48 protein-coding genes (2 of these 48 cut by a window edge) are annotated in these 57,671 nt (G+C 63.6%); 19 read left to right on the top strand and 29 right to left on the bottom strand.

What is annotated here, in order from left to right:
• Positions 1 to 179: the final stretch of a hypothetical protein gene (locus CXR25_RS18240; RefSeq protein WP_096168422.1), read on the top strand. Its footprint begins 430 nt before the window's first position; 179 of the gene's 609 nt are visible here — the last part of the coding sequence; its start codon lies beyond the left edge, outside the window; the stop codon is at positions 177 to 179.
• Here CXR25_RS18240 and CXR25_RS18235 read toward each other — a convergent pair.
• A complete protein-coding gene (locus tag CXR25_RS18235) occupies positions 172 to 999 on the bottom strand; it encodes an aminoglycoside adenylyltransferase domain-containing protein (protein WP_009882820.1) in 828 nt (275 codons plus the stop codon). The two genes, CXR25_RS18240 and CXR25_RS18235, sit on opposite strands and share 8 nt — an antisense overlap.
• A gap of 171 nt (positions 1,000 to 1,170) precedes the next feature.
• On the opposite strand from CXR25_RS18235, the gene CXR25_RS18230 reads away from it, so the two are divergent.
• The gene (locus CXR25_RS18230) at positions 1,171 to 1,761 is read left to right on the top strand and encodes a hypothetical protein (protein WP_009882821.1); all 591 of its coding nucleotides are present in this window, start codon (positions 1,171 to 1,173) and stop codon (positions 1,759 to 1,761) included.
• Positions 1,762 to 1,841: 80 nt separating this feature from the next.
• Positions 1,842 to 2,441 carry an NlpC/P60 family protein gene (locus CXR25_RS18225; protein WP_096146141.1) on the top strand — a complete coding sequence of 200 codons (600 nt, stop codon included), beginning with the start codon at positions 1,842 to 1,844 and terminating at the stop codon, positions 2,439 to 2,441.
• A 7-nt stretch (positions 2,442 to 2,448) separates the two neighbouring features.
• Here CXR25_RS18225 and CXR25_RS18220 read toward each other — a convergent pair whose 3' ends face one another.
• From CXR25_RS18220 to CXR25_RS18210, 3 genes are all read right to left on the bottom strand, one after another.
• Positions 2,449 to 3,771, bottom strand: coding sequence for a M20 family metallo-hydrolase (locus tag CXR25_RS18220; protein WP_096160175.1), 1,323 nt, complete (start codon positions 3,769 to 3,771; stop codon positions 2,449 to 2,451).
• Positions 3,772 to 3,822: 51 nt separating this feature from the next.
• Entirely contained in the window at positions 3,823 to 5,478 is a 1,656-nt protein-coding gene (locus CXR25_RS18215; protein WP_125240857.1) for a thiamine pyrophosphate-dependent enzyme, read from the bottom strand.
• 127 nt (positions 5,479 to 5,605) lie between these two features.
• Positions 5,606 to 6,937, bottom strand: a complete 1,332-nt coding sequence (locus tag CXR25_RS18210; RefSeq protein ID WP_009882825.1) for an MFS transporter — start codon at positions 6,935 to 6,937, stop codon at positions 5,606 to 5,608.
• A 130-nt stretch (positions 6,938 to 7,067) separates the two neighbouring features.
• On the opposite strand from CXR25_RS18210, the gene CXR25_RS18205 reads away from it, so the two are divergent.
• Together CXR25_RS18205 and CXR25_RS19080 are read left to right on the top strand one after the other, a co-directional pair.
• Positions 7,068 to 7,895 carry an RsbRD N-terminal domain-containing protein gene (locus CXR25_RS18205; RefSeq protein ID WP_240519988.1) on the top strand — a complete coding sequence of 276 codons (828 nt, stop codon included), beginning with the start codon at positions 7,068 to 7,070 and terminating at the stop codon, positions 7,893 to 7,895.
• Positions 7,850 to 8,236, top strand: coding sequence for a helix-turn-helix domain-containing protein (locus tag CXR25_RS19080; protein WP_226823916.1), 387 nt, complete (start codon positions 7,850 to 7,852; stop codon positions 8,234 to 8,236). The genes CXR25_RS18205 and CXR25_RS19080 overlap by 46 nt, the downstream gene beginning before the upstream one ends.
• A gap of 73 nt (positions 8,237 to 8,309) precedes the next feature.
• On the opposite strand, the gene CXR25_RS18200 is transcribed toward CXR25_RS19080, so the two are convergent.
• Entirely contained in the window at positions 8,310 to 8,678 is a 369-nt protein-coding gene (locus CXR25_RS18200; protein ID WP_009882829.1) for a MerR family transcriptional regulator, read from the bottom strand.
• A gap of 303 nt (positions 8,679 to 8,981) precedes the next feature.
• Here CXR25_RS18200 and CXR25_RS18195 point away from each other — a divergent pair, with 303 nt between their 5' ends.
• The gene (locus CXR25_RS18195; protein WP_240516226.1) at positions 8,982 to 10,505 is read left to right on the top strand and encodes a SulP family inorganic anion transporter; all 1,524 of its coding nucleotides are present in this window, start codon (positions 8,982 to 8,984) and stop codon (positions 10,503 to 10,505) included.
• Here CXR25_RS18195 and CXR25_RS18190 read toward each other — a convergent pair.
• Positions 10,490 to 11,476 (bottom strand): DUF2332 domain-containing protein, encoded by a 987-nt coding sequence (locus tag CXR25_RS18190; RefSeq protein WP_096157804.1) that lies wholly within the window; start codon positions 11,474 to 11,476, stop codon positions 10,490 to 10,492. The two genes, CXR25_RS18195 and CXR25_RS18190, sit on opposite strands and share 16 nt — an antisense overlap.
• A 261-nt stretch (positions 11,477 to 11,737) precedes the next feature.
• Between CXR25_RS18190 and CXR25_RS18185 the strand changes: the two genes are divergently transcribed.
• The 3 genes from CXR25_RS18185 (at position 11,738) to CXR25_RS18175 (ending at position 16,708) form a co-directional block, all read left to right on the top strand.
• The gene (locus CXR25_RS18185; RefSeq protein WP_236850559.1) at positions 11,738 to 13,081 is read left to right on the top strand and encodes an MFS transporter; all 1,344 of its coding nucleotides are present in this window, start codon (positions 11,738 to 11,740) and stop codon (positions 13,079 to 13,081) included.
• 82 nt (positions 13,082 to 13,163) lie between these two features.
• Positions 13,164 to 14,585 (top strand): FAD-binding oxidoreductase, encoded by a 1,422-nt coding sequence (locus CXR25_RS18180; protein WP_096168425.1) that lies wholly within the window; start codon positions 13,164 to 13,166, stop codon positions 14,583 to 14,585.
• Between the two features lie 374 nt (positions 14,586 to 14,959).
• On the top strand, positions 14,960 to 16,708 hold the full coding sequence (locus tag CXR25_RS18175) for an HNH endonuclease signature motif containing protein (RefSeq protein ID WP_241212356.1): 1,749 nt from the start codon (positions 14,960 to 14,962) through the stop codon (positions 16,706 to 16,708).
• Positions 16,709 to 16,919: 211 nt separating this feature from the next.
• Here CXR25_RS18175 and CXR25_RS18170 read toward each other — a convergent pair whose 3' ends face one another.
• Entirely contained in the window at positions 16,920 to 17,924 is a 1,005-nt protein-coding gene (locus tag CXR25_RS18170) for a siderophore-interacting protein (protein WP_125240855.1), read from the bottom strand.
• Between the two features lie 280 nt (positions 17,925 to 18,204).
• Between CXR25_RS18170 and CXR25_RS18165 the strand changes: the two genes are divergently transcribed.
• Complete coding sequence (locus CXR25_RS18165) at positions 18,205 to 19,629, top strand: D-serine ammonia-lyase (RefSeq protein ID WP_125240854.1); 1,425 nt, start codon at positions 18,205 to 18,207, stop codon at positions 19,627 to 19,629.
• On the opposite strand, the gene CXR25_RS18160 is transcribed toward CXR25_RS18165, so the two are convergent.
• Positions 19,630 to 22,896 carry a zinc ribbon domain-containing protein gene (locus CXR25_RS18160; RefSeq protein ID WP_241212355.1) on the bottom strand — a complete coding sequence of 1,089 codons (3,267 nt, stop codon included), beginning with the start codon at positions 22,894 to 22,896 and terminating at the stop codon, positions 19,630 to 19,632.
• Positions 22,897 to 23,452: 556 nt separating this feature from the next.
• Here CXR25_RS18160 and CXR25_RS18155 point away from each other — a divergent pair.
• Entirely contained in the window at positions 23,453 to 24,115 is a 663-nt protein-coding gene (locus tag CXR25_RS18155) for a hypothetical protein (RefSeq protein ID WP_240513655.1), read from the top strand.
• Positions 24,116 to 24,134: 19 nt separating this feature from the next.
• On the opposite strand, the gene CXR25_RS18150 is transcribed toward CXR25_RS18155, so the two are convergent.
• The gene (locus CXR25_RS18150; RefSeq protein ID WP_114384837.1) at positions 24,135 to 25,508 is read right to left on the bottom strand and encodes an APC family permease; all 1,374 of its coding nucleotides are present in this window, start codon (positions 25,506 to 25,508) and stop codon (positions 24,135 to 24,137) included.
• Positions 25,505 to 26,437, bottom strand: coding sequence for an ornithine cyclodeaminase family protein (locus CXR25_RS18145; protein ID WP_096146131.1), 933 nt, complete (start codon positions 26,435 to 26,437; stop codon positions 25,505 to 25,507). The genes CXR25_RS18150 and CXR25_RS18145 overlap by 4 nt, the downstream gene beginning before the upstream one ends.
• Before the next feature lie 228 nt (positions 26,438 to 26,665).
• Here CXR25_RS18145 and CXR25_RS18140 point away from each other — a divergent pair, with 228 nt between their 5' ends.
• Positions 26,666 to 27,043: a hypothetical protein gene (locus CXR25_RS18140; RefSeq protein WP_125240853.1), complete on the top strand. Its 378-nt coding sequence runs from the start codon at positions 26,666 to 26,668 to the stop codon at positions 27,041 to 27,043.
• Positions 27,044 to 27,055: 12 nt separating this feature from the next.
• Here the strand turns inward: CXR25_RS18140 and CXR25_RS18135 are convergent, their stop codons facing one another.
• Positions 27,056 to 27,982, bottom strand: a complete 927-nt coding sequence (locus CXR25_RS18135; RefSeq protein WP_125240852.1) for a LysR family transcriptional regulator — start codon at positions 27,980 to 27,982, stop codon at positions 27,056 to 27,058.
• A 136-nt stretch (positions 27,983 to 28,118) separates the two neighbouring features.
• On the opposite strand from CXR25_RS18135, the gene CXR25_RS18130 reads away from it, so the two are divergent.
• Both CXR25_RS18130 and CXR25_RS18125 read left to right on the top strand, forming a co-directional pair.
• Complete coding sequence (locus tag CXR25_RS18130) at positions 28,119 to 29,420, top strand: aromatic ring-hydroxylating oxygenase subunit alpha (RefSeq protein WP_206430640.1); 1,302 nt, start codon at positions 28,119 to 28,121, stop codon at positions 29,418 to 29,420.
• Positions 29,417 to 30,655, top strand: coding sequence for an FAD-binding oxidoreductase (locus tag CXR25_RS18125; RefSeq protein WP_125240851.1), 1,239 nt, complete (start codon positions 29,417 to 29,419; stop codon positions 30,653 to 30,655). Before CXR25_RS18130 ends, CXR25_RS18125 begins: the two co-directional genes overlap by 4 nt.
• A gap of 6 nt (positions 30,656 to 30,661) precedes the next feature.
• Here the strand turns inward: CXR25_RS18125 and CXR25_RS18120 are convergent, their stop codons facing one another.
• Positions 30,662 to 31,255 (bottom strand): TetR/AcrR family transcriptional regulator, encoded by a 594-nt coding sequence (locus tag CXR25_RS18120; RefSeq protein WP_125240850.1) that lies wholly within the window; start codon positions 31,253 to 31,255, stop codon positions 30,662 to 30,664.
• Between CXR25_RS18120 and CXR25_RS18115 the strand changes: the two genes are divergently transcribed.
• Entirely contained in the window at positions 31,249 to 32,208 is a 960-nt protein-coding gene (locus CXR25_RS18115) for a quinone oxidoreductase family protein (RefSeq protein WP_101639438.1), read from the top strand. The two genes, CXR25_RS18120 and CXR25_RS18115, sit on opposite strands and share 7 nt — an antisense overlap.
• Before the next feature lie 24 nt (positions 32,209 to 32,232).
• Here the strand turns inward: CXR25_RS18115 and CXR25_RS18110 are convergent, their stop codons facing one another.
• The 6 genes from CXR25_RS18110 to CXR25_RS18085 form a co-directional block, all read right to left on the bottom strand.
• A complete protein-coding gene (locus tag CXR25_RS18110; RefSeq protein ID WP_101639437.1) occupies positions 32,233 to 33,777 on the bottom strand; it encodes an ABC transporter substrate-binding protein in 1,545 nt (514 codons plus the stop codon).
• On the bottom strand, positions 33,777 to 34,703 hold the full coding sequence (locus tag CXR25_RS18105) for an ABC transporter ATP-binding protein (RefSeq protein ID WP_101639436.1): 927 nt from the start codon (positions 34,701 to 34,703) through the stop codon (positions 33,777 to 33,779). The genes CXR25_RS18110 and CXR25_RS18105 overlap by 1 nt, the downstream gene beginning before the upstream one ends.
• Positions 34,700 to 35,542 carry an ABC transporter ATP-binding protein gene (locus CXR25_RS18100; protein ID WP_101639435.1) on the bottom strand — a complete coding sequence of 281 codons (843 nt, stop codon included), beginning with the start codon at positions 35,540 to 35,542 and terminating at the stop codon, positions 34,700 to 34,702. The genes CXR25_RS18105 and CXR25_RS18100 overlap by 4 nt, the downstream gene beginning before the upstream one ends.
• A 5-nt stretch (positions 35,543 to 35,547) precedes the next feature.
• Positions 35,548 to 36,426, bottom strand: a complete 879-nt coding sequence (locus tag CXR25_RS18095) for an ABC transporter permease (protein WP_125240849.1) — start codon at positions 36,424 to 36,426, stop codon at positions 35,548 to 35,550.
• A gap of 2 nt (positions 36,427 to 36,428) precedes the next feature.
• On the bottom strand, positions 36,429 to 37,373 hold the full coding sequence (locus tag CXR25_RS18090; protein WP_164514000.1) for an ABC transporter permease: 945 nt from the start codon (positions 37,371 to 37,373) through the stop codon (positions 36,429 to 36,431).
• A 183-nt stretch (positions 37,374 to 37,556) separates the two neighbouring features.
• On the bottom strand, positions 37,557 to 39,650 hold the full coding sequence (locus tag CXR25_RS18085; RefSeq protein ID WP_101639433.1) for an oxidoreductase: 2,094 nt from the start codon (positions 39,648 to 39,650) through the stop codon (positions 37,557 to 37,559).
• 167 nt (positions 39,651 to 39,817) lie between these two features.
• Here CXR25_RS18085 and CXR25_RS18080 point away from each other — a divergent pair, with 167 nt between their 5' ends.
• Complete coding sequence (locus tag CXR25_RS18080; RefSeq protein ID WP_241212354.1) at positions 39,818 to 40,570, top strand: GntR family transcriptional regulator; 753 nt, start codon at positions 39,818 to 39,820, stop codon at positions 40,568 to 40,570.
• 126 nt (positions 40,571 to 40,696) lie between these two features.
• On the opposite strand, the gene CXR25_RS18075 is transcribed toward CXR25_RS18080, so the two are convergent.
• The 3 genes from CXR25_RS18075 to CXR25_RS18065 all read right to left on the bottom strand — a co-directional run bounded on the left by CXR25_RS18075 (position 40,697) and on the right by CXR25_RS18065 (position 46,222).
• Positions 40,697 to 42,115, bottom strand: coding sequence for an MFS transporter (locus CXR25_RS18075; protein ID WP_236850555.1), 1,419 nt, complete (start codon positions 42,113 to 42,115; stop codon positions 40,697 to 40,699).
• A 464-nt stretch (positions 42,116 to 42,579) separates the two neighbouring features.
• Complete coding sequence (locus tag CXR25_RS18070; protein ID WP_125240847.1) at positions 42,580 to 44,436, bottom strand: RNA polymerase sigma factor; 1,857 nt, start codon at positions 44,434 to 44,436, stop codon at positions 42,580 to 42,582.
• A gap of 238 nt (positions 44,437 to 44,674) precedes the next feature.
• Positions 44,675 to 46,222, bottom strand: coding sequence for an aminotransferase class I/II-fold pyridoxal phosphate-dependent enzyme (locus tag CXR25_RS18065; RefSeq protein ID WP_226829854.1), 1,548 nt, complete (start codon positions 46,220 to 46,222; stop codon positions 44,675 to 44,677).
• Positions 46,223 to 46,313: 91 nt separating this feature from the next.
• Between CXR25_RS18065 and CXR25_RS18060 the strand changes: the two genes are divergently transcribed.
• The gene (locus tag CXR25_RS18060; RefSeq protein WP_125240846.1) at positions 46,314 to 47,333 is read left to right on the top strand and encodes a LysR family transcriptional regulator; all 1,020 of its coding nucleotides are present in this window, start codon (positions 46,314 to 46,316) and stop codon (positions 47,331 to 47,333) included.
• A gap of 41 nt (positions 47,334 to 47,374) precedes the next feature.
• Here the strand turns inward: CXR25_RS18060 and CXR25_RS18055 are convergent, their stop codons facing one another.
• From CXR25_RS18055 to CXR25_RS18020, 8 genes are all read right to left on the bottom strand, one after another.
• Positions 47,375 to 47,833, bottom strand: coding sequence for an RrF2 family transcriptional regulator (locus tag CXR25_RS18055; RefSeq protein ID WP_069601130.1), 459 nt, complete (start codon positions 47,831 to 47,833; stop codon positions 47,375 to 47,377).
• Positions 47,834 to 47,916: 83 nt separating this feature from the next.
• Complete coding sequence (locus CXR25_RS18050; protein ID WP_069601129.1) at positions 47,917 to 48,825, bottom strand: sulfite exporter TauE/SafE family protein; 909 nt, start codon at positions 48,823 to 48,825, stop codon at positions 47,917 to 47,919.
• 227 nt (positions 48,826 to 49,052) lie between these two features.
• A complete protein-coding gene (locus CXR25_RS18045; protein WP_096157790.1) occupies positions 49,053 to 50,438 on the bottom strand; it encodes a tripartite tricarboxylate transporter permease in 1,386 nt (461 codons plus the stop codon).
• The gene (locus tag CXR25_RS18040; protein ID WP_096157789.1) at positions 50,435 to 50,848 is read right to left on the bottom strand and encodes a hypothetical protein; all 414 of its coding nucleotides are present in this window, start codon (positions 50,846 to 50,848) and stop codon (positions 50,435 to 50,437) included. Before CXR25_RS18040 ends, CXR25_RS18045 begins: the two co-directional genes overlap by 4 nt.
• 46 nt (positions 50,849 to 50,894) lie before the next feature.
• Complete coding sequence (locus tag CXR25_RS18035; RefSeq protein ID WP_226824091.1) at positions 50,895 to 51,830, bottom strand: hydroxymethylglutaryl-CoA lyase; 936 nt, start codon at positions 51,828 to 51,830, stop codon at positions 50,895 to 50,897.
• The gene (locus CXR25_RS18030) at positions 51,827 to 53,131 is read right to left on the bottom strand and encodes a hydroxymethylglutaryl-CoA reductase, degradative (protein ID WP_257944406.1); all 1,305 of its coding nucleotides are present in this window, start codon (positions 53,129 to 53,131) and stop codon (positions 51,827 to 51,829) included. Before CXR25_RS18030 ends, CXR25_RS18035 begins: the two co-directional genes overlap by 4 nt.
• A gap of 186 nt (positions 53,132 to 53,317) precedes the next feature.
• Positions 53,318 to 55,216, bottom strand: coding sequence for a helix-turn-helix domain-containing protein (locus CXR25_RS18025; RefSeq protein WP_125240845.1), 1,899 nt, complete (start codon positions 55,214 to 55,216; stop codon positions 53,318 to 53,320).
• 23 nt (positions 55,217 to 55,239) lie between these two features.
• Positions 55,240 to 56,508, bottom strand: a complete 1,269-nt coding sequence (locus CXR25_RS18020) for a pyridoxal phosphate-dependent aminotransferase (RefSeq protein ID WP_101598076.1) — start codon at positions 56,506 to 56,508, stop codon at positions 55,240 to 55,242.
• Between the two features lie 182 nt (positions 56,509 to 56,690).
• Between CXR25_RS18020 and CXR25_RS18015 the strand changes: the two genes are divergently transcribed.
• Both CXR25_RS18015 and CXR25_RS18010 read left to right on the top strand, forming a co-directional pair.
• Positions 56,691 to 57,476 carry an ABC transporter ATP-binding protein gene (locus CXR25_RS18015; RefSeq protein ID WP_114319959.1) on the top strand — a complete coding sequence of 262 codons (786 nt, stop codon included), beginning with the start codon at positions 56,691 to 56,693 and terminating at the stop codon, positions 57,474 to 57,476.
• A protein-coding gene (locus tag CXR25_RS18010) for an ABC transporter permease (protein ID WP_096178216.1) crosses the window boundary here: on the top strand, positions 57,473 to 57,671 show its beginning. It continues 536 nt past the right edge of the window; 199 of the gene's 735 nt are visible here — the first part of the coding sequence; the start codon lies at positions 57,473 to 57,475; the stop codon falls past the right edge of the window. Before CXR25_RS18015 ends, CXR25_RS18010 begins: the two co-directional genes overlap by 4 nt.

Below are 57,671 nucleotides of genomic sequence, written 5' to 3'. Positions count from 1 at the left end.
GAGTCAATCCCGACAGCCCCAACCCGGGCCTCACTCAGATCGACAACTGGGAGACCATCGACCCGGGCCAGGCCGCGCAGGACGTGCAGTCCTCGGCCTACCCTGACGAGTACGCGAAGTGGGAACCGCTGGCAGCTCAGCTCGTCGACGAGAACCAGGACGTCGACGATATCAAGTGAGGTCGTCGGCTGGGGAGTCGGCGATGATCGACCTCATCGCCGATGCAGTCAGGCCGCGCCACTGATCACGAGGTGGGTTTGCCGGTAGCGGGGCGCCTCGCAGTCGGGCGAGGGCCACCTCGAGGATCGCCGAGTGGTCGGGGAAAGCCTCGAGCGCACGCCTTCCGGCGGCCTCCTTGCTGATGATCTCCCCGGTCAGAAGGGTGTGGTGCATTCGCGCCGGCCCGACCAGGCACCACTCCACAGTTCCCGCTGATAGGCGGCGTCGGCCACTGTGGGCGCTGTCAGCCAGCGGTGCCCAATACTCGCGGAGGTTGCGGGCCACCCAGCTGCGGAGTTCACCGGGCTCCGGGTCGAGACCCCAGTCCGAGACAGGGCCGCCGCGGATGGAGATGCCTCCGTCGACGAGTTCCTTCCAGATCACCGGATTGACGTCGAAAGCACCGTGAGAGTCGAAGACCTCGCCGACGTGGGACGCGACCGGTCGGATCTGGGTGACTGGATGCGCGACCTCGGACTCCCAGATGAAGACGGTGTTGCAGCAGGCGCTGAACCCCATACCGCGGGCAGCACGGGCAGTCAGACGAGGCACCTGCGACAGGTGCAGAAGCCGCAGGCGTGCCATGAGGCTTCGGTGACCCTTCCACTCATCGCTGAGGACGGCGATGACATCGATATCGCTGCGGCCCGGTCGGTAGGCATCAAGGGCGATGGAACCACCGACTGCGCATGCGGTGACCGCACCCGGCAACAGTTGGTCGGCGCTTCGCAGATAAGCACCGACCGCGTATGCGACGTCCTTGGGCAACGTTGGGTCCATGGAGCAAGGCTACTTCCGAATTCCGAGTTTGATCTCGGGACAAGGAGTGTTCAACTGCCGTTGAGAACGCATTCGTTGAAACCCACCACCTGACTCCGAAAGGGTGGAGCGTGAGCGAGACCACAGACCGACCCGTACCTCTCGCTCGCAATCATAGGAGAGTCAGAACAGATGAAACTCAAGCGTGCATTCGCAGTGACAACTCTTTCAGCAATCCTCATCGCCGGTGGTGCCTCGATGGCGACCGCCGCATCAGCGCAGCCGAACTCCCCAGCACCCGAGGCAGCTCCATTCACCAGCAAGGCGCTCGACGGCGGCAAGGTCCCCAGCACCCAGGACTCCACGGCACTCAGCCAGGTCCAGATCGACAATGCACGCATCATCATCGCCGTCGGCAAGGGTGCTGACCTTTCGACCGAGGCCCAGAAGATCGCCGTCATGACGGCACTGCAGGAGTCGAGTCTGCTCAACCTCGACGGCGGCGACCGTGATTCTGCCGGCCTGTTCCAGCAGCGCCCCTCGGTGAGCTGGGGAACTTTGGCCCAGGTGACGGACCCTGTCTACGCATCGAAGGCCTTCTACGGAGTCAATCCTCTGTGCCCGAATCCAGGACTCCTCCAGATCCAGGGATGGGACTCGATGACCCCAGGACAAGCCGCTCAGGCCGTCCAAGGATCGGCCTACCCGGACGCATACGACAAGTGGGAGACGCTCGCTGCCCAGCTCGTCGCCGATAACCAGGATGTCGACGCGATCATCTGAGCGACACCCGCGCACTGAAACGACAACGACACAGCGATTCAGACACAGCGATTCAGCCACGTTGAGAAAGGGAAGATCTCATGAAGGTGACACGCACACTCGCAAGCACTGCACTGACCGTCGGACTCGTTGCCGGCGGCACCGCCCTGGTCAGCGCCCCTGCGCAGGCAGCCCCGGAAGCCGGATCGCATAACCAGGTCCGCAATCAGCAGAGTCAGAACCAGCAGAGTCAGAACCAGCAGGGCCAGACGCAGCAGACCGAGGATGAAGCACGCGACGAGATCATCGATCGTGCACAGACCTGGGTCGACCAGCAGGTCCCCTACGACATGACCGGCTATCACCCCGACCCACAGGGCAACGAATACCGTACCGACTGCTCCGGCTTCGTCTCCATGGCCTGGGGACTCGACGCCAGCGAGAACACGGTGACCCTGCCCGACTTCGCCGAGACCATCGACAAAGAAGACCTCAAGCCAGGCGACGTCCTCATGAAGGGCGGCCCTGGCACAGAGGGCGCCAACGGGCACGTCGCCATCTTCAACGGGTGGGCCAACGACGAGCACACCGCCTACTACGGCATCGAAGAAGGCGGCTCGACCGGAACCGTGGCTCGAGAGATCTCCTACCCCTACGACCAGGACGACGCGTTCGTGCCCTACCGCCTGAAAGGCCTGTGACGAGCGCTCACCCCAGCGCGCCGGCCGCCAGCCGTCGCACCACCTCGGTGAGGTGATGGAGTCCGGAGACGAGGTCCTCGTCCTTCGTGAATTCCTGCAGGCTGTGGGAGACCCCGCCGACGCTGGGCACGAAGAGCATGACCGTGGGCACGGTGTCCTTCATGTTCGTCGAGTCGTGGCCGGCCACGGTCATCACCCTCGCCGAGGTGAGTCCCAGGTCCTCGGCCGCTGACCGTGCCAGCTCGACCCCGTCCTCGGAGTACGGGTTCTGATCCCAGCTGTGTTCGGCGACGATCTCGATGTCGACCCCGACCTCCTCGCGGACCCGGGCGACCGTGGACATGAGGGAGTCATGGGCGGCGGCGATCACCTCGGCGCTGGGGGAGCGCAGGTCGAGGAGCAGCCCGACCTCACTCGCGACGACGACGGGGGAGTTCGGGTAGACGTTGAGCTCACCGCACGCGGTGTGCAGCGCACCCGCATCGAAATCGTCGACGAGGTCACGGGCGGCCACGACCAGGCGGGCGGCACCGAGCAGCGCATCGCGGCGGTCACTCATCAGCGTCGAACCGCTGTGGGCCTGCTCCCCGGTGACGCGGAACTCATACTTGTGAGCGGCCCACGTGGCGTTGACGAGGCCGATCGTGACCCCGTCTTCTTCCATGCTGCGGCCCTGCTGGACGTGGATTTCGGCATAGGCCGCGATCTCCGGCGCGGTGAAGTCACCGCGTTCACCGATCGCGTCAAGTGCCTCGGCGACGGTGACACCTTGCGGGTCGGTCGTGGCCAGTGCGGCCTCGAGTTCGGCCTTGCCGGTGAAGACATTGCTGCCCATCATCGACGGTTTGAAGCGTGAGCCCTCTTCGTTGAACCAGTTGATGACGGCGAGGTTGTACTTCGCCTTCGACGGATCCGCACGCAGCTCATCGGCGACCGCGAAGCACGCGTGGGCCGAGGACATGACCCCGTAGGCACCATCGAATCGTCCGGCGGTGGGCTGCGAGTCCATGTGCGAGCCGGTGAGGACATACGGGGCGCCGGGGACGAGTTCGAGCAGCCCGAACTGGTTGCCGATCGCATCCCGGTGAACGCTGAACCCGTGCTTCTCCAACAGCTCGGCGAACCATTTCCGCTGCTCACCATCGGCCGCGCTCGCCGCCTGCCGGTCGACGCCGTTCGTGCCCTCGACGGCTCCGAAACGAGAGTGCACGGACCAGTCGGCGAGGAATTCGTCGTCAAGGTCAGCCCGCGTCGTCGCTGGTGAGGGAGCTGGATTAAGTGAGCTGGGTGTCTTAGAGTCTGGTGTCTGCGGGTGGGGAGTCTGCGTCATTGTTCGTCCTTTGCGAAGGTGTGGGGAAGGTCGTGGGAGTTCGAGGAATCGTCAGGCCGAGATCTCGTCAGCGGACGGGGGCATGAGCTCGGAGTCGATGAGGACATGGACGAGTGCCGGGCCATCAGCGGCCAGTGCCCTGTCGAGGGCCGCCTCGAAGTCCTCGGTCTTCTCGACGCGTTCGCCGTGCCCGCCGAACGAGGACATCCAGGTCGCGAAGTCGGGATTGACCATGCGGGTGCCCGAGGGTCGGCCCGGATAGTGGTTGACCTGGTGCTGGACGATCGTGCCGTACACACCGTTGTCGACGACGATGACCAGCGGACTCGCCCCGTGGGCGAAGGCCGTGGCCAGCTCTTGGCCGTTCATGAAGAAGTCACCGTCACCGCAGACCGCGACCGCGCGACGCTCTGGGAAGACGAGCGAAGCCGCGACCGCACCGGGAACGGCCAGACCCATCGCACCGTTGCGGGCGCCGACGAGGCTCGCGGGCCGACGGTGTTGGATGAAGCGGTGGCCCCAGATCGTGGCATTGCCCGCCCCGTACGTCAGGACGGCTTCCCCGCCGAGGCGGTCGTCGAGGATTCCGAACGCCACCCTGAGATCGACGCCGGTGCGAGGGGCGGCGCCGGCCACCTCGGCGTCGGGACGGTGTGCGGCGACCTTGGACTGCACATCGGAACACGACGTCATCCACAAATCTGTGCGCTCGCCGCGCAGAGCAGCGGCATCGCTCGAGGTCAGCGCCGTGACGAAGCTGCGTGGGGAGGCCAGGATCTGCTGGTCGATGCGCCCGGCATGCTGCGTTGCCTCGGGATCGAGGCCGACGATGACGGTCTCCGCGTCGAAGCCGCGCGTGTAGCCGTCGCTGGCGACATCGGATCGGGTGGCACCGACGAACACGAGCAGGTCGGCGTCACCGTAACCGGCCGCCACCGCCTCGGCGCGGCCATAGCCCAACCAGCCGGCCCAGGCGGGGCCGGTGTGGGGAACGGCATCGTAGGCGCGCCAATCGCAGAAGACCGGAATTCCCGCCGAGGCGGCCAGGTCGAGCAGGTCGTGCCCGTGGCCCTCGTGCCAGCCGTCCCCACCGAGGACGAAGGCGGGCTTCGCGGCTGCGGCAATACGTGTGGTCAGCGACTGAAGATCCGCGTCCGAGGGCTGCGGTTCGGCAATCGGTGCAGGTTTCGTGTCCGGTGCCTCGGTCATGCGCACGAGGACATCCTCGGGCAGGCCGACGACCACGGGACCGGGGCGACCGGAGGCCGCGATGCGCATCGCCTCGGCGGTGAGATCACCGGCGCGATCCTCATCATCGACGATGATGACCTTCTTCGCCGTCGAGGAGAACCATTCGGCCAGGCTGAATTCTTGGAAGGACTCCCGAGCACGATCGGCGATGGGCACGAGGCCGACGAAGAGGACGAGCGCGGTGGCGTCCTGGTAGGCGGTGTGCACGGAGATCATCGCGTTCGCAGCACCCGGACCACGGGTGACCATGGCGATTCCGGGGCGGCCGGTCAGCCGCGATTCGGACAGCGCCATGAACCCGGCACCGCCCTCCTGGCGGCACACGACGGTCTCGATCGAGGAGTCGTAGAGTCCGTCGAGGACGTCGAGATAGGACTCACCGGGAACGGCGTAGACCCGCTCGATTCCGGCGTTCTCCAGGGTGTTGACGATGTGGTGACCGGCCGAACGGGACATGCGCGTGGGTCCTTTCACGAAGGTGAGTGCAGTTGCAGGTGCTGGTGGTGTTCGTGCTTGTGGTGAGGCGACGCTGTCGCGCGGGTGGTCGGCCGTACGCACGGTCGACCACCTCGGCGAGCATTGCTCAGTGCTTGAAGCCGGGCAGGTCGACGCTCAGACGTGGGGCGATGGCTCCGGCGAAGGCCGTGAACAGCGACAGGAAGGCCAGCATCGCCGCGGCCGGCCACCAATGATCGGACGCCGCAGCGACGAACCCGGTGGCGAGCAGCGGAATGAAGCCCGAGAGCATGCCGGCGACGTTCTGCGCCAGGGCGACACCCGTGTAGCGGGTGCTGGCGGGGAACAGGCCGGTCATCACGGTGCCCGATGCGGCGTAGGGCAGCGACAGCGTGCCGACGGCCAAGGTCATCGCGATGACGACGAGGACCGGATTGCCTGATGCGAACATGAGGAAGGCAGGAACGGAGACCACCGCCGAGGCGATTCCACCCCAGAGGATGACCTTGCTGGCCCCGTACTTCGTTCCGAGCGCGCCGCCCCAGATGAGGCAGAAGATCTCGACGGCGGCGGCGACCATGCTGCCCAACAGCAGAAGCGAATCGTCGTAGCCGAGGACGTTGACGCCGTACCAGACGCAGAACGCGGTCACGAGGTAGAAGCCGCCGACGCCGAGGAGAGCCGCCGCCATTCCGACGATGATCTGCTTCCAGCTGTCGCGGAAGGTGGTGCGCACGGGGCTCTTCTCGAGCTCGTCGGCTTCCTCGAGCTGACGGAAGACCGGTGACTCCTCGAGACGGCTGCGGATATAGACGGCGACGAGGAGGAGCGGGATTGCGACGAGGAACGGGATGCGCCAGCCCCAGGCGCTGAAGCTGTCCGCCGACAGGATCAGGGTCATGACGAAGAAGCCGCCGGAGGACAGGATCGTGCCGATGGGCGAGCCGATCTGCGGAATCGCGGCGTAGCGTGCACGCAGGTGAAGTGGGGCGTTCTCGACGACGAGGGTCATAGCGCCCGACCATTCGCCGCCGACGAACAGACCCTGCAGGATGCGCAGGAGCACGAGCAGCACCGGCGCTGCGAAGCCGATGGCGGCGTAGGTCGGCAGGGCACCGATGAGGCCGGTGACGATGCCGATTCCGACGATCGTGACCATGAGAACCTTGCGCCGGCCGACCTTGTCGCCGATGCGGCCGAAGATGAGACCGCCGATGGGACGTGCGGCGAGCCCGACGCCGAAGGTCGCGAAGGACGCCAGCGCAGCGGCGGTGGCATTCTCGCTGGTGAAGTACTGCACGTTGAAGACAAGGGCCGCAGCGGCACTGAAGAGGAAGAAGTCATACCATTCGAGCGCGGTGCCCAACAGGGCTCCGAGCGCGACCTTATTGGCATCCTTGATGCTGAGTTCATGCGTTGCGGAGTACTCCGCTGCAGCTGTGGGGTCGTTGTGACTCATGTGTCTCTCCATCGAGGGCAGGGCTGGGTCTTGTAACTTAGAACACTACAGAGTGATATCGCACGATTTCGAGCAATTTTTGCCCCGAGATCTCTGTCGCTGATTGTGCATCTGCACATAGTCTAGGACGATGCCTCCACATCACGAGAGACAGCTCAAGGATCAGCCCCTGCCGGGTGACCGGCGGCGCTGGATCGAGCTCCTCGACGCCCTGGATCTCGAGGAGCTCACCGACCGTTTCATGTCCCGAGTCGTCAGGGTGCCCGGCTACGATCCCGCCCCGATTCCGGTCTCGGAGCTGAAGCGGACAGGACTCATCTCATTCCAGTCGCTCGTCGAGGGGCTGCGCGCCGGCGGCTTCGACGGTCCGGTGGCGGTGTCCACGGAGGTCGGGGTCTCCCGTGCCCGCGCCGGGATTCCTCTGGAGGCCCTGATGACTGCGATCCGGCACGACTTCAACGTCCTGTGGGAGGCTCTGACCAGGGTTGCAACGCAGGATGATGCTGAACTCGTCATCCGCCACACCGGGATTGTGCTCTCCACCGTCGACGAATACGTCTCCCAGGTCCAGCAGGCCTACGCGGCAGAGCGGCAGCGGATGCGGGAAGAGGAGTCCTCGGTGAGGCAGGGACTCATTGCGGGACTGTTCGACGATCACAACCCCACGGATGAACGCCTGTCCACGATCGCCTCGGCGCTGGGCCTCGATCCAGACGGACCACTGCTCGTCGTGGCCGCACGCGGTGAGGACACCTCGGCGCTGCGGGTGCTCATCTCCGAACACGAGCGCGCGGGCGGGACCATGTTCACCCACCACCTCGCGATGTGCTCATCGCCTTCACTCGCTCTCCGGAGCTCTCAGGCTCACGATTGCAGGCGATCGCACATCGCCTCGCCGAGGCGCGGGTGGGCTTGGTCAAGGCACCCGGAATCGGATCCCTGCGTAGGTCAGCGCTGACCGCACGGGACCTGGCGCAGCTGCTCACCGCTGATGAGGTGGGGGCGATGACCTGGGAGCGCGGGTGGGCCAGACTGGCCGCACAGGCACTGAACGCCGCCGGGAACTCCATCGTCACCGACGTCGAGCGGGCGCTCGCCGTCTGCGGTGCGGCCGAGCGCGAACGTCTCGTCGAGGCGGTGCACACCTATCTGCGCTCGGGCAGCATCGCGGAGAGCGCTGCCGAGCTGTTCTGCCACCGCAATACCGTGGCCAACCGTCTGCGCCGATTCGCCGACCTGACCGGGGTGGACCCGATGATCCCCGCCGAGGCGGCCCGGCTGGTCGTCGGCTGGGCGTGAAGGTTGCTGGTCTGGGCTCTACCTCTGTACTTTTCGCGAGCGGGTGACGAGGTGTCCGGCTGATCGTCGCACCTCAGCCGAGGCGGTCGCGGAGGATGCCGAGGAATTCGTCGGCACGCTCGACCTGGCGGGCGAGTTTCTCCCGCCTGGCATCGGCGTCGTCGAGCAGCGCCAGCAGATTGCGCCGAGCCTCCTCCCGCTCCGCATCGGGGAAGTCGCCTTCCAGGATGTCGAGATGAGCCAGCAGTTCGCCCATCTCTGCGGTGGAGTAGCTCAGGGCCTTCATGCGGCGGATCGTCATCAGGCGCCGGAAGTCCTCGTCGGTGTAGACCCGGAAGCCGCCCTCGGTTCTGCCGGTGGCGGGGATGAGGCCGATGTCTTCATAATGGCGCAGCGTCCGTGAGGACAGGCCCGACTTCTCCGTCATCTCGCCGATGTGCATCCCTCGCGCCCTCTCGTCGCCTGTGATTCGTCACGTCTTTCTGCCATCCAGTTGCGGTATCGCTCTGGTTCCACCGTGCGGCCCAGCTGCGCGGCTCGTACCGCGCGGCAACCACCACACGATTCGGTTTGCACCAACTTTAACGCAACGTTAAGGTTGAGTTCGAACTCTGACGTGTCGTGAAGGTTCGTGACGGTCGGCAACCGTCAGTTCGCAGCCGATAGTTCGCTACCGACGGCCAGCAGCCGACGGCTCACACTCACCGCATCGTCTCCCATTCCTCCCTGTTCGTAGGAGAATCCTGTGTCCACCACCCTGCCCCCACACAGTGCACAGCACTCCGCGACGCCGGAAGAGCGCCAAAGTGTGCTCCGGACGCTGAAGCGGCCCGGGTGGCTCAAGACCGAGATTCTCGGCGGCCTCGTCGTCGGATTGGCGCTCATTCCGGAGGCGATCGCCTTCTCCGTCATCGCCGGGGTGGATCCGCGGGTCGGACTCTTCGCATCATTCACGATGGCAGTGACCGTGGCGATCCTCGGCGGACGTCCTGCCATGATCTCCGCGGCGACCGGCGCAGTCGCACTCGTCATCGCACCACTGGTGGCCTCGCACGGCACCGACTACTTCATCGCCACAGTCATCCTGGCCGGCGTGATCCAGGTGATTCTGGCGCTGGTCGGAGTGGCGCGCTTGATGCGTTTCATTCCGCGCCAGGTCATGGTCGGATTCGTCAACGCCCTGGCCATTCTCATCTTCATAGCCCAGGTGCCCGAACTCATCGGCGTCCCGTGGCTGGTCTACCCCCTGTGCCTGCTCGGCCTCATCATCGTCTTCGTCCTCCCGCGCTTCACCTCAATCGTGCCGGCACCACTGGTCGCCATCGTGGTCCTGACTGTTCTCGTTGTGACCTTCGCCTGGGACGTGCCGAATGTCGGGGACAAGGGTGAGCTGCCCGAGTCTCTGCCCAGCCTCTTCATTCCGCACGTGCCGCTGACCTTCGAGACGCTGCAGATCATCGCCCCGTACGCGCTGGCGATGGCCCTCGTCGGCCTGCTTGAATCCCTGATGACGGCCAAGCTCGTCGACGATGTCACCGACACCCGTTCGAACAAGACCCGTGAGTCCTGGGCGCAGGGTGTGGCCAATATCGTCACCGGTTTCTTCGGCGGCATGGGCGGCTGCGCGATGATCGGCCAGACCATGATCAATGTGAAGGCCTCGGGGGCTCGGACGCGGATCTCGACGTTCTTCGCCGGAGTCTTCCTGCTCATCCTCGTCGTCGTCCTCGGCGACATCGTCGCACTGATCCCCATGGCTGCACTGGTCGCCGTCATGATCTTCGTCTGCTGGGCAACCTTCGACTGGCACTCCATTCGCCCCAGCACTCTCAAGCGGATGCCGAAATCGGAGACCACGGTCATGCTGGTCACCGTCATCGCGACCGTCTGGACGAACAACCTGGCGATCGGCGTGATCCTCGGGGTGCTCGTAGCGATGGTCGCATTCGCCAATCGGGTGGCGCACTTCGTCAGCGTCAACCGCGAGATCGTCGACTCAGAGGGGAAGCCCAGCGCCCGCTACACCGTCGACGGCGAGCTGTTCTTCGCCTCCTCCAACGACCTGTACACGATGTTCGACTACGCCGAGGATCCCGATCACGTCGTCATCGACATGCACCAGTCCCACCTCTGGGACGCCTCGACGATCGCAGCCTTGGACTCCGTGACCGATAAGTACGAGCACTACGGCAAGCACGTCGAGATCGTCGGACTCAACGAGGCCAGCGCCAAAATGCGGGCCCGCCTCGGCGGTCAGAGTCCTTCGTAGCTCTGACCGTGCGGCCCCGTCAGAGCGATCGCCTCACCGTCGACGGCGAGGACGAATCGTCCGTCGGGTTCACCGGGCACCTGGCTGCCGATCTCGGGGAGGACCCCAGCACCCTCGTTGCTGATCCACACAACGTCGGAACGTGAGGCCATGAGCTCGGCGAACTGCTCGCGTTCGGCGGCTGGGACATAGGCGAGGACTGCGCTGTGGAAGACCACGACCTGAGTGTCGGCGGGGGCCTCGGCGATGAGGGATTCGATGGTCTCGAGCAGATCCCCGGCGACCAACCTCGGCGGGTCGGCGGCCGCGGTCTCTGCCGCAGCGGTCAGCCGGTCTCGTCGGGCATCATGTTCGGGCCAGATCAGTGACTGCAGCCATCTCCGCTGGTCAGCATCGGTGATGTCGAGTGGATTGAGGTCGATCCCGGCCCTCCATGCGACCTTGGGGAGGCGGTCTGGAGCCTCGGCGTTGACCAGTGCGCAGTCGAGTTTGACTTGGCTGGGGCCGGTGTCGGGGTGAAGGGTCACAGTCCCGGCATCGGTGCGGAAGCCGTAGCTGTAGCGATCCGGGAAGAGGCACAAGCCCGCCGAAGCCCCAGCCTCGATGAGAGAGATGGGCCCCTCGATCCGCGCCAATGCCGGCAGCAGCACCGCACACCTGCCGGCCTCGTTCGTCTGCGTCGACCGAGCGAGCATGAGATCCCGTGTCAGCTCCCAATGCTCGAGCAGCCAGGTCCGCAAGGTTGGGTAGTCACCCTCACCGGCGCCGAGGTGGCGGGCAGCTGCGAAGAGAAGGTTGGCCTGACGCTTCGGCTTGGGCAAGTCGAGGAGCAGCGCGATGATCTCGTCATCCTCGGCCACACCCGTGGCCCAAGCGGCGTAGATCGGAGAGGAACCGGTCGCCTCATACTGGGCGAACTTCCGGTAATAGTCGCGCAGGGGGTCGGCGTCGAGCTCGGTCATCGGCTGCATGGTGTCCTCCTTGTGGGCCCTGGATCAATCCTAGGTCCCGCAGTCGTGACGACTGCGCACTCACCCCGGCCCCACCTCGGCGAGGGTGGTCTTTGGATTGCCTTTTGACGGGTCTGCGTCCCGGTATTCGGTACTTTGGGGCCGATCTTTAGGAACCTGAACAAAAGCTGATGTACTGTGTGTCAGTAGCGTGCCGAGAGCCGTAATCCCGGCTTCAGCCTGATCGAGGGAGATCACATGTCATCCGAGGTGAACCCACCTGTGAGCCAACAACCGCCGAGTGACTCCGCGATGGAGAAACGGACCCTGAGAAAGGTCACGGTGCGGTTGATTCCGTTCATCATCGCGATGTACTTCATCAACTACCTCGACCGCACCAATCTCGGCATCGCGGGCCCGGGTGGCATGAACGAAGACCTCGCGATGACCGCCACCCAGTTCGGGTTCGCGGCCGGCATCTTCTTCTTCGGCTACCTCCTCCTCGAGGTGCCCTCGAACCTCGCGCTGCACAAGTTCGGCGCTCGGATCTGGCTCGCGAGAATTCTCATCAGCTGGGGCCTTGTGGCAGCGGCGATGGCGTTCGTGCCCAGTCACGGATGGCTCTACTTCCTGCGGTTCCTCCTCGGTGTCGCCGAGGCGGGATTCTTCCCGGGTGTCATCCTCTACCTCACCTACTGGTTCCCTTCATCAATGCGCGCACGGGCCACCGCGCTGTTCATGCTCGCGATCCCGATGTCCAGCGTCATCGGCTCCCCACTGTCCTCGTGGCTGATCTCGAGCGGCAATTCGATCTTCGAGAACTTCGCCGGCTGGCGCTTCATGTTCATCGTCGAGGGCGTGCCCGCGGTCCTGCTCGGCATCATGTGCATCTTCTACCTCACCGATCACCCCCGCGATGCCAAATGGCTCTCGGCTGAGGAGCGGAACTGGCTGCAGTCGAAGATGGACGCCGAGGAGAAGGGCAAGTCCGAGACTTTCCACTACCCGGTCCGCCGCTCCCTGCTCCAGCCTCGTGTGTGGGCGCTGTCCTTCGTCTACTTCGGCATGGTCTACGGCCTCTACGCGATGAGCTTCTTCCTGCCGACCATCATCTCCGGCTTCCAGGAGACCTTCGGCGTCGAATACTCGATCGTCGAGATCGGCTTCATCACGGCCATTCCCTATGTCTTCGGTGCCTTCGCTATGTACTTCTGGTCCCGGCATGGGGACAGGACCAATGAGCGCGTCTGGCACGTCGCGATTCCGCTCTTCATCGGCGGCGTCACGATCCCGATTGCCTTGTACCTGAGCTCGCCGTTCACCACGATGATCGCGGTGACCATCACCTGCATGGCCATCTGCGCGGCCCTTCCGACCTTCTGGCCCCTGCCGCAGACCTTCCTCGCCGGTGCCGGAGCCGCGGCAGGTCTCGCGCTGATCAATTCGCTGGGCAACTCCGCCGGATTCTTCGCTCCCTACATCACCGGCGGACTCGCCGAGCTCACCGGAACCCAGAACGCAGGCATGTGGGTCGTCGGCGCCGCCATGGTCGCCGCCGGAATCGTCACCCTCATCCTCAAGTCCGCTCCCGCGCCGGATAAGGTGAATCCGGAGATGACGAAGTAGGGCCGAATGGGCTCGATCGTCACAAGCAGACAGTCGCCGAGGCGGTCGTGACCACCCCGGCAGTTCCGTTCGGAAGGATGTCATGACAGTACAGAACCAGACCAGTGTGGGACCGGCCGAACTCGAAGCGCTGGCGGCGCGGTTGGGTGAAGGGGCGCTGACGACGGATCCCGACGTCATCGAGGCCCACGCCCGTGACGAGGCGCTGTTCTGCCCCCACGAAGGGGCGATCGCTCTGGTCAGGGCCACCTCGGCGGCCGATGTTCAGGAAGTCATGCGCTTCGCCAGTGAGTATGGAGTGCCCGTCGTCCCGCAGGGTGCCCGCTCGGGGATCTCGGGTGGAGCGAACGGCTCACCTGGGGCGATCCTGCTCAACGTCTCGCGGATGAAGGACGTCGTGTCCGTCAACGAGGCCGAACGACTCGTCACCGTCCAGCCCGGAATCATCAACCAGGACCTCAAGGATCATCTCGCACCCTTCGGACTGTCCTACCCGCCCGATCCGGGGTCGGTCGCGCTGTCATCGATCGGTGGGAACATCGCCACCAATGCGGGCGGCCTGTGCTGCGTTAAGTATGGCGTGACCAGGGATTATGTTCGCAGCCTCACCGTTGTTCTGGCCGATGGCACGCTGACGAAGCTGGGCCCGCAAACAGCGAAGGGCGTGGCCGGACTCGACATGCGCCACCTGTTCGTCGGCTCCGAAGGCACGTTGGGCATCGTCGTCGAGGCGACCCTGCGCCTGATTCCGAAGCTGCCCGACCCATTCACCGCGGTCGCGACCTTCCCCGACGAGCGCTCCGGCCTGCAGACGGTTGCGGACTTCATGGGTGCAGGCGGCGTGCCGAGCCTCATGGAATTCCTCGATTCCTCCAGCCTGAAGATGCTCAACGAATTCGGTGACTTCGGCCTCGACGGCGACGCGGGCTCGATGCTCATCATGCAGGTCGACCAGAATCCTGCGGATTCGCAGGCAGTCATGGCCCAATTCGCCGAGGTAGCCGAAGCCTGCGGTGCACTCGACGTTGCGTACTCCGACGATCCGACCGACTCGGCCGCGCTCATCGCTGCACGACGGATGATCCAGCCCGCGTATGAGAAGTTCGCCAATGGTCATGGGGGAGGGCAGCTGCTCGACGATGTGTGCCTGCCGCGCACGGCGATGCCCGAGTTCTGCGACCGGTTGAAAGAGCTGCAGGAATCCTCGGGGCTGATGATCGCACTGGTGGCTCATGCCGGCGACGGCAATACGCACCCGTCTGTGTTCTTCGATGCCAGCGATGCGGAGCAGACCGCGCAGGCGCAGGAGATCTTCGGCGAGATCATGCGCATCGGCCTTGAGCTGGGCGGCACGATCACCGGTGAGCATGGAGTCGGCTTCCTCAAGCGCGACTGGTTGAACAATGAACTCGACGAGGGTTCGAAGCGGATCCAGATCGCTGTGAAGAATGCCCTGGACCCCCAGGGGATCCTCAACCCCGGAAAGATGCTCAGCGCGTTCTGAGGGGTTGGGTCAGGGCTGGCGTGCTGGCGTTGAGGTGGCTGTGGCCGGGGATAGTCGGCGTCTGAGGCGTTAGACCTCCGGGGCAGTAGACGTGTGGCTTCGAGAGCCGCGACATTGTGGTTTCACAATGTCGCGGCTTTTTTGTGTGCACATTTTTGTGGAACTCCGGCTGTCGGGGAAGAGGTGTCTGCGAGCGTGTTCGTGCTGCTCTCTGACCTGGGGCGTTGCGAACATCCCAAGATTTATGGGCCATCAATAGGTACAAGAATCAAATCATGATCGAACAAGATTCGAAAAAGAAGGTGCAAATGGTCAAAATAAATGTATAATTGAAAGAAGAGCAACGACGATGTTGGCGAATGGACTTCAGTACCATGACTCTCACCCCCGACCGCACCCCAGGAAACCCGGAAAAGCGTGACCCACGCTCCGATTCCAGTGATGCCGCCACGGGTGCAGAGGATGCTTCGGGCGAGTCTTCTTCTGACGATGCGCTCACGTTGTTCGACCAGCTCAAAGACTCCAACCTCGACCTCACCGGCCACCCCCTCGCAAAAACCTTCGAAGCACTCGCGCCTGTACCCACCGGTGAACCCGATACGGCGAACGAGGCCGTAGAGCCAACAGCCGAGGGTGCGGAATCCACCGATGATGACGAGACCGACGACGTTCATGAAGCGGTGCCCGACGATGAAAGTACTCCAAGTCCTCACCCGCTTCTCTCGAGCGAGGAATGGACAGACCTCTCACGCTTCGCTCCCGAAGTCACGACCAGCCTCACCGCACTCAGTGGACTCAAGGACGGGCTGCGGACCTTCGACCGATTGATGGGTCCCGATGATGCGATCACACTCATCGACGGACTCGAAGCCCTCCACCGAGTCAACGAAGCACTATCCACCCTGGCATTGGCAGTATGTGAACGAGTGGGAACACCGACTGACTATGGTGCTAAAACAACGAAGGCACTCATCCAAGACAGGTTGAACATCACCAGCCGCGAAGCCAACCGCCGCACCGACATGGCCAAAAACCTCGGCGGACGGGTGACTCTGACAGGGCAGCCACAAGCACCACTGTTTCCCACGGTCGCTGATGCCTTCAACGAAGGCCGACTCTCCGCCGATCAGGCCACGGTCATCAAGGACTGCTTGAAGAAACTACCCACCTGGACCACCCAAGCCAATCGCGACTATGCCGAAACAACACTCGTGGAGAAAGCACCAAGTGTGCGGGTCCATGACCTGCGTGCGATCTTCGCTCGGATCCTGGCCCATATTGATCCCGATGGTCAAGAACCCATCGATGCCACAGACCGGTCCATGTACAAGGTCACCATGCATGCCCGTGACAACGGTGACTGGGAACTTGCCGGTCTCCTCGACCCTGTCACGGGCGGGCAACTCAACGGGCTGCTGACAGCGCGAACCAAAATCGCTAACAACAACACCAGCAACAGCAGCGACAACAGCGCATCGGATGTGAGCGAGTCGGGTGTCTTAGAAGACGGCACCCTCGTCGACATGACCGGGCAGAGGTTGAGTGCTCAGGAGTGGATTTACGAACGCTTCGCGACTCTCATCTCCAGGATCGACATGACTCGTACCGGCCAAGGCGCCCAATACGCGTTAGTCGTCACCGCGAAGGCCGAAGACCTCGCGAACGGAACCGGTACCGGCACCACAGGTACTGAGAACCCGGTCCCGATCAGCGAACTGGCTCGCAATGGCCTCAACGGGGCGGTGTTCTTCGAACTCATTTCGGAGAAGGCGAAGACGATGCAGGTCGTGACGGAGAATCGGTTCGCGAATGCGAAACAGATCGCGGTCCTGACAGCACGTGATCAAGGATGTACGTTCCCGGGATGTGATGCACCGCCGGGATGGTGCGATGCCCACCATATTGTTGAGTGGGCACAAGAAGGTCGAACGGATGTCAATAATATGACGTTGAGTTGTTCTGCCCATCACCACCTTCTGGACAGATCGGACTGGGAGACAGTGATGCTCAAAGACGGTAGACCCGCGTGGGTACCTCCGGCATCGATTGATCCGGCGAGGCGGCCGATATTGCATGCGAGGTTCGTGGCTCAAGAAGTCATCGACACACTCTTCGACGATTGAGAGTGCGGCCTCGTGGCGACATCATCGCGCAACAGCATTTGTATGCGCCTGCATCACCGTTCCTTGCTTCAGTCCCGAGCGACGGCGTCGTCGCTTGCAAGTTCACGAAGGGCAGAGATCGCACCGTCGATGACATCCTGTTGGGGATACCCCGGATCGCTGAGGGCGTGGACATAGCGGATCGTCCTCGAAGTGAACAGGGCGCAGCTGATCAGCCCTCGGCCTTGCCCTGACGCCAGTAGCCCATGAAGGCGATCTGATGACGATCGACTCCGACCTCCTGGACAAGATAGCGACGCAGGCGTTTGACGGGTCCGGCCTCGCCAGCGATCCAGGCATAGAACGGGCGGGTATGTTTATCGGTGCCACTCGAGCTGCCCTGAGCAGCCTGCGTCAGTGCAGTCGGGACGTCCCACAGGATCTGTTCGTCGATGTTGACGTCGTCGAGCTCAACGGGCGTCGTCCCCGCGGTGCCCGCACCCACCTTGGCGAGTACTCGGCTCTCGACTCGGACAGCGTCACGGACGGCCGGCTCGAGCAGTTGACCATGGTCAGCGTCATCACGGGGCAGCCACTGGATCTCAAACCCTGCGGGAGCATCCAACTCAAGAACATCCTCGGCGCTGGGGACCTCGAGAATTGCCTTTCCCTGCACCTCGGCGCCCTTGAGCGACTCAAGGATCGAGGCGATCGCGGGCACCGCGGTCTCATCGCCGGCGAGGAGGATGGTGTCGGCATCTGCCGGCGCGAACTCGATCCCGGCAGTAGGCCCTTCGGCACGGCGAGACGGGCCGATGATGTGCAGACTGTGACCGACCTCGGCGTTCTGTGCCCAGGCGGCAGCGGGACCCGAGCGGCCCTGATCATCGGTGTGGAGGACCATGTCGACGACGAGCTCGCAGGCGTCCTCGCGCCATTCACGAACCGTGTAGGTGCGCATTTCACCGCGTACACCCGGATCGAGCTGCAACCATGCCTGATACCAAGAAACACCAGAATCGGGGTCCTGCTCATCGAGGAAGCGGATGAGGTCGAACTCAGGCTTCGGCGCTCCGGCCGAGGGGATGATGAGTTTGAACCGCAGGTCACGCGGGTGGCCGCTGCATCCGAAGTCCTTGAGGCCCTCGCCGCCGAAGGTGACGCGGCGGAATACGGGACTGAGATCTTCGATGCCGATGACGGTGGCCTCGAAGGCGGTGATGGGTGCTTGTGGCACAGATGCTCCTTCGTTCCTCGTCGTGCCGGGGAACTCGTGGCGGCCGCTTGCGGGGAGAAGCTCTCTGCAAGCGATGTGGTGCAACGTTCATGCACAAGTCTACGTTAAGTTGGTAAGGGTAGCCTGTCCAAATTGTGCGACGGAGATTCCGAGGGTCGCCAGAGCGCTGCTCGTTGAAGCTCTGGTGCGCGCCAGGGGAGTGGTCAGCCCCGGGTTGAGGCCACAGATAGGATCAATTCGTTGAGTCCTTCGGCACCGCGCAGAATCGGAGTCTGTTCCCATGACCTCTCAATCACAGCCTGAGATTGAATTCGATGCTGCCGATCCGGTCGTCCGGTCCCTGGCATCCGGCGAACCGACTACCTGGATGCGCAGTGATCTCGACCCCGCAGCCGAGGTGCTTCAGAGTATGGCCGCGAATTTCGACGCCAATGTGGATCGGTCGGCCAGTGGGGACCTCGAAGCCGGTGTGGATCGCCAGGCCGGGGTGGACCCCGACCTCATGGACCGGGCCGCACAGCGTTTCGACCGCTTCGCCCCGTGGTTCGCCGACACGTTCCCAGAGACCGCGGCTGCTGGCGGACTCATTGAGTCACCCCTCGTCCCAGCGGATGTCGTACAAAGAGATCTCAACAAGCGCCTCGGCGCCGTGCTGCCCGGCAGGCTGTGGCTCAAGCGCGATGATGCCCTTGCGATCAGCGGATCGATCAAGGCCCGTGGAGGTTTCCACGAGGTCCTCGAATACGCCGAGGCGGTCGCCGCCGAGCGTGGACTGGACCCGAACCAACCCTCCACCTACAGCTCCGAAGAATTTCGTGCGCACGCCGCAACTCACCGGATCGTCGTCGGATCCACCGGGAATCTGGGACTGTCCATCGGCATTCTCAGCGCCGCCTTCGGCTTCGCGGCCTCGGTGCACATGTCGGCCGACGCCCGCGAGTGGAAGAAGGAACTTCTGCGCAGCCACGGTGTCGACGTTATCGAACATGCCGGGGACTTTGTGGCAGCAGTGTCAGCCGGTCGAGCATCCGCCGCCGGCGCTCCACGCACTCACTTCGTCGATGACGAAGACTCGCGTAGTCTCTTCGCCGGGTACGCGGTGGCGGCTCTGCGTCTCAAAGACCAACTTGAGAATGCGCAAGTGATCGTCGACGCCGATCACCCTCTCGTCGTCTACCTGCCCTGCGGGATCGGCGGCGGACCAGGCGGAGTGACCTATGGCCTGAAGCGGGTCTTCGGCGACGATGTGCACTGCATCTTCGTGGAGCCCAGCCAAGCACCCGCAATGTTCCTCGGAGTGAGGACCGGCCTGCACAGCGAGATCTCGGTCCAGGACATCGGGCTGAGCGGAAGCACCGCAGCCGATGGTCTAGCCGTGGCGCGGCCTTCCCGCTTCATCGGTCCGGTGATCAGCCCCCTGATCACCGGATTCGCCACGGTCAGCGACGAGGTCATCAAGGCCGGCGTCGGTGTGCTCCACCAGTCCGAAGGACTCGATGTCGAGCCTTCGGCGACCGCAGGACTGACCGTTCCGTGGCGAACGATGGACCACCTCGGTGATGGTCAAGGTGAAGGGTGGAGTGCTGATGGGCAGGACAATGCCACTCATCTGGTGTGGGTGACGGGCGGTGCCATGGTGCCCACTGCTGATCGCGAACGGTACGTTGCAGAGGGCCTTGACCTATTGCACAGGCACAGCGCCTGATCAGAACCCGTACGGGTCGCCTTCGATGTTGATGACGACCTTGCCGTCGACGATCTCCGCGGTGCCGTCGACCGAGAATGTCACGGTGTCATCGAAGGTCTCCGATTCGTCGAAGTACGAGTCATATTTTCCGGTGAGGAACGCTTCGCCGGTCGACTCTGTCGAGATCGGCCAGGCTGGGCCGCCGTTGGGGCCAGTGGATTCTCCAGGGTCGAAATAGCCTTCGCCCGATGGATCGCCCACGGTGGCCGTCGGATACGAGGAGATTGACCATTTGAGGTTCGTCGCGTCGTAGCTTTCGGCGCTGTAGGAGCCGAACGGGCAGCCGTCGGGTTGGGCGACGGTCTTCTTGGCACAGCTGTCGATGAGGGTCTTGACCTGCTTGTTCACTTCAGTGCGGAATGCGTCGGTGGGCTGGGCCGCGAGCAGCGCCGGCTCGTACCCTTCTGAGTCGCCTTCCTCGGCGAAGAACGCTCGTGTCTCGATCTCGTCTGCAGAAACCAGGTCGGTCTCTTCCGACAGTCCGATGGTGTACATTCCCGGGAAAGCCGGAAGCGCGAGGCCAGATTGGCTGGTCTCGATATCGATGCCGTTGATCTTGACCTTGTTCAGTCCGGGAGTCTCGACGGAGAGGTAGAAGAGCTCGGGCGCCTGCAGCCTCCAGTCGTCGAAGAACAGAGCCTTCTTGCCCGCCTTGTGCAGCGAGAAGTTCGTCGTGCCCTTGCTTCCTCCTACGTCGTAGGTCGCGGTCACTGTCGCCGAGTTTCCGTTGATTTCGGCATCTTCGACGGTGACGTCCTTCGGCAGGGCCTTTGCGGCACTCAGGACGTCATTCGTCAGCAGCTGCCTCTGCTCGGAGGGTACGTCGACGTCGGCCATCTTCAAGGCTCCCTCGGCGTCGCCATCGGAGAGTTCGGAGAAGTACTTCTCAACGGCGGCTTCGGGGCTGAACGTGTTCCCGTTGACTTGCGTGACGACGATGAGTGCCGCGATGATCGCGAGAACCGCCGAGCCGCTGATTACGCCGACCAGAGTGGCCTTCTTCTTGTTGAAGGGTTGGGCCGGTGCTGTTCCGGGAGGTGGGGGCGAGCCAGCCACGGCATAGGCGCCGTTCGGGGAGCCGCCTGGGTGAGCAGGCATCGGATAGGTGGCGCCTGAGCTCGGGTAAGAGCCGGGATCTGCATGAGTCGGGGCGCCAGATTGCGGGACATTTGCATAGCCCGCAGAATCTGTTCCGGGAGTCGCGGCTGAACCCGGGGTTGGGGCAGACGGTCCTGGCTGAGCGCCAAACGCCGCACCTGCTGCACCGGCACCAGCTGCACCAGCCGCAGCGCCAGCGCCGGCAGCTGTCATACCGACTCCGGGGCCACGTCCAGCGACGGCATCTGGATGGATGAGGGGATGGCGCGGTTCGCTCATGCCCAGAGCCTGGCCCCAGTGCGGGTGGACGGCCCGTCCAGCGAAGAATTTCGCGATGGCTGGAATGGTCAGGACAAGCCGCGGGCCGAGGGTCCTCGACAGAACCTCGATGACAACGCCCCAGAGGGCGAAGAGGAGGAACGACCAGGCCAGAGGGCCGACGCCAGCGCGGGCGGTGCCGAACCCATCGAACATCGAGGCAGCTGCGGCAGATCCCTCGAGGTGGATGCGGAGGGGGACCGCCAGGACGGAAAGCAGTCCCCAGATGGCACAGAACGCCAAGGGAATCTTCCACGCGGTGGCCCATTGCTGCTTGTCCTCGCCGGGGATCGTCCAATAGGGACGGCGAGTCACGGTGGCGACAAGAGTTGCGACGAGAATGGCTGCGACGACCGCAAGCAGTCCGATCCACAGCTGCCCGGGTGCCTCACGGCTGAAGATAGTCAGTGATTCCGAGAACCCGCCGGAGTCGTAACCCATCATGTCGCCCTGGGCCGAGGCGCTGACTCCGCCGAGGTGGACAAGCAGGGTGAGGATCAGGCCCACGTTGATGAAGAGCGCTGGGATCGTCTGCCAGGGCATGTCGAAGGACAGCGGAATGATGAAGATTGCGACGACTGACAGGGCGAGTGTGGCCACGATGAGGTGGGTCCACGTCACGAGAATCGGCGGGACGAGCCACCGTAGGAAGGGGGCGCCGATGGCCTCGCTGCCCTTGAAGTGCCCGGCGATCCTTGCACAGATGCTGGTGATGAAGACGGCGAGCAGCGGCAGGAAGAAGGAACGGACGGTCACGGCGGAGAATTCGAGATCGATCATGCCGCCGCTTTCCGTGATGGAGAAGCGCGCCGCAAAGATCAGTTGGAGAAGAAGCAGGACGAGAGCCATGGACAAGGTCGTGATCCCGATGCGGATCCAGGTGACTCCGCGATTGGGTGACGGTGACTTCAACTCGCTGCGCTTCGTGAACCACCACAGCACACCGATGACGATGATGGTGATGAGCAGCGGTGCTCCCGAGGCGAAGAGGCTGCCCGACGCCTGCCCCATGTCTCCTGCCTGCACGCTGAAGCGGAAGACAGCCGAACCGAATAGGGACATTGCCAGCAGGACGAAGGGCAGCGCATAGCTGATTCCGTCGGTGTTGAAGCCGATCTCTTCAGCGAGAGCGGTGAAATCGCTCATCGAGGTGAGCAGCGCCGAGACGATGATCGAGACAATGATTCCGGCGAGCAGCGCCAGCCCCGGCGGGATCAGGGCGCTGCGCCATGTGGCCCCCTGTCCGAATGCCGACAGGTACTTCGCCGCAGACGGAGACATCTGGGACTGCGGGTACTGGGGAGGCTGCGGATAGGGAACTCCCTGAGGGTGACCGCCGAGGTGGCCGCCGGGCTGACTGCCCATGTGCCCACCTGGCTGGTTTCCCGGGTATCCACCTGGCTGGCTGCCGGGGTATCCACCTGGCTGGTTTCCCTGATACCCATTCGGCTGACTGCCCGAGTGAGAGTAGTACGAGTTCGGGTGGGGCGATCCCGTCCTCGGCTGTGGTGATCCGGCCTGCGGTTCTGAGCCATAGAGGTGGGACTGCTGCTGGTTGTTCTGGTTCCATCCGGGTGCGAATCGCGCTGTGGAATCAAGGTCGTCACTTTTCGAACCGGCCGTAGATCCGGAGGCAACAGTAGGTTCGGAGCCAGTGGCAGAAGCGTCCGCGTCTGACCCGGCCGCGGGAGAGGATTCGGGCTTCTTCGGGACGGGCGAATTCTCCGTGCTCTTCGGCTCCGTAGCGGGAGGGCTGCTCGACTCTTCCGCGGCTCCGTTGTCTTTGGCGTCGTGAGATGAGTCGCTCATGTCAGGTCCTTCATCCGGGTGGGTCTGCAGCGGTGCAGGCGAGGGGTCTGTAGATGGATATAAGTCAATGTGCGACTTTATATTCATTTTGTAGTGGCAATCCTATATTAGGATTGTGGCACCATCGAAGTTGTCTAAATTGACTTATTTCGCAAAGAAAGATCGAGAGTCGCTGATGAGTGAGAATCCCCCTCCGCCCGGGAGTGGCCGCGACCCTGAGTGGAACGGCAACGGGCACCAAGGACACGGCTCGAATCCTCCGCAGCAGCAGCCAAATACAGGGTGGAATCAGCAGTCGGATTCAGGGTGGAACCAACAGGCTAATACCGGCTGGGGGCAGCCAGAACAGCCGTCAGACAACGGCTGGGGTCAGCCGAACGAGCATGCCGGAAATGGTTGGGGTAATGGCCCTGCCGCGACTCCCGTGCCTCCTCCCGCGACCCCATACCCCAGGCCGAAGCGCCCACAGAGTGAATCCGTTTCGGCGCAGGCCCCGCAAGACCAATATCAACAGCCCCCGCAGCAACAGCAGTACCCGCAGCAACCGCAGGCGCCGGTGCAGAACCCCAATGCCCAGTATGGCCAGGGGCCCTATGCCGCCGCACAGACAGGGAAGCCGCGCAGTCGGAAGGGGCTCATCGCGCTGGGCGTAGTTCTCATCGTGGTCGTCGCCCTCGGAATCGGGTGGGGCGCAGCGACTCTGTTCGGCAATGACTCCGACGGTGACACGGTTGCGGCACCGGCCTCATCGGATGCGAAGACCCCGGGAGGTGAGGCCTCGTCGAGTCAGGGTCCCTCAGAGAGTCCCGAACCCTCGGAGTCACCATCACTGTCGAATGACCCCGCGAAGGCTCTCGATCAGCTGATCGAAGGTGACAGACCCAGCGTCAAAGCCGACCTCAACGGGAAGTGGGTGCCGCAGCTGAGCTCGAAGAAGCTGGACCTGGAGGCCGAGGGGAAAGTCTGGAAGGAAAAGGACATTCTCGCCGAACACCAAGAGCTGCGGGAAGAGTATCCCCGCGTGCAGCTGGTGTGGTCTGGCGACTTCGCCAGCTTCAAAGAAGACAACTTCTGGGTCACCGTTGTGGGAATCGGATACGACGACCCCGAGGAGGCGCTGTCCTGGTGTTCGTCACACGGACTGGGAGCCGACTACTGCTATGCCAAGCAGCTCAACACCTCGGGTGGGATCGACGGCACAACCCGACTCCAGGACTGAGGTCAGCAGTCTGACCCAGTCACACTCGTCGGCGGTTGCGCACCAGATACACGACGAGGCCGATGGCCAACCACACCGCACCGATGATCAGTGCCAGAGGATTCGCGCTGACTAAGACGATGGCGAGCAGGATGGCGCCGATGATCGGAATCGCCCCGTGTGTGAACCAGCTCGGGGTCTCAGAACCCTTGCGCTTGACGAGGAAATAGCCGACCACTGAGGCCTGGACGAAGATGAATGCGCTCAGCGCGCCGACATTGACGATGGACGTGAGCTGGTCGAGTCCGTCCGCACGGGTCGTGGCCCAACCGGCAACGATGACGTTGCCGACAGCGGCGACGAGGATTCCCTTCCACGGAACACCGGTGCGCGGCGAGACTTGGCTCAGGAACTTCGGCACCTGGCCTTTGCGCCCCATGTCCATGAGGATGCGGGAGCCGGCGGCCTGTCCGATCATGGCCGAGAATGCCGCACCGACGGCCTTGGCCAGGGCCAGCAGCCAGTGGACCCATGTCCCGAGGGTGGCATCGACGGCATCGTAGTAGGCGGCACCCTCCAACTCGGGATTGGCCTGCAGCTCGGCAGGGGAGACCGGCGAGAGCAGGCTGCCGACCCAGGTCTGCGCCACGAAGAAGACCCCGGCGAGAATCAGGCACACCAGGGTGGCGCGTCCGACGATCTTCGGCCCGCCTTTGGCCTCCTCGGCGAAGGTCGCCAGGGAGTCGAAGCCGAGATAGGACAGGACGGCCACAGACACCGCAGCCAGTACAGCAGTGATCGAGAACGCGCCCACGCCGGTCAGTGGGGACAGCCAATCACGGCTGGGTCCATTGGCGGCCAGGAAGATGATGCCGAGCACGAGGACCAGCCCGAGAACGAGCACTTCGATGACGACCACGAGCGTGATCACCCGTGAGGCGATCTTCACGCCCGCGAGGTTGAGCCCGGTGGTGAGGATGACGGCGATGCCGGTGAACAGCCACACGGGAATGCTCGGGAAGATCGAGTTCAGAGCGATGCCCGTGAACAGGTACGCCACGGACGGGATGAACAGATAGTCGAGGAGGATCATCCAGCCGGCGGTGAATCCGGCTCGCGGTCCGATTCCCGCCGAGGCGTAGGCGAAGACCGTCCCGGCCCGCGGGATCTCCCGCGACATGCGCATATAGCTGACCGCGGTGAACGACATGACGATCGTGGCCACAATGTAGACGAGGGCGACCGCACCACCCGAGTTCGCGTCGAGCGTGCCGAAGACACCGACAGCAGCCGCCGGCCCGATGAATACCAGACCGATGAACACCAGTTCGGTCAATCCGATGCTGCGGTGAAGCTCACCTGACTTCCCCGTGGCTCCCTTGGCTCCTGTGGCTCCTTCGGTGGAGGAGCTCATGCTTTGCCGACCAGCTTCGTGGCCACAGCCAGGTCCTCCCATGACATGCCGGAGCCCTTGAAGATGAGCGTCTGGTCGGGGTCGGCGCTGACCTCGCCGTTGCTGAACGCCTTCATCGTTATCAGCGAGTCCGCGTTCAGCGCACCGTCGGAGATAGCGAGGACGACGTCTCCGCCTTCGCGCAGAACGGTGCTGAGATCTTCGACCACGACCATCGCCGAGGTGAAGAGCTCGGCTGGCAGCTCACGTGAGTGGGGGTCGTGGGAGCCGCAGGCCATGACCACGGCGCCGGGTTTGACGAGATCTGCGGCGAACAGGGGCTCGCTTGCGGTGGTGGCGGTGACGATGATGTCGGCGGCACGGATGGCCTCGTCCACCTCGGCGGTCTGAGCCTGCAGCACTCTGCCGCGTTCATGGACATCGGCGGTGACCTGATCGGGGGAACGGACGACGAAGCAGACGTCTGCGAGCTCGACGTCGAGGACGTCGGCGATGGTGTCGGCATGTCCTGTCCCCTGTGGGCCGGCACCGAAGACGACGACATTGACGGGCTGAGTGAACCTGTTCAGTGCGGGTTCGACCGCGGCCAGGGACACGGCCGGGGTGCGCAGCGTCGTCAGTGCGGCACCATCGATGACGGTGCGCAGCTCAAGAGTGGTGGCGTCGTACATGAGGTACTGGGCCATGATCCGCGGGAGGCCGCGCTCGCTGTTGGCGACGGAGACGCCGACGAGCTTGACCCCGACCCAGTCGCCGATCTCTGCGGGCATGAAGATCATGTTGCCGGCGGTCACGTCGCTGATGGTGCGCGGAATGTCATTGCTGGGATCGAAATCGCCCGCGAGCGCCTCTCGCAGGGAAGCGACCGCCTCGGCGGGGGTCAGCGTGGCGAATACAGCCTCGGTGTCGAGATTCTTCACTTCGTCCATCGGTGTGCACATCCTTCGTGATTCGGCCTGGGAACTGACCTTGTGCAACTGACTTTATGCCACCCCCGACTGGGGTGTGAATGCTCTTCCGGAAGCGAAACGGTGAGGTTGGACCCGAAGCGGCTGGATCGTGCGTTGCAGACCTGCCACAGCTGAGCAGTCGATCGGCGCCGAGGTGCCAATACGATGGTGAGCACGAGGAGCTGACGACGAAGGGAGGGGCAGGCCATGGTTGACCAGAATGCTTGGACGCCGCCCCAGGCTGGACCGCCGTATCCGCCGCAGTTCCCGATGCCGCAGCCACCTTCGTCGCCCCCACCCCGGCTGCCTTCGGTGGTTCCCTGGATTCTGCTCATGGTCGCCGGTGTTCTCGGGATGCTGCTGGCGCTCGGGATCATCATGATTCCCGGAGTGCTGTTCCTGCTCGGCGGGGGCGGCAACGTCGATGCCTTTGATGATTTTGCCTCCGGTTTCATCCTCACCAGCCACATTCTGGGCTTTGCGTCGCTGGCAGCGTTGATCCTGGGCATCGTGCTCACCGTCATCACCGCGAGGAAGCGCCGCCGGATCAGAGACGCGGCAATGGGCTGGCACCGCCCGAGGTGAGGAGCCAACTGCTCATACTCCGCGTTGAGCCACCGAGGCGGCGACCTCGTGGAGGATCTCAAGCGCGGCGGCGATGATCGGCTGACCGGCCGATCCGCTGCGGACTCCGGTGAGGATCTTCCGGGACGGGACCGGGTCGCCGCGCAGCGGAACGCGAGCCACATCGTAGCCCTCGGGCAGCCTGGCCAACCGAGGGATGAGCGCTACCCCCAACCCGGCGGAGACCAGGGCCGCACCTGTCTCCCACTCCCGGGACTGATGGGCGTTCTCGGGGAAGAATCCGGCCGCCGCGCATGCCGTTCGCACCAGCCGGTAGTAGGGGGAGCCCGGGCGGTCGAGGATCCAGCTCTCCTCTGCGGCCTCGCTCAGCGACACCGCAGAACGAGTAGCGAGACGATGATCGCTGTGGACGAGGAGGTCGAGCCGGTCGCTGACCAGCGCATTCTGTTCGAACCTGACGTCGCTCCGGGGCGGCAGAGGATCCGTGGCCACGACGACGGCGATATCGGCCTGCTCGGTGACGAGGAGCTCGAAGCACTCCTCCGGCTCGGCCTCGATGATGGTCACCTGCGAATCGGGGAAGAGCTCATTCACCTTCTCCGCAGTCGGCGGAAGCAGAGTTGCCGCCGCGGTTGAGAAGCCGCACAGGCGCAGGCGTCTTTGGCGCATCGGACTGCCCGCGTCCGCCTCGGCGAGTTCGCCCCGAATCTCCTCCCATCGGGTGAAGAGCTCCTGGGTCCGCTCGAGCAGCAGCTGACCCACGCGAGTGAGAACCAGGCCCCGGCCGCGCTGTTCGAGGATGGTCAGACCCAGGTCCTTGGACAGGGATCGCAGCTGGTGGGACACGGCCGATGGAGTGTATCCGAGACGGTGTGCGGCCTCGGTGAGGGTGCCGACCTCGGCGAGGACTCGGAGAACCTGGAGACGCCGATCAATCATGCAATATTGTTGCACGATCGAGTGGAAAAAGATTCGCTTTTCTTCGCAGGTCTTCCGGCGGACACTGGCCTTAAGCAATAACAGCAGCAACAACAGCAGCATCAGCTACAGCAATCGCAGCGAGGCGGTGACACCGATGACTTTGGCACCTGAAGTCGATCCCCGGACAGACAACCCTGACAACCCCGACCGGCTCATCGACGAGCGTCGGCCCGGGTACTGTTTGGATGCCCCGTTCTACCTCTCCGAGGAGTTCTTCCGCCGCGACATCGACGCCGTGTTCGCCTCGACGTGGATCTTCGCAGCAGCAGCCGCCGAGGTGCCAGAGTCCGGCGATTTCGTCACCATCGACATCGGCGACTATTCGGTCATCATCATCCGCGATGACGATGAGAACATCCGCGCCCACCACAACGTCTGCCGGCACCGCGGCGCTCGCCTCCTGTCCGAGGCCAATGGGTCCGTGGGCAACATCGTGTGCAGCTACCACCAGTGGACCTACTCGCCCGAGGGCGACCTCATGTCAGCAGGTGTCCAAGCACCAGGATTCGATCGCACCTGCTTCTCCCTGCGCTCGGTCAACGTCCGCGTCGTTGCGGGACTTGTCTTCATCTGCCTTGCCCAGAATCCACCCGAGGACTTCGCCGAGGTGGCCGAGCGGATCGCGCCCTACATCGAACCGCACGCCCTGGACAAGACCAAGGTCGCAGCCCAGGTCGACCTCATCGAGCATTCCAACTGGAAGCTCGTGATGGAGAACAACCGCGAGTGCTATCACTGCGAGGCCGGGCACCCGGAGCTGACCTGCACGTTCTTCCCGACCTATGGCTACGCCCCAGAGGAGATTCCGAAGCGACTCAAGCCTGCCTACCAGCGCTACCTCGACGCCGAGGAGAGACTGCGGGTCAACAGCGAACGCAACAACCTGCCCACGCAGCTCATCGCAGAGCTCAGCGGCCGAGCTACCGGCTTCCGGATCGAACGGGCCGCCCTCGACGGCAAAGGTGAGTCGTACACGATGGACGGTGGGGTCGCCTCGGCGAAGTTGTTGGGTGATCTTGATACCCCTGAGCTGGGGCGACTGTCGATGCACACGCAGCCCAACGCCTGGTTCCACTTTATGGGCGATCACGCGGTGACCTTCTCCCTCGTCCCGCTGGGCCCCGACCGGACGCTGGTGCGCTCGACGTGGCTGGTCCATGAGGATGCGGTTGAAGGCGTCGACTATGACGTCGAGAACCTCACGACCGTGTGGGTGAAGACGAACGAGCAGGACGCGGCCCTGTGTGCGAAGGCCCATCGCGGGATCTCGTCACCGGCCTACGTTCCCGGACCCTATGCGCCCACGGAGAGCGACCTCGAGGAGTTCTGCACCTGGTATATCGAACGGCTGCAGGCCCACAGGGCACAGAACAGCACAGGAGGGCAGAGCCGATGACGATCGACCAGGAAACACTGCACGCTGGCTTCGCAACAGTCCCCGGCGTTGGCACGACAGCCCCAGGCGTTGGCACGGCGACCCCGGAAGCCGACGCGGAACTGACTGGGATGGTCGAATGCGTGTCCATCACCGAGGTCACTCACAACGTGAAGAGCTTCGAACTCTTCGCGCCCTGGATGTCCAGGATCGACTTCGAGCCGGGGCAGTACGTGACGGTGCGCATTCCCGAACTCGAGCGTGAACGCTGCTATTCGATCGCCTCGGCGCCGTTCGGGACGAACACATTCACGCTGACCATCAAGCGCGTGGACGGCGGCGCGGTCTCGACCTACTTACACGATGTGCTCAAGGTCGGCGACCGCATCCACGTCGACGGACCCTACGGCCTGTTCAGCACCAGTTTCCACCCGGCCGAAAAGCACCTGTTCGTCTCGGGCGGCTCGGGCATCTCCCCGATCATGTCGATGGTCCGGTCCCTGCTGGCCAGGCAGGCCGGGACGCCGACCGACATCGTGCTCATCCACAATGCGGCCACTCCGTCCGACATCATCTTCCGACCTGAACTCGAGCAGCTTGCCGAGGTTCCCGGAGTGAGTGTGGTGACGATGTGCTCCCGGGATTCCGCTGCTGAGGTGGGAGAGTCCGATTCCGAAGTGAGAGAGGCCCAGGTGTGGGCTGGTCGTCGGGGCCGCATCACCAGAGATACCCTCGCCGAGGTGGTTCCCGAGTTGGCAGATCGCGAGACCTTCGTCTGTGGTCCCGCCGACTACATGGCCGCGGTCCGGATCATGCTCGACGAGCTCGGCGTGCTCGGCTCTCGGGTCCACGAGGAGTCCTTCGTGTTCGCGACGACCCCGGCCGAGCGGCTGGCGCGGAAGGAACGCGTAGCCGAAGCAGTGGGTGCACCAGTGTCAGGGGCCAGTTCGGCTTCGCAAGCAGCTGAGGGCGTCTGCAGCGGCTCGGCGCTGGCGAGTTTCGGCATCGAGTTCACTACCAGCGGCAAACACGTCGACTGCGATCCTGAGACCACAGTGCTCGACGCAGCTGTCGAAGCCGGAATGGTCTTCCCCTCCTCCTGTGAAGAGGGAATGTGTGGAACCTGCAAGTCGGTCCTGGTCAGCGGCGAGGTCGAGATGAACCACGCAGGAGGCATCCGCCCCAAGGAGATCGCGGCCGGGAAGTTTCTGCCCTGCTGTTCGACGCCTTTGAGTGACCTCGTTGTGGAGCGGTGACTGAACTCAGCCGACTGCGATGCTGACGACGATCTTCTGCACTCGGGCGATGAGCTCGTCGAGGTCGTGCCCCTCAATGCGGATCCACTGCTCCAGCTGAGCGGCCGAGAGCACGGACATGACCGCCTCGGCGCGCAGCTGCGCATCGTCTGCTCGGACTTCTTCGATGAGGATCTCGACGTGGCGGCGCCAGAAGGGATAGCCCACTCGGTCGAATCGTCCGCGCGGACTTGAGTCCTCGGTGAGGAGGACGAGATCGAGGTTGCTCGAGACATGCCTGATATATGCCTCGGCGAAGGCCGCCAGTCGCTCGCTGCCGGGCGCACCCGGACCCAGCGGCGGCGGTCCCTGCAGCATCCGCGCGTGCATATCCCGCACCCGATCGTCGAGCAGCGCCGAGGCGATTCCAGCTTTGTCGGTGAAGTTCCGGTAGAGAGTGCCCTTGCCGACCTGTGCTCGCCTGGCCAACTCGTCCATGGTCAGTCCAGCCACGCCCTCGTCGGCGAGCAGCTGTGCCGCAGAGTCGAGGATGCGACGCCGATTCCGCTGAGCGTCGGCGCGCAGACATCGACATCGATTTCGAGGAGGTAACGATGACATTCATCAAGGTTGAACAACACGGCGGTCCAGAGGCTTACGTGCAGGTGGACAACGAGGAACTGGTACCCGCTGAGGGGCAGATTCTCGTCGAGCTGAGCGTCTCGGGAGTGAACTTCCTCGACGTGGTCCAGCGTCGCAAGGCCCTGCCCACGCCTTTTCGTGCCGGAGTCGAAGGCGTCGGCACGGTCGTGTCCACCGGCGACGGTATCTCAGGTTTCGAGGTCGGTTCGCGCGTCGGTTGGATGGCTGGTGGGCAGGGAAGCTTCTCCCAGTTCGCTCTCGTACAGGCGGCCAAGGCAGTTCCATTGCCCGACGACATCGACGATGAGACCGCGGTTGCCGCTCTCATGCAGGGCATCACCGCTCACTACCTGACCACGGACACCCATCCGGTCACATCCGGTGATGTCGTGCTCATCCACGCGGCGGCGGGCGGGCTCGGCCAGCTGCTCACGCAGGTGGCGGTGCTCAAGGGAGCCACAGTGATCGGCACGACCTCCTCTGCGGAGAAGGCCGAAATCGCCCGGGCGAACGGCGCGAGCCATGTCTTCGGCTACGGAGACTTCGCGGAGAAGACCCTGGAAGTCACGGACGGTATCGGCGCCTCCGTCATCTACGACGGCGTCGGCAAGACCACCTTCGACGATGATCTCAAAGCCGTGCGCACCCGCGGCACGATCGTCGTCGTCGGCAACGCCAGCGGTCCGGTCGACCCGGTCGACGTCAACACGCTCAACACCTCGGGCTCGCTCTTCCTCACCCGCCCCACCGTCGCCGACCACGTCCGCACCGCAGATGAGATCCGCGGCAGGACAGAGGAGATCTTCGCCTGGATACGCAACGGAGACCTCAAGGTGAGCATCGGCGCCCGCTATTCCATCGCCGAGGTGGCCGATGCCTTCACGGCACTCGAATCCCGGGCGACGACCGGAAAGATCATCCTCGAGCACTGAGTTCTCTGCGCGCAGTCGCGAGATCTACTGCGTGAGCTTGGCCTCGCGCAGCCCGTAGGTTCCCAGCACATAGGGTTTGAAGTCAACGACGTCGCTGCTGATTCCGTACAACGCCTTCTGGTAGGCGACCGGGATGATCGGGGCATCGTCGGCGACCTTCTGCTGGATCTTCGCGTAGAGCTCGTTCTGCTTGTCCGTATCGGGTTCAGCCAGAGCCTGAGTCGACCACTTCTTGACTTGCGGGTTGCCATAGCCGGAGCGGATGCCCGAGTCGTCGGTGACCGCGAGGAAGTTGATCATCTGCGAAGTGTCGGAGACGTCGGAGGTCGCATAGCCGACCTGGACCTCGAAGTCGCCGTTGGTGCGGTTGGTCACCAGGGTCGCATCGTCGAGTTTCTGTACATGGACCGTGATCCCGAGATCCTGCCACGACTGCTGGGCGATCTGCGCCAGCAGTTCACGGTCGGCCACGCCGGAGGGGATCTGGATGGTGATCTCCAGCCCTTCCGCGTGGTCGGACTCAGACATGAGCTTCTTGGCCTTGTCCATGTTGTACTCCCCGCCGTTGACGCCTTCGGCATGGCCGGTCAGACCAGGGGAGATGAAGGAGCTTGCCGGATCCGCGTAGCCGGCATAGACGACATCGACAACGGACTTCCGGTCGACCGCGTAGGACATCGCCCGGCGCACCTTCGGGTCGTCAAGACCCTTCAGCGTGTTATTGAGGTTGAAGTAGAGGATCTTCGTCGATTCGAAGGCAGTGGCCGAGACATCCTGTGACCGGTCCATGGTGCTCATGCTCAGAGGAGCAGGTTCCTCATCGATGTGGGCCTGCCCGCCCTGGAGCTGGAGTCTGCGGGTGTTGTCCTCGGAGACCACATTGAACGTCACCGAGTGCAGATTCGGCACACCTTCTTCCCAATAGTCGTCGTTGCGCACGAGTTTGAGGCTCTGCCCTTTCGACCAGGAGTCGACCTTGAAGGGTCCTGTGCCGTCGGCATGAGTAGCCATGTATTCGGCATCGTGGCCGCCGAAGTCCTCCGGGTAGATCGCGGCTGCGAACAGTGCCATATAGCTGGGCAGCGGCCCCCACGGTTTGGACAGCTCGATCTTCACAGTGGAGTCGTCGACCTTTTTGACGTCGTCGATGAGGGTGAACTCCCCGGCCCAGAGATTGGCGTCGTCGTTTTGGTCTCTCGCATAGTTGAGGGAGAAGACGACGTCATCGGCCGTCAGCTCCTTGCCGCTGTGGAATTTCACGTTCTCACGCAGATTGAACGTCCACGAGAGCTTGTCCTTCGATTCCTTCCAGTCCGTTGCGAGTCCCGGGACGACTCCGGTCCCATCTGGTCTGTTCAGCGTCAGCGTTTCGTACACCTGCTGCAGGGTCCAGATATCGGCATTCTGCGTCGTGGTCGGCGGCAGCAGGGTGGTGACGTCCTTGCCGCGAGCAAAGATAAGGTCGCCGCCGTTGGCAGGCGCCTCCTCATTGCCCGTTCCGCACCCGGTGAGTATCAGCAGGGACGCGGCGATGACGGCGAGGAATTTAGACGTACGCTGACCGAACATCAACGGCCTCCTTCGCTCGACGAGGTAGTTCGCCGTTCCGGAGCCCGCTCGAGGAAGGCACTGTCGAACCGGGGTATGGCCTGGAGCAGGGACTTCGTGTAGTCCTCGCGAGGGTTGTGGAAGATCTCAGCCGTCGAACTGCTCTCGACGAGGACTCCGTTGTGGATGACGCAGACGCGCTCGCACAGGCTCTTCACCACGGCCAGGTCATGGGAGATGAAGAGGATCGACAGTCCCAGCTCTTCACGCAGGCGGGCGAAGAGGGCGATGATCTCTGCCTGCACGCTGACATCAAGGGCGGACACCGCCTCATCGGCCACGATCACCTCGGGCTGGACCGCGAGTGCTCGGGCAATGGCCACGCGTTGGCGCTGACCGCCGGACATGGCTGTGGGAGTCCGGTCGAGGAATTCGACCGGCAGGCGCACCATGTCCATGAGTTCGGCGCATCTGCGCTTCAGGCCTGCTCCCGAGGCGAGCTTATGGTGTCTGATCACCTCGGTGAGTGTGCTCCGCACCGTGTACCGAGGATCAAGGGAGGCGAATGGGTCCTGGAACACCATCTGGACGACCCGCCACTGCTTCGCGCTGCGCTTCGGCTCGAGCTCGTGGCCATTGAAGGAGATGGTGCCCGAATAGTCGCGCTGCAGACCGCAGATGACTCGGGAGACCGTGGATTTTCCGGAGCCTGACTCTCCGACCAGGCCGACGATCTCACCCGGGGCGACCTCGATGCTGACATCATCGACCGCGGTGAACGCTCGCTCGCCCCGACCGAAGGTCACGGTGATGTTCTCGGCTTTGAGGCCGGAGCCCGCCGATGAGACTCGCCCGGACGATGTGCTCGAGCTCGATGACGAGCCGTCGCCGGAGCCTGTGCCTGGGCGGGAGGCGTCGTCGCCCTGTGCCAGCAGTCGTGTGGTCATGTCGCCCTCTCCAACTGCACTCCATCGTCGATCCGTGGAGTCGCCGACAGGAGTCTGCGTGTGTAGTCCTCCTGCGGATCGTCGAAGATACTCTGCAGATTCCCGTGCTCGATGATCTTCCCGCTCTTCATCACGCTGATGCTCGTGCACAGCTGCGCAACGACAGCGAGATCATGGGTGACGTAGAGCAGACCCAGCCCTTTCTCCTGCTGCATCGTGCGGAACAGGTCGAGCACCTGGGCCTGGATCGTGACATCCAATGCCGTCGTTGGCTCGTCGCAGAGAAGGATCTCCGGCTCCTGGGCCAGCGCGGCGGCGATCATCACACGCTGTCGCATGCCCCCGGAGAGCTGGAACGGATAGTCCGAGACTCTGCGTTCGGGATCGGCGATGCCGACTCGGTCCATGAGCTCGATCGCGAGGTCATGAGCGGCGCGCTTCGACAGGCCCTTGTGCTCGGCAATGGCATCGGTGATCTGCCGTCCCACCTTCATCACGGGATTGAGCGCGATCGCCGGCTCCTGGAACACCATCGAAATTCCGGTGCCGCGCACCTTCTGGTCGTAGCCTCGGCTGCTGCCCGAGGTGAGGATGTTCTTTCCTCGGAAGCGGACCTCCCCGTCGACGACGGTGGCCGCCGGCGGCAGCATGCCGAGGATCGTGCGCAGGGTCATGGACTTCCCGGACCCCGATTCGCCGACAAGGCCCATCGGTTCACCGGGCTCGAGGGTGATCGACACATTGTCCAGTATCCGGTGCCTGCCGACCTCTCCGTCGATGTCGACGGTGAGTGAGTCGACCTCCAACAGGGGCTGAGATGTCGCGGACGCACTGCTCATTCGGCTCACCTCTTCGGCTTCAGGATGTTGGTCAGGCCGTCGCCGATGAGCGCCAGGGCCAGGGAAACGAGGACGACGGCGAAGCCTGGCCACAGGATGAGTCCGTAGTTGCCTGTGCCCATGTACTGCTGGCCGTCGTTCATCATCTGCCCCCAGTCTGCTGTCGGTGGGACGATGCCCATGCCGAAGAAGCTCAGGGTCACGACGACTCCGATGTTGAGCACGATGTCACTCATGCCGTAGATGATTCCCTGGCTGACGGTGTTCGGGATGACGTGGCGGGCTAAGATCCGCGGAGTCGAGAGTCCGCTGGCTCGGCAGGCGGAGATGAATTCCTCTTCGCGCAGGACGAGGACCTCGCCGCGGACGATGCGAGCGTAGGCGACCCAGGACACGAGGCTGATCGCCACGAAGATGCTGGCCATGCCGTTGCCCATGACGAAGACGAGCACAATGACGAGGACATAGAAGGGGAAAGCCGAAACGATATCGGCCAAGCGCATGATGACGACATCGACCCACCTGCCGAAATAACCCGCCAAAGCTCCCAGAACGGTGCCCAGGATGAAGGGGACGATGACGGCGATGACGGCGACCATGAGGTCGACCCGACCACCGTTGAGGAACCGGGAGAGGATGTCGCGGCCCAGCTGATCGGTTCCCATGGGGTGGGCGAGCGAGGAGGGGCCGAAGGCGTTGAGCAGATCCTGACGGTTGGGATCGGCAGTGACGAACAGTGGTCCGATTGCCAGGACGGCGACGATGAGGCCCATGATGGCCAGTCCGACCCACAGCTGCAGATTGTGGCGACGCAGGAACGCCGGCAGCGGCATCGTGAACCGAGCCTGGGGTGCGGTCTTGGAAGTGAGAGATTCGGCGGACATGCTCAGCCTCCCAGCCGTACGCGCGGATCGACGACGCTGTAGATGATGTCGGTGAGCAGATAGACAAGGACGACGAGGATGCCGAAGACGACGGTCAGAGCTTGGACGACGTTGTAGTCACGGGCCAGCACCGACTGCATGAGCAGCGAACCAGCACCCGGGATCGCGAACACGTTCTCAACGATCAGAGCCCCGCCCACGAGGTGTCCGACCTGGATGCCGAGGATCGAGATTCCCGTGATTCCAGCATTGCGGAACGCATAGTTGGTCACGGTCTTCGACCGGCTCAGCCCCTTCGACATCGCGAAGTTCGTGTACTCGGCCGACAGCGAGTCGTTGAGAGCCGCGGTCAGGCTGCGGATGAGGACCGGACAGATCGTGAGCGCGACCGCGATGCCCGGCAGCACCAGAGAATACAGATGCTCGCCGAGGTTGCGCCCATACCCGCCGACAGGAAACAGTCCCGTATTCACTCCCAGAACCAGAATCAGCAGGGTGCCGACGAAGAACGCCGGCATTCCCTGGACCGTGGCGGTGAAGATCCGGGAGACGATCGCCGCAGTGGGGCTCTTCGTGGCGGCCACCCACAGCGAGATCGGGATGGAGATGGCGACGGCGAAGATGACCGAGACGAGCATGAGCATGAGAGTCGCGGGCATGCGCAGCTTGAGCAGTTCGAGCACGGAGGTCTGGAAGATGAACGAGGGACCGAAGTCGCCGACGATCAGACCGCCGAGGAACTGAAAGTACTGGATGAGGAAGGGCTGATCGAGTCCCCACACATGCCGCAGCTGGGCAACCGCCTCCGGAGTCGCCTTGTCGCCGAGGTAGGCGGCAGCGGGATCGCCGGGAGCCAGCTGCATGAGAACGAACGAGAGTGTGGCAACGCCGAGAACGATGGGAACCATGAGAAGTATGCGTCTGGCGATGTATTTGCCCACAGTCACTCTCTCCATCGATGTGTAAAGGTATGTTCAATCTACCTTTATGTGACTCAGCTAACAATGCTCTGTCGAAAAAAGTCTATCGGCAGACGGGCTTGTCATGGCTCCCTGTCGCTGAGTGTCGCAGATTCACTGAGTGTCACAGAGTCGCTGAGTGTCGCGGAGCTGAGTGCGAAAGAGGCGGCGCTACAGCCCCATTCCCACTCGCAGTCCCTCGAGGACCGCGGCATGGACGTTGCGTGAGGCGACCGCATCACCGATCCGGTACAGCGCGAAGGGAGCGCTCGCCTCGGCGACGGTGCCTGCGGAAGCAGCTCCTCCTGTGGTGGGCGGGATCGCCCCGATTTCGCGATCTGGCTGGGTGCGACCGTGGATCCAGGAATCGATGTCGATCTCACCGTGATTGCTCGAGTGCGGCTTGAGCGCGAAGTAGACGTCGTCGTTGGGTGTCGTCCCGAAATCGACGACCACAGCGTCGGTCTCAAGCTCGGTCTCGATGCCCGAGTAGTCATTGCGCAGGCGTGCGGTGACCAGTTTGCCGTTGATCTTCGGCTTCGCTGCGAGCCTTTCGCCGAGGTGTACCTTGACGCCGAATTCGGAGAACACCTGCAGGTAGGCAGGGGAGTTCATTGATCCGACGTCGACGCCGATGGTGCGTTCGGGGCTGACGTAGGTGACTTCTTGGCCATTGCGAGCCAGGTGTTCGACGGCGTCGAGTGCCGGGTAGAAGCCGTGATCGTCGAAGACGAGGACCCGGGACTTATTGCGCAGGCAGTCGTTCATGACGTCCCAGACGTCGAACGACGGACCCTGCTCGCGGAAAGGGTAGCTGGAGTCGGGGACGCCTCCGGTGGCGATGATGACGACGTCGGGGGACAGCGCGAGGATGTCGTCCTCCTCGGCGAAGGTGTCGAGTCTGATGTCGACGCCGTGCTTCTTGCACTGCTGCGCTCGCCAGTCGATGATGCCGATGAGGTCACGGCGGCGCTGCGAGCGGGCGGCGATTCGCACCTGACCACCCACCGCTTCGTCGGCTTCGAGCACGGTCACCCGATGCCCTCGCACGGCCGCCACTCGTGCGGCCTCGAGACCTGCGGGACCGGCGCCGACGATGACGACGTGTTTGGGACCTGACTCGACGTCGCGAGTGACTTCCTGGGGCAGATCGGCTTCGCGTCCGCTCGCGGGATTGTGGATGCAGGTCGCGGCGCCTGAGGTGTAGATGCTGTCGAGGCACATGTTCGCGCCCACGCAGGGGCGGATATCGTCCTCCCGCTTTTCCTCGATCTTCTTTACCAGGTAGGGGTCGGCCAGCTGCGCCCGGGTCATGCCCACGAGGTCGAGGCAGCCGTCCTCGATCGCGAAGCGGGCTGTGGGTGCATCGGCAATCCGTGCGGCGTGGAGGACGGGGATGTCGATGGCTTGCCGGACGCGACGGCAGGTCTCGAGCCAGGGTGCCGAGGGGGTGCCCATGCCTGGGATCGCCTCGGCGAGTTCCTTGTCGGAGCTGATGCTTCCGACGTTGAGGTTGAGGAAGTCGACGCCGTGGGCGGCATACTCCTTGAGCACCTCGATGGAGGCCTCCTCGGTGATCCCGTCTTCGAGCTGTTCGAGCACGGACATGCGAACGCCGAGGGCGAGCCCGTCCGAGGCTCCGCGCATGGCATCGATGATCTGGAGCGGGAAGCGCATCCGGGCTGCCAGGTCCCCGTTGTACTCGTCCTCGCGCTCATTGAATCGCGAGGCGAAGAAGTAGTCGACGAGGTGGCCGGTGTGCAGGAATTCGAGGCCGTCGAAGCCCGCGGCCTTGACTCGAGCTGTCGCTGCGGCGAAATCGTCGACCACCCGCTCGATGTCGAACTCTTCCATGGCCTTCGTAAAGGACCGGTGGGTGGGTTCGCGGTGGCGGCTGGCGGAGATCAGCGGCAGCCAGTCGGCGGTGAAGTTGGAGTTGCGCGGGCCCAGATGGGTGAGTTGGATCATCACTGCCGTGCCCTCGGCATGGCAGTCATCGGCGATGGCGGCCAACCAGGGAATCACCTCGTCGGTGGAGAGGTCGACATTGCCGAAGGCGGCGGGGGAGTCCTTGGACACGATGGCCGATCCGGCCGTCATCGTCAGTCCGACTCCGCCGCGTGCCTTCTCCCGGTGATAGAGGCGGTAGCGGTCTTTGGGCATTCCGAGCTCGGTGTAGGCCGGCTCATGCGCGGTGGAGACGATGCGGTTCTTGAGCTGAACCGGACCCAGAGTGAACGGCTGGAGCAGGGGGTCGAGGGACAAGGTTCCTCCTTCTTCGCAGGAACGACAGTGGCCGCTTCGCGGCGACCACGCTGTGGTGTCGACGAGCTCAATTCGACTTGATCGAAATGAGAGTAGTCGATAACCGATTACTTCACTCAATCGTGAGTCGTCGTGGTTATGCTGTCAATAGTCATCGAAGGAGAATTTTGGTCACCAGCGAATCAGCAGCACCTGAAGCGAAGGGCCCGGCCTCGGGCAGTCGTGCATTGGGAGGCCACACGTCGGGCAGTCGCGCGTCGCTCCCAGCTCGACCTGAGACGGCCCCGACGCTGCGGGAGCACGCGCTCATCGTCATTCGCCATGCGATCACGACCGGTGACCTCGACGAGGACACGATCTATTCGGCGGCAGGACTGGCCAAGCAGCTGGGCATGTCCCTGAGCCCAGTCAGAGAGGCCATGATGTCTCTCGTCGCCGAGGGGACAGTCGAGGCCGTGCCCAACCGCGGATTCCGCCTGGTGCCGGTCACGCGAGAGGACCTGGAGGAGATCATCCGCATCCGCGCCCTGCTCGCCGGACCTGCGGTCGACGCGCTGTGTGCACGGGCCAGTGAGGATCCGGCGGCGAGTGAGGCCGCCCTCGGCGATCTTCGCACGCACGCCGAGGCCGCTTTGGCAGCGGCGCACGAGGACGACACGATCGGCTTCATGACTGCCGATCGACTCTTCCACGAGCATCTGCTCGAGCACGGTCTTGGCCGCCGGGCAGCCGACATCAGTCTGCGGTTGCGTGACCAGTCGCGAGTCTTCGCGGCCCACTCGATCGCCGCCATCGTCGACGCTGAATCGGCACAGCAGATCGTCGACCTCGTCGGGCTCATCGAAGCCGGCCGGTCGGCCGAGGCGCAGGCCCTGGTCATCGACAATCTCTTCTACTTCAGGCGGACCGAGAACCTCTAGCTACCCACTGAGGTCGGGGAAGCGAACTGGACTGGGAGGTGCACGACGAAGCGGTCGCCCCCACGGATGGGAGCGACCGCCTCGGCGATGGTCAGGACTGTTCGGCGGTCCTGTTGCGACTGCGGATCACACCTTCACGACCGGGATCGGCATGGTGTCCGGATCGAGGTCCGGATTGTCATCCTGGGTGCGAACGAGCTCGACCGCTTCCTCGTGTGTAGCGACTGTCGGGAACGAACCGAGCAGCGGCCTGTGCGCCGATTCCTTCATCAGGAGCACCGCCACGAAGGCGATGACCGAGAAGAACATGATGTAGAACGCAGGCATGTACGAGTTGCCGGTGAGGTCGATGAGCGCCTGGCTGAACAGCGGCGTGGTGCCGCCGAACAGGGAGACGCCGATGTTGAAGGTCAGGCCCATGGCACCGTAGCGCGATGCCGTCGGGAACAGCGCCGGCAGCGTCGACGCGAGGCAGGCGATGTAGAAGCCGGCCGGCAGAGCCACCATGAACAGCGCGATGACGACGGCCCACATCTCGCCGATCTGCATGACTGCGAAGGCCGGGACCATCAGTACGATCGTCAGTCCTGCAGCGATGAGGAAGACCTTCTTGCGGCCGATCTTGTCGGAGAGACGTCCGATCAGCGGCAGGCACAGGGACATGACGACGAGCACCGGAATTGTGGCCACGGCCGCCTGGACGTTCGAGACCTTGACCGTCTCCTCGAGATACGTCGGCATGAAGCTTGTGAGGGCGTAGCCCACCGTCTGTGAACCGGCGACGATGGCGATGCCGATGAGGATCTCTTTCCAGAAGTGGCGGATGACGCCGATGAGGCCGTGGCGAGCGTACTTGTCGTCCTTGACCTTCACATCGAGGCCCTCGGCCACGTTGGCTTCGAAGCTGGGTGTCTCGGGGATCTTGAGTCGGAACCAGATGGCGACGGCACCGAGGGGGATCGCGATGAGGAACGGGATCCTCCAACCGCCGTCGACCATAGCGTTCTCTCCGGCGACGCTCGTGGAGATGACGGTGGTGATGGCGACGGTGCCTGCACCGGCTGCGAAGCCGAGGTAGGAGCCGACGTCGAGCCAGGAGGCCCAGAAGCCACGCGACTTGTCGGGGGCGAACTCGGAGACGTAGGTGGTCGCACCGGCGTACTCGCCGCCGGTTGAGAATCCCTGGATCATCTTGAGCAGGTAGAGGGGAATGATCACCCACAGGCCGATCTGGGCCGCGGTGGGCAGGACGCCGATGAGCGCGGTAGCGGTGGCCATCGTGGCCATGGTGAAGAAGAGGACCTTCTGGCGACCGATCTTGTCGCCCAGCGGCCCGAGGACCATGCCGCCGAGAGGACGGACGAGGAAGGAGACCGCGAAGCCGAACAGGGTGACGAGGAGACCCATCTGCCGGTCCATGCCTTCGGTGAAGACCGTGGTCATGGTGACTGCCAGGTAACCGTAGACGCCGAAGTCGAACCATTCCATGAAGTTGCCGACTGTGGTGCCGCCGATTGCGGTGCGAATGGATTTCTTCTCGATCACGATGCAGTGGTCGGCCTCTAAGCGCTTCTTCTTGAGTGCTTTCCGCTCCCTGCGGGGCAGCTTCGTCCCATCTGGAATCGGGTTTGCTTGGCCTTCTTACATCAGTGGTTCCTCGTTTCAGATGCAATTCGATTTTCTGACACCCAAAGAGCTCGGGAGTAATTAACTCGAGAGTTACGGGGTGATCGCTTTTCGACAATGCTGAACATCTTTACTCGATTAAACACCCATGTCAACAAATTTTGTGACCCAAATCACGATGAATTGTCTCGCGGTAAATATTCTGTGGGTTCGCTGAAGGCGACCGAAGTATTTACCGAAGAAGAACCTGTTCTTATTGGAGACTGCTCGGGGCACAGGGATTCGGGCGTGCGAACCGGAGATGAGTGGTAGTCGATGCTTCGGCTCGAGGCGCCGTCAGCTCAGATTGAAGTGCCGCCAGTTCAGCTCGAGATGGCGTCAGCTCAGTTCGTGGTGGCGGCTGTGCTCGAGGGGCCATCCTGCGTGGGATCAGGCTCCGACGGTGTGTCGGTATCTGATGGTGGCGGATCCGAGGGGCTCGGCTCCTCCGGCGGCGGTGTCGGCTCGGTGGGCTCCTCCGGCGGTTCCGTAGGCGCAGGGTCCTCCGGCGGCGAAGGCGATGGCTCCGGGGGTGTCTCAGGATCGTCGGGTGTTGATGGTGTCGGTTCTGAAGGCGATTCAGGCTCTGAACTGTCGGATTCCGATGGACCTGAGTCGCCCGGTTCATCTGCTGGGCGATCGTCGTTGCCGCTGTCTCTGCCGCCGTCGTCGCCGCCGGGAATGCTCTTGGCTGATGGGCCGCCGTCTGAGCGGTCGTCTTCGTGCCCCGGGTCTCGGCGTGACTTTTCGTTCCGGTCCCGGTCGGAGTCAGTAGACGACGATGTCTCTGAGCCCGATTTGCGATCGTGCTTGTCCGAGCTCGTGCCGCTGGGAGAACCGGAGCTGCTGCTCTTGTCGTCGTGCTCCGACGAGGAGTCGGCGGGTGAGACCTCAGTGCTCGCACTGCCAGAGCGGAGCCCGGTGTGCTCGTCGTGCTGTGGCACCAGGGCCACGCCGACAAGTGTCCCGAGGAGGCCGATGCATGCGGCGACCACGGGAATGAGAACGGGTTTCGGCATGCTGAAACGCGCTGCGGCAGGTGTCTGGGACGGACTCTGAACAGTTGCAGCGCCCAGTGTTGCAGTGGAAGCGCCTACTGCTTCGGCAGAGTCGGAATCTTCGGCTGCTCCGGAGTCGGTGTCGGCCCCAACCTCAGTATCGGCGACAGCCTCTGCAGCAGCCCCAGCTTCTGAATCGGAGTCGACCTCGGTGTCTGTTGACGCCTCAGGTTCCGGGGCTGATGCTGCTTCAGAGCCAGAGCCAGAGCCAGAGCCAGAGCCAGAGCCAGAGCCAGAGCCAGAGCCAGAAGCGGCGCCTGCGCCGGCTGCGACGGCGAGGCTCGCACCGGCGGCAGCTTCAGCTTTGGGCAGTTCGTCGGCAGATGTGTCGGCGGTCGACTTGTCGGCGGCTGTGGGTTCGGAGTTCGCGGGAGCCGAATCTGGACCTGCGAGAGCTGACTCTGGGACCACAGGTGCTGGTTCGGGAACTGTCTGTGCCAGGGTGTCGGAGAGGCGCTCGATGACGATAGGCGAGGTCAGCAGTGCGGGGATGAGCGCGCCACGGTGGTCGGCGGTTGTCTCGCTGTCCACAGGGCGGACTTTCTGCCACTCGTCCTGCAGTTTTCGGCGTGCACGAGCGGACAGCCGCTCGACGGCGGGTGCGCTGATATTCAGTTGTTCGGCCACAGCCTCGGGTGAGAGCCGTTCGACCTCGTGCAGCCACAGGATCCGCTGCCAGTTGTCGGGCAGGTTCGACAGTGCCTGCGAGAGCAATGCAGGCACTGGAGCCTCAGCCTCAGCCTCAGTCTTAGCCTCAGCCTCAGCTGGAGCATCGTCGTGTGACTCCTGACCACGCGGTGGCGTCGAGCTCGCGAGGTTTTCGTCGCTTGCGGAGTCGACCTCCGAATCGACGGGGGAGCCCACTGCTGAATCGATCTCGACATCCACCATGGGCTGGAGTCCCTCGGCTGTGTCGGCGGATCCGTTGAGCAGGGACCTGAGCACATTGAGGAATGCATCATCGGCGACCTGTCGAGCCTGCGCAGGAGGCAGGGACGATGTTGCTCTGGCCACGGCGTCATCGCGGTAGCGTCGGTAGATCTCGGAATAGGCGCCGGCGGTTCCGAGGTCGATGAGTGAGAGGAGCTCGTTCTCCGTGAAATCGGCGAGTTCTTCCCCTGGCTGGTGTACGTCCACGTCCATCCGGTCCTGAATCAATCGGCAGCGTCAGTCGGTCTGCGGCTCGTCATTGCAGACTGCCTCAGACACAGCAGTGAGGACAGGGGAAGGGCATTCTGTGAGAGATCTATCCTCAGCGGCGACTGTAGCCGACAAGAAGGCTTTGTGCATTCAGTATCGTTATTTGAACAATCAACCAGTCTGCCAGGCCCGGTCGAATCCCGTCGGGCACGGCGACAGCCGTCAGGCCCGACGGCAGCAGTCAGTCCTTGAGGACGCGGAACGTGCTCAGGGTCGCATCGACGCCGCCGCGGACGTGTCCCGATGGGCTGGCAGCGACGGCCTGTAGGAACTCGACGGTCTCTGCAGTGATCCTCTCACCGGGGAGGACATTCGGGATTCCGGGTGGGTACGCGGCCAGCGAGCTGACGCTGGTCCGTCCGATCGCCTCGGCGGCGGGGACGAGTTCGGATTCTGCGAAGTAGGCATCGCGCGGCAGGGCAACCAACTCTCCGGCGTTCGGCAGCGCGGGGATGCCCGAGGCTCTCGTCGCAGACTCGGCCGTACCTGCACCGGGCGTCCCGGAGTTCTCGGCACGGATCTGGTCGAGTGCGTCGAAGAGTCGGCCGAGGTCGGGGGACTTGCCGATGCCGATGAGGGCGACGATCGTCGTGGCCGTCGCCATCTCGGCGAAGATGTCGAACTCCTCGGTCAGGCGCTTGCGCACAGCATGGCCGTCGAGTCCCGTCGAGGTGATGTCGATGGGCAGGCGGAAGGGGTCGATGTCGACGACGTCGGCATGGTTCATGAAGTCTCCGGACAGCAGATGATAGTGCTCGGAGCCCTCGATCCGGGCACGGATCTGGCGGATGTTGTCCAGCGAATCGGCAATCGCATCCTGGGAGTTCACAAGGTCGCGGCGGGCAATGTCGATCGATGCCATGAGGTGGGCGTTCTCGCTGGTCGAGGCCGTCATCATGAAGGCACGGGCCAGGGCCGGTTCGAGCCTGTTCGCGAATTCGGTGTCGCCGAGGTGGAGCAGGGCCGACTGGGTGAATGAGCCGGCGAGCTTGTGTGTACTCATGATGACGATATCGGCGCCCAGGGTCACGGGGGACTCCGGCAGGTCGGGGTGGAAGCCGAAGTGGGCGCCCCATGCGGCATCGATGATGAGGGCGGCACCGGCTTCGTGGGCGACCTCGGCCAGAGCGCTGACGTCGGCGACTGCACCGAAGTAGCTGGGGGTCACCAGGTAGACGGCAGAGACCTTCTCAGGGTGAGCGGCGATGGCATGGCGCAGCGAATCCGGGGTGACTCCATGGGCGATGCCGTTGACCTCGTCGACGTTGGGGGAGACGAAGCCGGGGTTGAGGCCAGCCAACACGATGCCGTCGATGAAGCTCGAATGGGCGCTGCGCTGGGTGACGACGCCCGTGCCCAGGGTGCCGATCGCCAGCGCTGCCATGCGGTTGCCCTGCGAGGAGCCGTTGGTGAGGAACCAGGTGCGCCGCGCGCCCCAGGCCTCGGCGGCCAGCTGCAGGGCTTCGTCCTTCGGGGTGTCGACGCCGAGGTCGATGCCGTCGAAGAGCGGGGGGATGTCCAGGGAGAGGGTGTGCTCGCCGAAGAACTCGGCCTGACCTGCGGAGATTCCCGTGGTGGTGCCGCCGTGTCCGGGGGTGGACAGGAACAGCGAGTCACGCTTGGCCGCCGCCTGCAGTGCATCGGCATAGGGCGCGTAGGTCTTCGCAGTTCCCGGGAATGCCGAATGATCTGAGGCGGAGGTCATGGGGGAGTCTTGATGCACGGTCATGAATCCAGGTTAGGGAGTGACCCCTTGCCGGGAGAATACCAAGTTTCCTAAACTGATGAATACACACTATTGAGCTTGTGGTCGGAGGATATTGGAAACTCTGGATACCCGTGGTCTCTCGGCCCTGCGCGCGATCGCCGAGTCCGGTTCGGTTGCCGCCGCGGCGACCACGCTGGGGTGGAGCCAACCCACCGTCAACCATCACCTGCGCAATCTGGAGAGGGCACTGGGCTCGACCTTGATCGAGAAGAGCCCGCGGGGATCGCAGCCGACAGTGGTCGGCGGCCTTGTCGTCTCCCGTGCCGTGGAGATCCTGGGACTGTGCGAGCGCCTCGGCGCCGAGGTGGCTCTGTGGCGTGAAGATCAGGCGGTTCCGGTTCGCATCGGGGCCGTTCCCACGGTCGGTGCCCGAGTGATCCCGAAGCTGCACAACCAGCTGCAGAAGCGTGCGCGCTGGCAGACCCCTGACGAGATGGCCACTGTTCTTCCCGCACCTGCTGATATGACGGCCGCGGCACTCGATGTGACCATGGATGAGCATGCGAAGCTCGTCGCCAGGCTGGAATCCGGAGACCTCGACCTGGCGCTGCTCGTCTCCACCGACATCGACAAGACGTGGATCCCGTCGACACTGAAGGCCAAGCACCTGTATTCGGAGCAGCTCTTCCTCTGCGTGCCGAAGTCCGTCGGTCCGGTCTCTTTCGATGCTCACGGGATGCCCGATCTCACGGCCTTGGTGTCCCAGACCTGGGCGTTCAGCATCGATCCCGGAGATGCCATCGACGAGGTAGTTCGGTCGTTCTGTGTGGCCGCCGGCTTTGAGCCGCGGGTGGGCATGCGGATGGATGACTACGCCGCGATCATCCGGATGATCGCGGCCGGGTTGGCGGTCGCAGTGATCCCTGATTCCTCGGTCCCCGAGGACCCGACGGTCGAAGTCATCCCGATGCCGATGGACGCCTGCCGCCGCGACGTCCTCCTCGTATCCCGCGCACGGTCGGGGGAGTCGACCGCGAAGGTCACACGGCACGACCCGATCATCGCCGCCCATCATGCCGCCGTCGCCGAGGTGGTCGCTGACGTGGGAACCGTCACCGCGCAATGGCGGTGACGCAACGGATGCAACGACGGTGATGCGCTGGTGGTGACTGCTCAGTGGGGGTTCCAAGCGTCTTCGATTGCGACCTTCTCGGTCACCTCGGCGGGCAATGTCTTCGAGGCCAGAGCCTCGATGGTCACCTGCTCGAGGACATCGCGGAGGGCGAAGCGGGCCGCGATCCACACCTGTTGGAGGGATTCGGCGGCATCGTCGTACTCGACGGCCTCAGGTCGCTGGCCGTAGATGGAGACCAGCGGTCCGTCGACGGCGCGGATGACATCGGCGATGGTGGTTGCGCTCGCGGGCTTCGTCAGTGTCCAGCCGCCGGACTTGCCGCGGACCGAGGCCACGATCTCGACTCGGCGCAGGTCGGCGAGGATGGCCTGGAGAAATCCCTTGGGGATGTTCTGTCGCTTTCCGAGCTCATCGGCGCTGATGGGGCCGCCGTCGCTGACGTTGGCGATCTCGATCAGGGCCCGCAGGGCATAGTCGGATTTCGTGGTGACCCGCATGCCGTCATAGTAACAGCGGGCTCACCGGCACCCCTGCGAACCGGCACCCCGGCTTGAGCCGGGGAACCGGCCGTCTGCGGTGCTCAGCTTCCGGTGGTGACTTCGGCGCCCACCTCGGCGAGGGATTCGGTCTGACGGGTGCGGCGCTCAAGGCGAACCGCATGCACGATGAGTGCGATCCAGGCTGCTGCGAGGGCGATGAGGGTGATGGTGACCGTGGTCGACGATGCTCCGAGGGCCAGGGCGATCGTGCGTGCGTTGGTGAGGATGATGATGCCGCCGGCGGCGATCGCCAGCACCCGTGCGGGCAGGATCTTGACCAGCCAGGCGGCGATGGGTGCGGCGATGACACCGCCGACCAGAAGCGCCCCGGCGATCGACCATTCGATTCCTGAAGAGCCCAGCGCGAAGAGGAACCCGAGCGAGCCGCCGACCGCGACGACGAATTCGCTGGTGTCGATCGACCCGACGACCTTGCGTGGTTCCAGTCGCCCCGATGACAGGAGAGTGGTGGTCCCGACCGGGCCCCAACCGCCTCCGCCGATGGAGTCCAGCGCTCCGCCGACAAGTCCCATGGGAACGAGCAGCTTCACTCCGGGCCGGCCCTTGAACTCGGGGCGTCGACCGCCGAGGGCGAGGAAGCGCCAGATCACATAGATTCCGAGGGCCAGCAGGATGCCCGAGATCCACGGTGTGGCCGCATCACCGTTGAGGCTGGTGAGGAAGGTGGCGCCGGCGAAGGCACCGACGAAGCCGGGGATCGCGAGGATCGAGACCGTCTTCCAGTCGACGTTGCCGAACTTGTGGTGGGAGATGCCGGAGACCAAAGACGTGCCGATCTCAGAGAAGTGCACCGCCGCCGATGCTGTGGCCGGCGCGATCCCGGCCGCGAGCAGCAGGGTCGTCGACGTCACTCCATAGGCCATGCCGAGGGAGCCGTCGATGAGCTGGGCAAGAAGCCCGACGAATCCGAGGACGATGAGCTGGCGCATAGTGGTGACCTTTCAGCAAGCTGAAGATTGTTGAGCAATTCGTTCGCTGCCAACAATACCCACTAAGTCGATCCGATTACTAGACTATGAATTTCTGTGACGTTTCGAGACCTTGCGCGTCACAGGGACAGGGCGGTCTTTGAGACATAACGAAGCACCGAGGTAGACGTACCCCGGTGCTTCGAGTCTGGCCCAGGCGACCAGCAATGTCGGACCGTCGGGACCTTTTACAGGGCCAGAACTGCCGGAACCGTGAGGACGGCGACGTAGTAGCCCATAAATTGGACGCCTGCGTGCATGCCGATCATTCTGTTGAACAGACCACCGACCAGTCCCACAGTGATGGTCACGCCGAGTGCGAGCAGACCACCTTCGTAGAGGCAGATGACGCAGATGAGCGCGGCGAATCCGGCGATGATCGCCTCGTGTGAGACCGATTTCATCACCCAAGTAGCAGCCCTGTGGGCGTTCCTCATCACGAAGGGGTAGGCGACTGCAACTGCGATGACCGCGGCGATGACCGAGAAGAGCGCGAACTCACCGGTCGACAGCAGGTCGTGCAGATTGTTCGTCTCGCCCGTCTCCGCATCGAGGGTGTAGACCGGCGGCGCGTTGAACAGCGGCGCTGCCGGGCCCGCGGCCATCGGCGAGAGAGGGAGGCCGATGGCGATCAGCGGGATCAGTGTCTCGGCGATATAGGTCGACTCGGTGGTTCCGTTCCTGACGGACACGACCGTAGTCAGTCGATGGAAACCGTTCTTGATTCGGCTGCCGGCGATCTCACCCATGAGCACCGCCATGGCGACTGGTGAGAACACGAAGGTTGCGCTGGTGATGACGGCCGAACCGCTCGTGTAGGCCAACTGCTTTCGGTCCAGGACCTTGAAGGGGTTCGGTAACTTTGCCCCACCCGCAGGCCGGACGTCGGGCGCGAGGTCGAACTCCCGCTTGCCTGCCTGAGTCATCGACCGACGGCCCGCGGGGGACAGGGCAGAGAACAGATCGTAGATGAGCGGACCGGTCGCGATGCCCAGGAAGAAGGAGGTTGTGAACGTCGCGTCCTTCTGTTCGAGGATGAATGCCTGCAGCCCGACGATGATGAGGACGAAGGGGATCAGTGCGACGACTGCCGCCAGCTTTCCCTTCGACGTGTACGCGACGAGCACGGCCGCCGCGATGAAGATCCACGGGGCTGCGGCACCGATGGCCTCGGCGAACGGAGTGAGGACCAGTGCGAAGAGGATCGACAGAGGAATCGCGATGATCACCGCGATCACGCCGCCGGAGATGGCCTTCTGCAGGGCGATATGAGGCACTCCGAGAGAACGCAGCAGCTGTGCTTCGCGCAGCATCGGCACGGCGGTGGTGTCGCCGGGTATCCCCAACAGTGTTGTGGGCACGGCGTGAGAGATGTGCTTGGCGATGATCGCTGCCAAGAAGAAGGCGATGACGCCGGCCGGCGGTACTCCGATGAGGATGACGAGCAGTGCCAGGGGTGCGACGATCGCTGTCTCGTCGGTGCCTGAGATGAGGCCGATTCCGGTGAAGAGCACCGCGGCCAGCAGGGCCATGCCGATCGCCCACAGGATCGGCTCAATGAGATCCGCGCTCACAGCTGTGCACCCTTCGCCCGGTTCTCATGGTTCTCGACCAGAGCGTCGAAGAGCCCGAGTGCTCGGATCTCCTCCTGCACCCCCGGTTTGAGATCGCGGGGGTCACCCAGGTCGCCGTACTCTTCGACGACTTCGTCAATGACCTCCTGTCGGTTCCGTGTATCGGCCTCTGACTGCGTGATCACCCGCTTGGGCTTGAACAGGATCCCGGCGATCACGGCACCGATGATGCAGCCGACGATCCCGATGAGAAGAGCGTAGGAATGCCCCAGTTCCGGATCGCCGGTGGTCGTGAAGAGATGGTCGGAGATGAGGAAAGCGGGAACCGCCACCCCAATTCCGATGGCAATGCTGCCGACAAGGTGTTTTGAGTCGACAGTGTCATTCCAGACTTCGAGCAGCTGTGGCATCTTCGCCTACCTTCTGTTGATGAACGGTCTGTTGTGAACTGTGGTGCTACTGATTGACGATGGCTGCCGAGGTGGCCGACGCCAGTGGCTTGCCGAGTTGCTGACTCAGCCATTGGCTCGTCTCCGCGACTGCGCGGATGTTGACTCCGGTCGAGATTCCCAGACCGTCAAGCATCCACAGGAGATCCTCAGTTGCCAGGTTTCCCGTCGCTGAGCCTGCGAACGGGCAGCCACCTACCCCACCGGCCGAGGCGTCGAACTCGGTCACTCCCAGCTGGAGGGCGGCGTAGACGTTCGCCAGCGCCTGACCGTAGGTGTTGTGGGTGTGCAGCGCGATCGACTCGACCGGGATGCCGTCGTCGATCAGGGCCTGCAGAACCGCGGTGACGTGACCAGGTGTGGCGGTGCCGATGGTATCGCCGAGCGAAAGCGACGAGCAGCCGGCTTCCAGCAGTCGATGAGATGCCGTGACCACACGCTGTGGGTCCACCGGGCCTTCCCAGGGATCGCCGAAGACCATGGACAGATAACCGCGCACGCGCATTCCCGCCGAGGTGGCCGCGGCCGCCACGTCAAGGTTGCGTGCCGTGGTCACTTCGAGGCTGTCGCCGAGGTTGGCCCGAGAGAAGGCTTCCGTGACACTGACGAACACAGCGATGTCCTTGGCGCCCGCGGACATGGCATCGGCGAGTCCGCGCTGGTTGGGCACGAGGACTGGGTAGGAGATGTCCGAGTCGAGGTCGAGCTCGTCGAGAACTGAGCGGGTGTCAGCCATCTGCGGAACGGCCTGAGGGGACACGAAGCTGCCTGCTTCGATGGACTTCAGACCGGAATCGGCCAGTCGGGAGATGAGCTGGGCCCGAACCTCGGCGGGCAGGGTGAGAGATTCAGCCTGTAGCCCGTCCCGAGCACTGACCTCGTAGACCCTGACCTGAGTCGGAAAATCGTCATGGGTGAAGACCTGTGGGAGTGAGTCCATCATTTCTGTGCACCTGAGCGAAGATCGGCGAGGATGGCCTGAACCCGATCGAAGCGGAAGGCCTTCTCTTCGATCAGCTTCTCCACGATGATCTTGGCCTCTTCGGCGGTGGCGCCTGCGGACACGGCAAGATTCTTCGCATGCAGCGACATGTGACCGCGCTGCACACCTTCGGTGGCCAGAACCCGCAGCGCCGCCAGGTTCTGCGCCAGACCGGCTGCGACGATGATTTCGGCCAGGTCCTTCGCGGTGCTCACTTCGGCGACCTGGAGGGAGGTGCGGGCCGCAGGGTGGACCTTCGTGGCACCACCCACGAGACCGACGGGCATCGGCATCTCGAGGTTGCCGACGAGGTTGCCTTCGGCGTCCTTTTCGAACGTGGACAGTGAGGTGTACCGACCGTCGACCAGGGCATGCGAATGGGCGCCGGCTTCCACCGCGCGAGTGTCATTTCCGGTGGCCAGGACGACAGCGGAGATGCCGTTCATGATGCCCTTGTTGTGAGTGGCGGCCCGGTACGGGTCGGCTGCCGCCAGCTCGTAGGCGTGGAGGATGTTGTCGACGACTTCGGCTCCACCCAGGAGTTCTTTGTCGAAGACGGCGCGCGCTCGGCTCAGGCGAAGATCTGCCTTGTTCGTCAGGATGCGCAGCAGTGCGTCGCCCTCGGCGATCGCCGCAAGGCTGCTCGACACCGCCTCTGCCATGGTGTTGACCGCATTGGCTCCCATGGCATCGCGGACGTCGACGTGGAGATGGACAACGACATAGGTTGCCGACTTCGCCTCGACGAGGCGAACATCGAGGCCCTTGACTCCTCCGCCGACCTCGACGAGCTTCGGATCCTGCGCATTGGCCAGGTCGATGATCTCGTCCTGGCGTTCGAAGATACGGGACCGTGCGGCATGAGGGTCTGCCACATTGATGAGCTGGATCTGTGCCTGCATGATCGGCTGGGTCGAGCTGGTGAAGAACCCGCCTGTGGGCCGTGCCATCCGTGCGGCGTTGCTGGCTGCGGCGATGACCGATGCCTCTTCGGTGGCCATGGGTACGAGGACATCAGTGCCGTTGATCGTGAAGTTGGTGGCGACTCCCAACGGCAGGGAGAAGACACCGAAGACGTTCTCGCTCAGGTTGGCGGCCTGCTCGGGGCCGAACGCAGTCGCATCGATCTGGGTGAACACCTCGGTGTCGAGCCCGGTTGCCTCGGCTACTGCCGTGCGACGATCGTTGACCGACTTATTGCGGAAGTCGGCGATACGACTGTTCTCTGCCATGGTGTGTCTCCTGTCGAGTCTTCTTCGAATCTGTGTCTGCCGACTGCGGCTGCCGAAAGCGGCCGAGCTGAGCCGGTCAGAGCGTCTGCGCAGAGTAATTCCGCGCAGAGTTCAGTCAAACACTTCAGGACTCGAACACCTATGGCCGTTGCAGCCAGTAATATTGTCCGCTCATGGCCGTATCGGCCAGGGCTGCTGGCTCATACCCGGGTAGGTTCAGTCCTTCTGCCGGAGCTGATCCAGGCGGAGTGCGACGTGGAGACGGAACGCGTATTCGGGCGCTCGCCAGTCGTTGTCGAGTACCGTATCGATGCGCTCCAGCCGCAGTTTGACGGTATTGATGTGAACCGAGAGAGCAGCGGCGGTGCGGCTGACGCTGCTGCTGTGTTCGAAGTAGGTGCGCAGTGTGGTGATCAGATCGGCCGATTGCCGCCGATCCCATTGTCGCAGCGGGCCGAGCATGCGCTCCATGAACTGTCCGACGTGTTCGGGGGCTGAGCCGAACATCGCCGTGTAAGGAGCGAAGTCCTCAGTGGGGCGGACGCCTGTGGTGATCGAGAGCGAGTTGAGCACACGCACGCACGACCAGAGTTCGTCTTCTGCGGTGCGCAGCTGCGAACGCTGAAATTCAGTGTCGGAGACAACGACCAGGCACTCGCGCAGGACGTCTGAGGCGGTGAGCAGCTCATTCAGCTGCGTTCGGCTTCGATGTGCCGAACGGGGCAGCAGCACGGTCAGGCCCGGGGAACGTTGAGTCATGAGAATCCGCGGCTCGATCCGAGCCAGATACGAACCGATGCGGTCGAAGTCGTTGGGGCCGGCTTGAACCACGATGAGCTGCCAGGGGCCGAGGAGGGTGAAGTTGCTGGAACGCGCTCGCGCTCGCAACTCGTCGAGACTTCTGGTGTCGGCGATCAGATCGACGGCCAGTTCGCCGCGCACACGGTTCTCCGCGTCGGCACGTGACTGCTCGTTCATCTGAATGAGTGCCAAAGACTGTGCGGCCTGCGCGACGATGCTGTGGTCGCCGTCTTTGGGGTCGTTGTGGAAGAGCACGAACAGCCCGCTGTGCTGACGTCTGTTCGACGCCACCGAGGCAGCGATGAGTCGCTTGGCGTGGGCGATCTGGACGCTTCGTCCGGTGCGGTGACTGGTGTCCAACGCCGCAAGAATGTCATCTCGACTCACGTCGGCCTCGGCGAGGAATCCCTCGTCTGCTGGGAAATCGGGGGAGTCAAGGCTCCAACTGTCCACGATGAGCACCTCGGCACGGAGGGTCTCGGCAATGACTTTCGTGACGGCTGCTGCACCGTGGCCCTGCAGCACCAACTGGGTCAGCTGCTCTTCGACCTCGACGAGGCGCTGCAAGGTGCTCGCCTTGGCCGCGGCCAGTTCTTCTGAGGCAGCAGACAGTGCGGCCGCTTCGGCGAGTTCGCCCATGAGTCGGGCGGTCTTGAGAATCACCGAAGCGTGGTCTGCCAGAGCAGAGAGCAAGGTGATCTCATCTGCCCCGAAGTCATGGGGGTAGCGATTCGCCGCGAACAGAGCGCCGAGGACTTCACCGTCGACGACCATGGGCACTCCGAGGAGTGACTCCATGCCTTCTGCCTTGACTGCTGAGTCGACACGCCGCTCATGCGGCAGTTGAGTCAGGTCGTAGTCCGAGGTCCAGTGGGCAGCCCGATCGCGGACGACACGGCCTGCGAGCCCAACTCCGGGTGGTACTCGCAGCGCCGGGAGTTGGAGCGAAATGGCCCCGCGGCTGGCTCTGACGTTGAGCTCGTCGGTTTCCGGGTTGTATTCCGAGAGATAGGCGATGTCGCAGCCGATCAACGACTTGGCTCTGTCGACGAGCTTCTGCAACAGGCGCTTCGTGTCTCTGACCTGGATGAGCTCTGAGGCGCTTTCGAGCAGGGCTGCGCGTTCATGGTCCTTCTGGCGCCAGCGAACCATAGTGGTGGACAGGTCGAGAAGCGAGTCGATGAGGGTCGACTGCGGCCCGAGTTCTGCCTTCAACGAGCCGCGATCGACGGGGTTGCCGCGCGCGATCAGACTGATAGCCCGTGCGACGGAGTCCACTGCTACGGTCTCTGGTCCTGTCGAGCGCTCCGTCATGGGGCCATTATCTCAGCCTCAGCTCACCCCGCCGCCGGCGACATCTCCTGAACGGTCGGCAGCTCGCAGGTGCTGGGTGCGTTCTGCTTGTAGCCGGAGAGGAACTCGCCGAGGCGGTTGATCGATTCGTCCAGGACCTCGACGGAGGGCAGGGTGACGAGTCGGAAGTGGTCGGGGCTCGACCAGTTGAAGGCGGTGCCGTGGGAGACGAGGATCTTCTGTTCGCGCAGCAGGTCGAGGGCGAACTGTTCGTCATCGGTGATGTTGAATTTGTCGACGTCGAGTTTCGCGAACATGTAGAGGGCACCGCTGGCTCGGTGCGCGGAGACACCGTCGATGGAGTTCAGCCCCTCGTGCGCGAGGTTCATCTGCGCGCCGAGGCGGCCCTGCGGCAGGACCAGGTCCTCGATCGACTGCTTGCCGCCTAGTGCTGCCTGAATTGCGTGCTGGGCGGGAACGTTGGCGCACATGCGCATATTGGCCAGGAGTTTGATGCCTTCGAGGTAGCTCTTGGCCTCGGACAGCGGTCCGGTGATGGCCAGCCAGCCGGCGCGGTAGCCGGCGATCCGGTAGGCCTTGGACAGTCCCGAGTAGGTCAGGCACAGGACATCGTCGCCGGTGAGAGTGGCCATATTGACCATTTCGACATCGTCGTAGGTGATCTTTTCGTAGATCTCATCGGCGAAGACGATGAGGTCGTGACGACGGGCGATGTCAACGATCTTCTTCAAGGTTTCGCGCGAGTAGACGGCGCCGGTGGGATTGTTCGGGTTGATGACGACGATGCCGCGGGTGTTCTCGGTGATCTTCGATTCGAGATCCTCGAGGTCGGGCTGCCAGGCGGTGGCTTCGTCGCACAGGTAGTGCTTGGGGGTGCCGCCGGCCAGGGCGACCGATGCCGTCCACAGGGGATAGTCGGGGCTGGGGACGAGGATCTCGTCGCCGGGATTGCATAGCGCCTGCAGGGACAGGGTGATGAGTTCGCTGACTCCGTTGCCCAGGAACACCTCGGAGGTGTCCAGATTGTGGATGCCACGAGTCTCGTAATACTGGACCACGGCCCGGCGTCCGGAGAGGATCCCGCGCGAATCGGAATAGCCCTGCGCAACGGGAAGCTGCTTGACCATGTCGTGCACGATCGCCTCGGGGGCTTCGAATCCGAAGGGTGCAGGGTTGCCGATGTTGAGCTTGAGGATGGTGTGGCCCTTGGCCTCCATCGCCTCGGCCTCTTCGAGGACGGGTCCCCGAATGTCGTAGAGGACGTTGGCCAATTTCGACGACTGCCTGTACATGTGAACCGTGAAAACCTTTCAGACGACGTTTGCTATCTCCACGTTATGACCCTCGCCGAGGTGGTTCTGACCAATCAGAGGCCCGTTTCGTGAACCTTTGCCCGGGCGAGCGGACTATTCACCAGACCTTTGGTGGACCAAGTCACTTGACGTGCCCGATCATCGGGGGTCTCATTCACAGTATGACAAGCATCGCGATCCAGACGCGAAGTCTGCGCATCCGCCGGGGTTCCAACATCGTCATCGACCGTCTCGACCTTGAGGTCCCGCGTGGTGCGATCGTTGGCCTGCTGGGGCCCAGCGGCAGCGGGAAGACGACGCTCATGCGGGCCATCGTCGGCGTCCAGGTGGTCAAGAGCGGCACGGTCAGCGTCATGGGTCAGCCTGCGGGAGCCGCGTCGCTGCGGCATCGGGTCGGCTATATGACGCAGCTGGCCAGCATTTATGAAGATCTCTCGGTACGGCAGAACCTGCGCTACTTCGCGCGCATCCAGGGGGCACCTAAGTCCGATGTCGATCGGGTCATCGACCGTACCGACCTCGGCGGGCAGGCCGATCAATTGGCCAGAACGCTTTCAGGCGGTCAGGCGAATCGTGTGTCGTTGGCGGCCGCGATGCTCGGGTCGCCCGATGTGCTCGTCCTCGACGAGCCTACGGTCGGCCTCGATCCTGTGCTGAGGTCGGATCTCTGGAACATTTTCCGCCGCCTCGCCGACGAGGGATCGACCCTGCTGGTTTCGAGTCATGTCATGGACGAGGCGACTCTATGCGACCGCCTGCTTCTCATGCGCGAAGGCGCGGTCATCGCCGACACGACACCGAGCGAACTCCTGGAGACCACGGGGGCGGCGACCGCGGAGGACGCGTTCCTGCGCATCATCACTTACGATTCTGCTGCGGCGCGGAGAATTCTGACCTCCACCTCGAAGGCGGCTCCAGGCAAGGGGCGTACGAGGGGTGCGCAGTGAGTCCGATGCGAACGCTGGCCACAGCGGGCCGCGTCCTTCTGCAGATCCGCAATGACCCGCGCACGATTGCGCTGCTGCTTGTCGTGCCCAGCCTCCTCATCGGGCTTGTGGCATGGATCTTCGACGAGACTCCGGTCTTCGATCGAATCGGACCCGCGATGCTTGCGCTCTTCCCTTTCATCGTTATGTTCCTCG

Origin of the sequence: Brevibacterium aurantiacum, assembly GCF_003932995.1 — a bacterium.
GTDB lineage: Bacteria > Actinomycetota > Actinomycetes > Actinomycetales > Brevibacteriaceae > Brevibacterium > Brevibacterium aurantiacum.
This window is presented reverse-complemented; position numbering and strand designations above follow the sequence as displayed.

Excerpts from the sequence above, each read along its gene's own strand:
- CXR25_RS18190 (WP_096157804.1), bottom strand. The coding sequence starts at position 11,476 with ATGCAGCCGATGACCGAGCTCGACGCCGACCCCCTGCGCGACTATTAC.
- CXR25_RS18050 (WP_069601129.1), bottom strand. The coding sequence starts at position 48,825 with ATGCGCCAGCTCATCGTCCTCGGATTCGTCGGGCTTCTTGCCCAGCTC.
- CXR25_RS18055 (WP_069601130.1), bottom strand. The coding sequence starts at position 47,833 with ATGCGGGTCACCACGAAATCCGACTATGCCCTGCGGGCCCTGATCGAG.
- CXR25_RS18160 (WP_241212355.1), bottom strand. The coding sequence starts at position 22,896 with ATGAGCGACTCATCTCACGACGCCAAAGACAACGGAGCCGCGGAAGAG.
- CXR25_RS18125 (WP_125240851.1), top strand. The coding sequence starts at position 29,417 with ATGACGATCGACCAGGAAACACTGCACGCTGGCTTCGCAACAGTCCCC.
- CXR25_RS18095 (WP_125240849.1), bottom strand. The coding sequence starts at position 36,426 with ATGTCCGCCGAATCTCTCACTTCCAAGACCGCACCCCAGGCTCGGTTC.
- CXR25_RS18145 (WP_096146131.1), bottom strand. The coding sequence starts at position 26,437 with ATGGACGAAGTGAAGAATCTCGACACCGAGGCTGTATTCGCCACGCTG.
- CXR25_RS18225 (WP_096146141.1), top strand. The coding sequence starts at position 1,842 with ATGAAGGTGACACGCACACTCGCAAGCACTGCACTGACCGTCGGACTC.
- CXR25_RS18025 (WP_125240845.1), bottom strand. The coding sequence starts at position 55,216 with ATGACGGAGCGCTCGACAGGACCAGAGACCGTAGCAGTGGACTCCGTC.
- CXR25_RS18035 (WP_226824091.1), bottom strand. The coding sequence starts at position 51,830 with ATGATGGACTCACTCCCACAGGTCTTCACCCATGACGATTTTCCGACT.
- CXR25_RS18040 (WP_096157789.1), bottom strand. The coding sequence starts at position 50,848 with ATGCCACAGCTGCTCGAAGTCTGGAATGACACTGTCGACTCAAAACAC.
- CXR25_RS18215 (WP_125240857.1), bottom strand. The coding sequence starts at position 5,478 with ATGTCCCGTTCGGCCGGTCACCACATCGTCAACACCCTGGAGAACGCC.
- CXR25_RS18135 (WP_125240852.1), bottom strand. The coding sequence starts at position 27,982 with ATGATTGATCGGCGTCTCCAGGTTCTCCGAGTCCTCGCCGAGGTCGGC.
- CXR25_RS18100 (WP_101639435.1), bottom strand. The coding sequence starts at position 35,542 with ATGAGCAGTGCGTCCGCGACATCTCAGCCCCTGTTGGAGGTCGACTCA.
- CXR25_RS18150 (WP_114384837.1), bottom strand. The coding sequence starts at position 25,508 with ATGAGCTCCTCCACCGAAGGAGCCACAGGAGCCAAGGGAGCCACGGGG.
- CXR25_RS18065 (WP_226829854.1), bottom strand. The coding sequence starts at position 46,222 with ATGACCGTGCATCAAGACTCCCCCATGACCTCCGCCTCAGATCATTCG.
- CXR25_RS18070 (WP_125240847.1), bottom strand. The coding sequence starts at position 44,436 with ATGGACGTGGACGTACACCAGCCAGGGGAAGAACTCGCCGATTTCACG.
- CXR25_RS18205 (WP_240519988.1), top strand. The coding sequence starts at position 7,068 with ATGCCTCCACATCACGAGAGACAGCTCAAGGATCAGCCCCTGCCGGGT.
- CXR25_RS18120 (WP_125240850.1), bottom strand. The coding sequence starts at position 31,255 with ATGTCATCGTTACCTCCTCGAAATCGATGTCGATGTCTGCGCGCCGAC.
- CXR25_RS18130 (WP_206430640.1), top strand. The coding sequence starts at position 28,119 with ATGACTTTGGCACCTGAAGTCGATCCCCGGACAGACAACCCTGACAAC.
- CXR25_RS18230 (WP_009882821.1), top strand. The coding sequence starts at position 1,171 with ATGAAACTCAAGCGTGCATTCGCAGTGACAACTCTTTCAGCAATCCTC.
- CXR25_RS18105 (WP_101639436.1), bottom strand. The coding sequence starts at position 34,703 with ATGACCACACGACTGCTGGCACAGGGCGACGACGCCTCCCGCCCAGGC.
- CXR25_RS18200 (WP_009882829.1), bottom strand. The coding sequence starts at position 8,678 with ATGCACATCGGCGAGATGACGGAGAAGTCGGGCCTGTCCTCACGGACG.
- CXR25_RS18165 (WP_125240854.1), top strand. The coding sequence starts at position 18,205 with ATGACCTCTCAATCACAGCCTGAGATTGAATTCGATGCTGCCGATCCG.
- CXR25_RS18210 (WP_009882825.1), bottom strand. The coding sequence starts at position 6,937 with ATGAGTCACAACGACCCCACAGCTGCAGCGGAGTACTCCGCAACGCAT.
- CXR25_RS18175 (WP_241212356.1), top strand. The coding sequence starts at position 14,960 with ATGACTCTCACCCCCGACCGCACCCCAGGAAACCCGGAAAAGCGTGAC.
- CXR25_RS18110 (WP_101639437.1), bottom strand. The coding sequence starts at position 33,777 with ATGTTCGGTCAGCGTACGTCTAAATTCCTCGCCGTCATCGCCGCGTCC.
- CXR25_RS18140 (WP_125240853.1), top strand. The coding sequence starts at position 26,666 with ATGGTTGACCAGAATGCTTGGACGCCGCCCCAGGCTGGACCGCCGTAT.
- CXR25_RS18115 (WP_101639438.1), top strand. The coding sequence starts at position 31,249 with ATGACATTCATCAAGGTTGAACAACACGGCGGTCCAGAGGCTTACGTG.
- CXR25_RS18220 (WP_096160175.1), bottom strand. The coding sequence starts at position 3,771 with ATGACGCAGACTCCCCACCCGCAGACACCAGACTCTAAGACACCCAGC.
- CXR25_RS18020 (WP_101598076.1), bottom strand. The coding sequence starts at position 56,508 with ATGTACAGGCAGTCGTCGAAATTGGCCAACGTCCTCTACGACATTCGG.
- CXR25_RS18015 (WP_114319959.1), top strand. The coding sequence starts at position 56,691 with ATGACAAGCATCGCGATCCAGACGCGAAGTCTGCGCATCCGCCGGGGT.
- CXR25_RS18180 (WP_096168425.1), top strand. The coding sequence starts at position 13,164 with ATGACAGTACAGAACCAGACCAGTGTGGGACCGGCCGAACTCGAAGCG.
- CXR25_RS18235 (WP_009882820.1), bottom strand. The coding sequence starts at position 999 with ATGGACCCAACGTTGCCCAAGGACGTCGCATACGCGGTCGGTGCTTAT.